The 44,202-nt window shown below is 40.7% G+C and carries 29 protein-coding genes, 1 tRNA gene and 4 pseudogenes; 16 read left to right on the forward strand and 18 right to left on the reverse strand.

Features of this window, described 5'->3' with window-relative positions; all coding sequences use genetic code 11:
* Positions 1 to 77: 77 nt before the first annotated feature.
* The 3 genes from recD to ACQKCG_RS04660 form a co-directional block, all read right to left on the reverse strand.
* On the reverse strand, positions 78 to 2,300 hold the full coding sequence (recD, locus tag ACQKCG_RS04650) for an exodeoxyribonuclease V subunit alpha (RefSeq protein WP_427550878.1): 2,223 nt from the start codon (positions 2,298 to 2,300) through the stop codon (positions 78 to 80).
* A gap of 74 nt (positions 2,301 to 2,374) precedes the next feature.
* Positions 2,375 to 6,910: a UvrD-helicase domain-containing protein gene (locus tag ACQKCG_RS04655; protein WP_427550877.1), complete on the reverse strand. Its 4,536-nt coding sequence runs from the start codon at positions 6,908 to 6,910 to the stop codon at positions 2,375 to 2,377.
* A 92-nt stretch (positions 6,911 to 7,002) separates the two neighbouring features.
* Positions 7,003 to 11,496 (reverse strand): exodeoxyribonuclease V subunit gamma, encoded by a 4,494-nt coding sequence (locus ACQKCG_RS04660; RefSeq protein WP_427550876.1) that lies wholly within the window; start codon positions 11,494 to 11,496, stop codon positions 7,003 to 7,005.
* 493 nt (positions 11,497 to 11,989) lie between these two features.
* Between ACQKCG_RS04660 and ACQKCG_RS04665 the strand changes: the two genes are divergently transcribed.
* The 7 genes and pseudogenes from ACQKCG_RS04665 to ACQKCG_RS04695 form a co-directional block, all read left to right on the forward strand.
* Positions 11,990 to 12,517 (forward strand): hypothetical protein, encoded by a 528-nt coding sequence (locus tag ACQKCG_RS04665; protein ID WP_427550875.1) that lies wholly within the window; start codon positions 11,990 to 11,992, stop codon positions 12,515 to 12,517.
* 66 nt (positions 12,518 to 12,583) lie between these two features.
* Positions 12,584 to 13,390: a hypothetical protein gene (locus ACQKCG_RS04670; protein WP_427550874.1), complete on the forward strand. Its 807-nt coding sequence runs from the start codon at positions 12,584 to 12,586 to the stop codon at positions 13,388 to 13,390.
* A 73-nt stretch (positions 13,391 to 13,463) separates the two neighbouring features.
* Positions 13,464 to 13,539, forward strand: a tRNA-Arg gene (locus tag ACQKCG_RS04675).
* Between the two features lie 212 nt (positions 13,540 to 13,751).
* Complete coding sequence (locus ACQKCG_RS04680; RefSeq protein ID WP_427550872.1) at positions 13,752 to 15,218, forward strand: tyrosine-type recombinase/integrase; 1,467 nt, start codon at positions 13,752 to 13,754, stop codon at positions 15,216 to 15,218.
* A gap of 29 nt (positions 15,219 to 15,247) precedes the next feature.
* Positions 15,248 to 16,273, forward strand: a complete 1,026-nt coding sequence (locus ACQKCG_RS04685) for a hypothetical protein (protein WP_427550871.1) — start codon at positions 15,248 to 15,250, stop codon at positions 16,271 to 16,273.
* A gap of 52 nt (positions 16,274 to 16,325) precedes the next feature.
* Positions 16,326 to 17,558: pseudogene (locus ACQKCG_RS04690) on the forward strand (IS3 family transposase).
* A gap of 43 nt (positions 17,559 to 17,601) precedes the next feature.
* A pseudogene (locus tag ACQKCG_RS04695) lies at positions 17,602 to 17,805 on the forward strand (IS3 family transposase); the annotation flags it as partial.
* A gap of 226 nt (positions 17,806 to 18,031) precedes the next feature.
* Here ACQKCG_RS04695 and ACQKCG_RS04700 read toward each other — a convergent pair.
* Together ACQKCG_RS04700 and ACQKCG_RS04705 are read right to left on the reverse strand one after the other, a co-directional pair.
* Complete coding sequence (locus ACQKCG_RS04700; RefSeq protein WP_201573189.1) at positions 18,032 to 19,246, reverse strand: IS256 family transposase; 1,215 nt, start codon at positions 19,244 to 19,246, stop codon at positions 18,032 to 18,034.
* Between the two features lie 88 nt (positions 19,247 to 19,334).
* Positions 19,335 to 21,542, reverse strand: a complete 2,208-nt coding sequence (locus ACQKCG_RS04705; protein ID WP_427550870.1) for an SEC-C metal-binding domain-containing protein — start codon at positions 21,540 to 21,542, stop codon at positions 19,335 to 19,337.
* A gap of 220 nt (positions 21,543 to 21,762) precedes the next feature.
* Between ACQKCG_RS04705 and ACQKCG_RS04710 the strand changes: the two genes are divergently transcribed.
* Positions 21,763 to 22,194, forward strand: coding sequence for a hypothetical protein (locus tag ACQKCG_RS04710; RefSeq protein ID WP_427550869.1), 432 nt, complete (start codon positions 21,763 to 21,765; stop codon positions 22,192 to 22,194).
* A gap of 54 nt (positions 22,195 to 22,248) precedes the next feature.
* Here the strand turns inward: ACQKCG_RS04710 and ACQKCG_RS04715 are convergent, their stop codons facing one another.
* Entirely contained in the window at positions 22,249 to 22,701 is a 453-nt protein-coding gene (locus ACQKCG_RS04715) for a hypothetical protein (protein WP_427550868.1), read from the reverse strand.
* Between the two features lie 79 nt (positions 22,702 to 22,780).
* Positions 22,781 to 23,000, reverse strand: a pseudogene (locus ACQKCG_RS04720) (IS3-like element ISPar1 family transposase); the annotation flags it as partial.
* A 287-nt stretch (positions 23,001 to 23,287) separates the two neighbouring features.
* On the opposite strand from ACQKCG_RS04720, the pseudogene ACQKCG_RS04725 reads away from it, so the two are divergent.
* Together ACQKCG_RS04725 and modA are read left to right on the forward strand one after the other, a co-directional pair.
* Positions 23,288 to 23,674 (forward strand): annotated as a pseudogene (locus ACQKCG_RS04725) (molybdenum cofactor biosynthesis protein MoaE); the annotation flags it as partial.
* Positions 23,675 to 23,800: 126 nt separating this feature from the next.
* Positions 23,801 to 24,646 carry a molybdate ABC transporter substrate-binding protein gene (gene modA / locus ACQKCG_RS04730; protein WP_427550867.1) on the forward strand — a complete coding sequence of 282 codons (846 nt, stop codon included), beginning with the start codon at positions 23,801 to 23,803 and terminating at the stop codon, positions 24,644 to 24,646.
* A gap of 23 nt (positions 24,647 to 24,669) precedes the next feature.
* Here modA and ACQKCG_RS04735 read toward each other — a convergent pair whose 3' ends face one another.
* Entirely contained in the window at positions 24,670 to 25,149 is a 480-nt protein-coding gene (locus ACQKCG_RS04735; protein ID WP_427550866.1) for a hemerythrin domain-containing protein, read from the reverse strand.
* Positions 25,150 to 25,212: 63 nt separating this feature from the next.
* Between ACQKCG_RS04735 and ACQKCG_RS04740 the strand changes: the two genes are divergently transcribed.
* On the forward strand, positions 25,213 to 25,653 hold the full coding sequence (locus tag ACQKCG_RS04740) for a CopD family protein (RefSeq protein WP_427550864.1): 441 nt from the start codon (positions 25,213 to 25,215) through the stop codon (positions 25,651 to 25,653).
* A 343-nt stretch (positions 25,654 to 25,996) separates the two neighbouring features.
* Positions 25,997 to 26,539 (forward strand): hypothetical protein, encoded by a 543-nt coding sequence (locus ACQKCG_RS04745; RefSeq protein WP_427550862.1) that lies wholly within the window; start codon positions 25,997 to 25,999, stop codon positions 26,537 to 26,539.
* Positions 26,540 to 26,991: 452 nt separating this feature from the next.
* On the opposite strand, the gene ACQKCG_RS04750 is transcribed toward ACQKCG_RS04745, so the two are convergent.
* From ACQKCG_RS04750 to ACQKCG_RS04780, 7 genes are all read right to left on the reverse strand, one after another.
* Positions 26,992 to 27,963 (reverse strand): LysR family transcriptional regulator, encoded by a 972-nt coding sequence (locus ACQKCG_RS04750; protein WP_427585209.1) that lies wholly within the window; start codon positions 27,961 to 27,963, stop codon positions 26,992 to 26,994.
* Positions 27,964 to 28,153: 190 nt separating this feature from the next.
* Complete coding sequence (locus ACQKCG_RS04755) at positions 28,154 to 29,821, reverse strand: thiamine pyrophosphate-dependent enzyme (protein WP_427550858.1); 1,668 nt, start codon at positions 29,819 to 29,821, stop codon at positions 28,154 to 28,156.
* Between the two features lie 80 nt (positions 29,822 to 29,901).
* Positions 29,902 to 30,240, reverse strand: a complete 339-nt coding sequence (locus tag ACQKCG_RS04760; protein ID WP_427550857.1) for a RidA family protein — start codon at positions 30,238 to 30,240, stop codon at positions 29,902 to 29,904.
* A 63-nt stretch (positions 30,241 to 30,303) separates the two neighbouring features.
* The gene (locus ACQKCG_RS04765) at positions 30,304 to 31,554 is read right to left on the reverse strand and encodes an NAD(P)/FAD-dependent oxidoreductase (protein ID WP_427550855.1); all 1,251 of its coding nucleotides are present in this window, start codon (positions 31,552 to 31,554) and stop codon (positions 30,304 to 30,306) included.
* Between the two features lie 14 nt (positions 31,555 to 31,568).
* A complete protein-coding gene (locus tag ACQKCG_RS04770) occupies positions 31,569 to 32,660 on the reverse strand; it encodes a YkvI family membrane protein (protein WP_427550853.1) in 1,092 nt (363 codons plus the stop codon).
* Between the two features lie 83 nt (positions 32,661 to 32,743).
* Positions 32,744 to 33,790, reverse strand: a complete 1,047-nt coding sequence (locus ACQKCG_RS04775) for a histone deacetylase family protein (protein WP_427550851.1) — start codon at positions 33,788 to 33,790, stop codon at positions 32,744 to 32,746.
* Between the two features lie 345 nt (positions 33,791 to 34,135).
* The gene (locus ACQKCG_RS04780; protein WP_427550849.1) at positions 34,136 to 34,348 is read right to left on the reverse strand and encodes a hypothetical protein; all 213 of its coding nucleotides are present in this window, start codon (positions 34,346 to 34,348) and stop codon (positions 34,136 to 34,138) included.
* Between the two features lie 231 nt (positions 34,349 to 34,579).
* Here ACQKCG_RS04780 and ACQKCG_RS04785 point away from each other — a divergent pair, with 231 nt between their 5' ends.
* Entirely contained in the window at positions 34,580 to 34,885 is a 306-nt protein-coding gene (locus ACQKCG_RS04785) for a helix-turn-helix domain-containing protein (protein WP_427550848.1), read from the forward strand.
* Positions 34,886 to 34,903: 18 nt separating this feature from the next.
* Positions 34,904 to 36,169 carry a type II toxin-antitoxin system HipA family toxin gene (locus tag ACQKCG_RS04790; protein WP_427550846.1) on the forward strand — a complete coding sequence of 422 codons (1,266 nt, stop codon included), beginning with the start codon at positions 34,904 to 34,906 and terminating at the stop codon, positions 36,167 to 36,169.
* Between the two features lie 429 nt (positions 36,170 to 36,598).
* On the opposite strand, the gene ACQKCG_RS04795 is transcribed toward ACQKCG_RS04790, so the two are convergent.
* The 3 genes from ACQKCG_RS04795 to ACQKCG_RS04805 form a co-directional block, all read right to left on the reverse strand.
* The gene (locus tag ACQKCG_RS04795) at positions 36,599 to 38,281 is read right to left on the reverse strand and encodes an NAD-dependent malic enzyme (protein WP_427550844.1); all 1,683 of its coding nucleotides are present in this window, start codon (positions 38,279 to 38,281) and stop codon (positions 36,599 to 36,601) included.
* 257 nt (positions 38,282 to 38,538) lie between these two features.
* Positions 38,539 to 40,260, reverse strand: a complete 1,722-nt coding sequence (gene dld, locus ACQKCG_RS04800) for a D-lactate dehydrogenase (RefSeq protein WP_427550905.1) — start codon at positions 40,258 to 40,260, stop codon at positions 38,539 to 38,541.
* Between the two features lie 77 nt (positions 40,261 to 40,337).
* Entirely contained in the window at positions 40,338 to 42,044 is a 1,707-nt protein-coding gene (locus ACQKCG_RS04805) for an L-lactate permease (RefSeq protein WP_427585211.1), read from the reverse strand.
* Between the two features lie 266 nt (positions 42,045 to 42,310).
* Between ACQKCG_RS04805 and ACQKCG_RS04810 the strand changes: the two genes are divergently transcribed.
* The gene (locus tag ACQKCG_RS04810; RefSeq protein ID WP_427550841.1) at positions 42,311 to 43,216 is read left to right on the forward strand and encodes a LysR family transcriptional regulator; all 906 of its coding nucleotides are present in this window, start codon (positions 42,311 to 42,313) and stop codon (positions 43,214 to 43,216) included.
* Between the two features lie 318 nt (positions 43,217 to 43,534).
* Positions 43,535 to 44,202: IS256 family transposase (locus tag ACQKCG_RS04815; RefSeq protein ID WP_427585212.1), on the forward strand; the 668-nt coding region annotated here is incomplete at its 3' end.

The following is a 44,202-nucleotide window of genomic DNA, read 5'->3' on the forward strand; positions in this document are numbered from 1 at the left end:
AATCCTAAAAAAGCATCCAATTTGGATGCTTTTTTATTGCACTGACTTATTGTGCCGACAACAACTTGAATGAATCGTTAAAACTGTAATGCCAAACCAGTATGCCGCTCAGTTGGTGTTTGAACTGCTTTTTCTAAGGCGTGCTTGGTACTATATATCGTTACCTGCTTCTTAGCACGAGTCACTGCTGTATAGATAAGTTCTTTGCTCAGCAATCTTGCATGACTATTATCAAAAGTAATGGCAACATGATCAAATTCGGATCCTTGTGACTTATGAATGGTCATTGCATATGCCGTGGCTATCACCTCTTCATTTAGCAAATTAACAGCTATCCCTTGTGTCTTATTTTCAAAGAATACTTCTAATTGGCTTCTTTCATCTGATGTTTGTAAGCAGAAACCAATATCCCCATTAAATAGCACAAGCTCATAGTTATTTTGTAGCACCATAACAGGACGTCCATGGAACCATGTGTTTTGACCCAATGGTAACTTCAACTCAGCAAGATGCCATTGAGTAAGGTAGTTATTGATATAGTGGTCACCCCATTCACCATTATGGCCAGCAGTGAGGATTCTAAATTGATTAAATACCTCCATTAACGAAGTGGTAGTATTTTTAACTGATTCTGGCACGGATTTTTCAATCGGATTTTCCAGTAAATTTCTAACTTTATTTACGTATGACTGGTAATTATCGGATATTCTTGAAATAATTTTTTCTTTGCTTAGGCTATTTTTTATCTCATTATTTGATATGGACTCTGCTTGTAACGTATTAACATATTGAAAACTCAAAGCAGCGTCTTGCCTTAATAATTGCCAAATAGCTTGAAGATTTGTCTCTGCTTTATTGATTTGAGTGGCCAGTTTACCGATACCTGACTCGGCGCTAAATCGGCGGCTCTCTGTTAGCTCTGCGTGTATGGGTTGCAATAGTGGAATACGGCATAGATCAGCCAATACTGCTCCTGCATCGACGGCTGCTAACTGATTAGCATCGCCTAATAATATCAGCCTAGCACCTGGCTTTACCGCGCTCACAAGGTAATTGGCCAACTCGACTCCGAGCATAGATGCCTCATCAACGATGATAATATCTTCACCGAGTGGGTTGTTGGCATCGTAGCGCGGTCTACCCGTTCGACCGATACCTAGTAGACGATGGATGGTTTTTGCCTCTTGCAACTGCAGCTCTACATTTGCGTCATCTAAAGCCGCCTGTAGAGATTCTTGCATACGTTGGGCTGCCTTACCAGTCGGTGCGGCCAATGCCAAACTGGCACTGTCCGTACTGAATCGAATATGCTCAGCCCCATCCCCCCCACTCTCTGTCGCTTGCTGCAGCGCAATGACCAATTGAGCCACAGTGTAGGTTTTACCTGTGCCTGGACCACCAGTAATAATACTAAACGCATTATTATTAGCGACATTGATTGCCTTCACTTGGTGCTCATGAAGGTTTTCAGGTATTGCTATCTGTAAAGGACTTACTTGCTGATTTAAGATATTGTTGATATTTTTTGCTAAATTAAACTCTGCTTGCCAAGCACGGTGTAACCAAAATGTGATTTTCGAACTTCGAGTTTGTTCACTTTTAGCTATGTTGTAAATAATCGGTTGATTATTTTTGCTTAGGCTATTTTGATAGTTGTTATAATTAGTATTTGCCTCAACGTTAGCAAATAAAGCATGCTCATGGATTGAATGAACGAAAGTATTTAAGTCGCTATTTTTCAAGCGCTGATATAACGTAGTTATTGCATCAAAACGTTTGATCAACATCTCTTTTTCATGATTACTAAGTGCTAGCTGCGCCCACAGGTAATCTCGCTGACCAAACAAAGTGTCCAGTAATACAAATAGCGATGTCTCTGTTGTAGTAACATCGTCTAGTTGCGTGTCTAGTTGCGTGTCTATTTGCGTTTTTATCTGAGTATCAATCAGCGCAAAAATTGGTGTTGCCAGTATCCCCAATAATTGCTGCTGCCATGCATATAACGTGACTACTTCCCCATTAATCTGACCTTGCATGGGAGCTCCATGATCGGCTGTATCGACAGTTAATACAGTATGGCCCTCTTCCAAATGAGCCGCTAAAATAACGAATAGAGCAGTAAATAAGTCATTGTTTTCCGACTTATTGATTTTTTTGCTCTCATCATTCGTCTTTGCATTTGTCGCGTCATATGCTACATGTGTTTGCTGACGACGTAACAAGATATAATCGCTGATGTTACTGGCCCAGCTCTCTTGTAAACTAATGGCTGACTTACTTTTATTGTTATTATTACTCATCGTATATTTATCTCTTATTAATCTTATTAACTGCTATAACAATTTTTATCTACCTAGTTGCTATATAAGGTTTATTAATCCGGTAGGCCAAACAATGCATCTAGACCTTTAACAAAGTCGATGGGAATATCCCAAGTGACCAATCCATAGCAGCCATAATTCTCTAAGTTGTTACTGCTATGTTTATTATTATCTTGAGAGGTAGTGTCAGCGATTTTAGCATTCGGATCATACACACCGCGTAAAAACACGTACTCTACAGCGCCTAAGTACTTATCTTCGTTACCCGTATAATCACTGATTCTCATGGCAAGGAACCGATGTAATGCTACTTGATAGATTGCTGCTTGTAGCCAGTAGCCTGCTTTGGACATTGCTTTCTTGAGCGTATCTTCATTGTAATCGCTTAGGCTATTTCCTAGAAAGTTACTTTTATAATCGACCACATAATACTTGCCAGCATGCTCATACACCAAGTCAATCTCACCGCGTAGATAACGATACAGATGCGCTTTATTTTGTGGAACTAGAGTGACATGTTTATCTGTCTCATCAGGTAAATACTGTTGAAAAAGTTGACTAATATCCTGTGCTTTAAAATTCTCTGACAACCCCATGTTGAACTCTAACTCGGCAAATTGTTGACCTGCATCAATAGAGCGCAACGGTTGCTTGGAGGCCAATAATGGCGCATCTAAGACCTCTTCAATCCAGTCCATCAACGCCTCATGTTTGCTAGCGTCTACTGAGTTAAGATTAAATGAATCAGTATTAACGTCATTACCTTGCTCTTGCGTCTTTGCTTGCAATCGACGGCTTTGGGTTTCAGCACTGCTATACACCAGCGGCAGCTGATAACTACTGATGGCTCTATCGATAACTTGAGACCACTGCGCTTTATTGTTGAAATCAATTTTTTCAAATATCTCATGCAAAAATGTACCGGCATTAGCGCCTTTAACAAAGGTAAAGCGGATATCCTCTTCTGACTTGAAGCTCAGTTCACCGTCTTGTTCGAGAGACTCATCGTTATTAAGTAACGAAATATCAGAAACTGAAGACTCTGTCATATCAATGTCTATCGCATCATCAATACGCTCATCCACTATCGCCATTGCTTGTGTAGATTCATCTAGCTGACGCGCCAAAGCGGTAAAGCTAGTCTTGGCCCAACCATAAAAATAATTAGTTTTCATCACCTCTGCAAAGGGCGCGTATTCAATAGCCTCTGTCGTAGGCTTATGAGCATTTGACTTGGTAGTAGCCAGTTGAGCACTGTCATTTACGCCTGTTGAATTAGCAGTTTTGTTTGCGTAATTATTGTCATAGAACTCATTAACCTTATGACCTCTGAGCATGCCTATGGTACCTTTGAGTCTATCAGGTAGCTCAAACTTGGCATCCTCGGAGTCAAACCAATGGCACACTGGTCTTAAGTCACAATCGGTATTTCTATAGGCCTCTTTTAACACTACATAGAGCTGCTCACTGGCCCGAGTAAATGCTACATAGCCAAGGCGGCGGCGCTCATCAAAATTCTCTTTTGTTTCGATATCAGTATAATAACCCTTATCCGTGGAAGAGCCTTGCAATGGTGAGAAGCGGCGCTGATTTCCTGTTGATTGACTGTCTATCGACTGCTGCACTAATGCTGAGGGCGCTTGTTGCGCGTTATATAGATACAGCCCATAGTCTTCCTTATTGCCAGACTTCCTACTGGCATCACCCATTCCCAATACATAGACAACAGGGAATTCAAGCCCTTTAGACTTATGAATGGTCATCAATTGCACACCAGATTCTGTCGGTAGCGGATATTGCTTAGCCCAGTCACTGTTAGGCGCTGCATCTATATGCTGTCTGAACCACGCCAGCAACTCATACTCACCCATGCCTAGACCATACTGCGCCAAGATGTCCATGACATGACGCAAGTCCATGATATGACGGTCACCTTCTGGATGAGCAGCTAGGGCTTGCCAAACGCCTTGCGGCTGTACAGGGCTTTTATCTAATAAATAATGTAGCGCCGATAATATGCCAAAGTGCTGCCAACGCTGTGCACCTTCTTTTAAATAGGTAATAAAGTCTTGATAGCTTTTTTTGGTATCAGTCGTTTCATTGGCTGGGAGGTCTTTCGAATTAGAGTTTTGTGAATGGGCGCTTGACGTACTGCTGCCCTCAGTAACGCCTGACTCATGGTCCGTCATCATGGCTTTGATGTTTTTGATACTCAGTCCATATAGGTGACTGGTCAACACCCGATTAATCATGTCATGACGATACGGGTATAACATGGCACTTAGCAATGCCGCTACATCTTCTGCCATAATAGTCTCAAAGATGCTGACATCACTAGTAGTCAAAGTCGGCACATTAAGCTTTATTAGCTCATCTTCGACCCTTTTCAGATCTTTTTTGGCACGTGCCAGCACCCCAATATCACTGGGCTGAATCGGCTGACCTTTAAGTGTCTGACCACTATTAAGCAAAGTGGCTATATGGCGAGCTGTTATTTCATGTTCATCATAATCAAACTCTTTTTCCTTATCATAAGGCAGGTGCAACAAGCTCACTGGCTGAGCAGAAAGCACTTCTGTCACCAATACGTTATCCAGCCTATCTGACTCATTAAACCAAGACAGCTCATATTCCGGTTTTGCTGCTTTGATATGTTGGTAGTGAATCCCAGTACCCAGTTGCGACAGCTTATTCTCAGCAGTTGTGGCATCAGCCATACCAAACCAACAGTTTAATGCGTTAATCACACCGGCATTAGAACGGCGGTTGATATCAAGCGTCCAAAGGGCACTTTTATTAAACTGGGCTTTCATATAGTTGTAGTTGGCCACATCGCCACCACGAAACCCATAAATAGCCTGTTTAGGATCACCAACCAGTAGCAGAAACTCATGATTGGCTTTCTTAGTGGTTGCCTGTTTATCACTGTCCGACTGTTTACGCTTATTCTTTGGCAAGTAGATGCTTTCAATCATAGTGGCTTGCTCGCCATTGATATCTTGCGACTCGTCAATCAATGCCACAGGATAGTGATGACGAATATAACGCGCCAGCTTATCTCCTTGACGACCAGTTAATGCTTGGTTTAAGCGTACCATCTGCAAACTAAAGGTCGTCTCGCCGCGCTCTTCTAAAATAACTGGCAGTCTATTACGCACAGCCAGCACAATACGGCGGTTAAGATTGGCTAAAACAGTAACTATGTGATCATTAAATTGTTGGATACAACAATTTAGCTTAAGTAACATCTGAACAGACTCAGTACTGATAAACCTTAACCGTCCTTGCTCTTTGTCTTCTAAAAATCCAGAATCTTCTGAGTCATCATAAGTTGCTTGAAGTTGTTTCAAAAAATTTAACTGTGGTTTGGATAGACTTTGAGAAAAAGATAGTTGTTTGCTCTGAATAAGATCTTTAAAATCTTGATAAAAACCTAAGTTTTTAGCAACACTTTTACGATTATCAAACCCTTCTTTTTTTCTAAAATCTTTCTCAAAGTAAGCTTGCATATCATGAAAATCACAATCGCAGAACTGGCTCAAGAATTCTTCGTAAGCCTGAATATCAAATTCAATAGTATCAACATTGTCAATCGGCGCAGAGATAAAATTAAGCGAGCGAGTCACATATTTCTTATGATCGCCAACTGCAGTCAGCTTACCTTGCTGATCCATTAGCGCATAAAGTTTAGGCTGCTCATAGTATAAGCGGCTCTGAAACTGACGCAGCTCATCATGGATAATACTATCAGTCACCTGTTCAATACTGCTGTCTTCAATAATTCCCATGCCCTGCTGATGACCCGTCTCGCTACTATATTCCGTCAGCCATTTTTGCGCCAAGCTATCGAGCGTACCTACGAATAGCTTATCCAACGTCGTTAGCACCAGCGCGGTACGCCTAATAGCTTCTGTCATTGGATAGCTGTAGACATGATCCAATAAATAACCAATTAAATGCAAGTTAATAGGATCTTTCATGATGCCATCTAAGCGCGCATATTTTGCCTGATTGACTAGCCAATCTTCACGATATTTTTTTGCTTGTTTACGTTTATCAGCGGTAGCTTGCTTATCAGTAGCAAGGTCTTGATTTAGCTGGTCAGTTTTCTCTGCCTCAGCGTTTGAGGCAGCACTTGAGTTATCTGCTTGTCTATCCTTATCACTCTCAGGCATGACTTGTAATATGTTCGGGTATAAACTCTCTTTATTATTAGTATCAGCACTTAGGCTATTGACCCATTGTAATAATTGATAAAAATCTACCAAACGGTCATGAATACGCTGACGCATTTCAGCTGCGGCAGCGCGAGTAAAGGTCGTGGCGATGATTTGCTCTGGCGCACGCCGCGCTTCAATCAGCAGACGCAGCACGATACCAGTTAATGTCCACGTTTTGCCAGTACCAGCTGAGGCTTCAATTAAATGCTTGCCTGTTAGAGCAACATCAACTGCTGGTATTACATCCGCTTTTTGATCAGATATAGGATTGGCGTGAGGCAGCTCATCCGAGTACTCATCGAATAAATGTGGTTGCGTAGACTGTGTAGAAAGGTCACTGATACTGGTTGGGTCGGTAAAGTCTGTCATAAGGGCGGATACTTTTAATTATTATCTATTAGAGCAAGAGAGCAAAAATTAATGATTCTAAATGACTAGAATGAATTGAAGACACGCTCTAATTAGCCGTCTAAGTCAATTAACGCGGTAAACATTGGCTCATACAATGGTCGTGCCAAGGTAGTCAACGCTGCCGATAATGCTTTGAACGCGTCTTGATCACGCAGTACATATTGCCAAATGGCATGCTGAGAGCACGTATCGTATACCGTGTCTACATTATAGTTAGGTCTTATCCAGTCTGAGAAATCTGCACGTTTTGGCCAATAACCACTGCCTTCACTTTCTTCAGACTTTAAGTACTTATCAAGATAATTGAGTGCATATTCTGGCAATAACGTAATGGGTACTTGACCGACTAGCTTGCCAAAAACCGCCCACTTTATCAGCTCAATAACGGCGTTTTCATACAGAATTGGGCTTAGCTTAAAGGCTATTACATCTTTATACTTACTAACTTGCGAGTTGGACTTATTAAAGCACCAAATACTCACACCATCATTTAGAGCCACTTGCTCAGCAGTGGTACGTCTGGCCACCTGCCAATACAAGTGCGATAACCAAAACTTGAGTAAATGCCTTGGGCTAGCAGAGTTGGGCAGTATATTTAACCATTGCTTGGGTGATTGCTCAGCATAAGGCACGCCCGCCTGAATAATTGATATGGGTGCTAATATAGGTACTGAGCCTTTGATCTTAATGACTTTTGGCAACAGCTTAAACAGTGTTTCTGTACCCTCTATATTCGTCTGATTACTTGACTCGTTGTCAGTGCTACTCAGTATATTTTTTAGCTCTATCTGAACAGGGTGTTCGGTGGTTGCTGTCAGTAGCTGTAATACTGTAGCGCTATCTGCTCCACCTTGGTCAATAATACTACTCTCATCAAAGCCATTAGCCATTAACTGCTCTTTGAACTCTAGACATTGCTGTTGCAGCTTTTGTTGTTGATTGGGTAGCGTGGTTTGACGAGCCACACCAGCTGGCATGATTTTTTGGTACATTAAGGTTTGATTAGCGCTGTCATCAGTCGTATTGGCAATAGTATTATCGGTCGCCAGCTCTTTAATCAAATGCGCTTTAATTTGATAGGTCGTCAAGCTGTCTAAAAATAGCGGCTCTTGCTGCGACAGCGCTTCTTCACCTTGCACCACATGCACCTTTTGAGTACGCAAAAACGCTTTGGCAGGATGGCGCACTTGGTACGCCAATACTCCTTCAACGTCTATCTCTCCAATATTAAATACGCTATCAGATACCGCTTGGGTAAGCGCTTCCGTCATGCTACCGACATCGCTAGCATCAACAACTGTATCTAGCGCCAACATTTCAGCCAATGCAGACAAGGTTTGATTGTCTACTCGACCTAACTGACCCAACCCTTGACCAAGTATCTTAGCGATTGACTCATATTGTGATTTTGTGGGTAAGCTCACCAGTTGCGCATGCTCACTAGATACTCGCCCTTTTAAAGTATGAAACACTGCCTGCCAAAGCGGCGCAGGCGGAAACTGCTTTTTTTGCGCCAATTTGGTTTTGCGCATGGCCTTATTTAAGAGAACATCTAATTCATCCATCATATCGACAGGGCTGGAATCCTGAGCATTGACGTTGGCATTGTTATTGCCATCAATATCAGGAGACGCTTGCTCAGAAACATCAATGCCTTCGATTTCTGTCTCAAACAGACTCTCATGAAAAGGCAGTGCAGGATGCTCAGTCACTAGCCACTGCTTAATCAATTTAGGTAAGTAACGCTTAAGGCTTTCCGTGGTGGGATCAATATTCTCAGGTAATGTCTCAAGCGAGTTCACCTGCCATTGCACCTCGCCTTGTAGGAATTGCAATAGCTCACTCACTGGGTTGGCTGGCAAATGCTCATGGGTGTCCGTCAAGCTTTGGCCGTTGTAGAACATCCAACATGCACTGCGCGCGCACAGTAGCGCATCTAAAAATGCCCCGTTGTCATCATCTTCACTGACTCTGTCACCGCGGCGGGCATTGGTCGCTTTCATCAAATCATAGCGGTTGTCACGATCACGCCCAGGAAACTCAGAGAGATCCATATTGAGCATAACCACCAGCTCAAACGGCACGTTTCTTAGTGCACCAAATCGACCAAAGGTAATCACCCCCGTCGGCTCCGCACTGACCTGCTGACTCTCTAGCTCCGCTTCGATACTGTCTAGCATAAAGCTCAGCTTGAGCGGCAACTGCTCCACACCTGCCAGCCTCTGCTCTACTTCTTTGTTGTCGACATCACCACTAGCGTACTGCCTATAGTGACGATTGGCTCGCAGACTTGATTTAAAGCCATTCATCGCATTGTAAATGGCGCGCATGGTACGTGTTTGATCCACATCGCCAAAGTAGCGATGGATAACTTGTGTCTCAATCTGATCGAGCCAATCTTCCGCTTTCATTTTTTGTGTATGATCATCACGTCGTGCAACCAAGCCAGTATAAATACGGCAAAGCGCTTCAACAATCAGCGCATCATTTAGGCTCACTTGTGGTAACGGCAAGGTCATTTCTGGTAACGCAGTGCTTGGCCATTCATCGCCATTTAGATCATATAAGCAGTCGCTCAACTCAGCCTCTGGCATGACCAGACCTAAAGTTAATCTGTCTAATGCCTGTGCAAAGCTAAAGCGATAGTCGTAATCATTGCTGTCTAAAGTTTGCTTAAGATGCAGCTCGTCAAAACCACGAATAAAGCCCGCCTCTACCAATAAATCACAGCCACGGCTCATTTGCTCATGAGTCAGTCCAAAGCTTTCAAACAATGGCGGTAACATGAGCCAGTCTAAGACTTCAGCTGCTTCAAAACGAGCGCTATGACTACCCAATAGTTTGTAAAAACCGATAATGGCTTCCCATAACTGGCGAATATCGGCATCAACAACACCAGTCACTTTAGCAGGCAAAGTCAAACCGTCTTGACCTTTACCATTGACGAAAATAGAACCAATCAGTGCATGATGACGTTCAACATCGGGTAGCAGCACAACAATGTCGGAGATATGGCGTTTCTTTTCACCTAGTTTGATAGGTTCATTTAGCCAACGACCAATCATAATACGTAATACTTCAAGCTGACGCTGCAAACTATGACACGAATGAATGCTTAGGCTATTATCTTGAGAAGAGATTGCCCAAAAACGGTCTTTCTCAAAACGCTTATTCTCTAACGCTTCATCTTCATACCAAGCCGTTGCTGGCTTAGCTTCATCAAAGCTTGACTCTATATGCTTACTTACCGCTTGTGAGACTGTAGCGGCTGTCGCCTGCTGGGTAGATTGCTCATCAAGCATCAATACATCATTTTGCAAACGTTTTAATAAGCTCAGGTTACCTTGCGTATCTTGAGTACTGACAGCGTCTTCAGTAGGGACGACACTTTCAGACATGCCTTGAACGAGCGCATCATCTACACCATTATCAAAGTTATCTTGCCATTCGACTAGCGCATCGTCGTATTGCTCATTACCTGATAAATTGGCAAGCATGGCAAACGCATCGCGCGACTGCTTGCCCAAACGCGATAGCAAACTGTGACCATAATCACGCAAGAACACACTCTCAGGGTTGATAATCTGCTGGCGTTGTAACCATGATTTATCGACGATATCTGCCCAAAACAGCTTTGATGGATTGTAGTGCAATAGCGTGATATTCATGTATTGCGACAGACTCTGTAGAAAGTCTAACTCGGTCTGTGGCAGTTGCTGGATGGTAAATATACGCAGTACTTTGGGCAATTGGTCACGCTCATTCGCCTTGTTACCTTTTAAAGCCGACCAAAACGCACGCTCTAGTGCCACACGATGTAGATGAACATCGGCAAACAAATGCGACCACAAGAAACGTTGGGCAATTTCTAACTCTACATAATGCTCGACCAACCACTCAGGCGTGCCGCGCGCATACTTATCAAAGCGCAGGGATAAGGCGTCTTTATCTGCTATCAACTCACTTACGTTCAACGGCTTGTTTTGTGACCATAATGCCAACCAATCCTCACGGTGAGTCAAATAGCGGTTAAACACCCTAGCCAAATCACTTGCCAGCTGCCAAATACGCGCATCTTGTTGCACCTTATCCTGTTGTAAACTGTCCTGTTGAGCACTTACCTGTGGGTCGTCAATCAAAGACGCTAGCAACGGATGCACTGGATGCTTTTCATCTGCAACGATTGTTTCTTGGTAGTAAGTCAAATAACCAAACAATCGCCACTGCATTACTGTCGGTGATAACACCGCCACTTCCGGCACATTCAGAGTTTCCGCTTCAAGGTTTTGCGCTAATAAGTATGCGTTGTGGCGAGTCAATACATCTTGCATCAGTGTCCATTGATACTGACCCCAAAATTTAGTACGCACTAAGGTACTAATACCAGCACGGCTAGCAATAGTTTTATCCAACCAATCGCCCAATACCATTGACGGTACAATGACAATAAAAGGCTCAAAAACAGGCTGATCCTTGGACTGGTACTGTACAAGCAATTGATCAACGAGGTTTTCGGTACGGTGCGACTGAATAATAGTGAACATAGACAATAATCTGATTGAAATAAGGGTTAGATATTAGGATTAATAAAAAAGGCTTCACTTATAAATGATGCAGCTGATAAAAATAGTGATAATAGTACTACGCATAATAAAGATAAGATGAGATGTCTGTATCCAATGTCAAAAACGCCATAAAACGTCTAGACAAAACAAAAATCGATACTCATCAATCCATGTTTGATGGTCGTTACTATGATGCATTTCTGCTAGCATGAGGGCCAGAAACAAAAACAATCATAGTAGCAAATTCTACATATCCATTGATAACGTTGACTTGCCAAATTTGCTATCAGTGTGCCATTGATGGTTATCGTTTACTAGTGTAAATGCCGATATTATAATAAGCTTGCGACATTTAGTGTCGTTTTATACTATCATTCATATTTACAATGAAATAATCTCATTGCGGTTTTTAAATTGGCCTTTACAACCTGTATCTAAATAACACTTTCTATTGACGGGATTACTTAATATTATGCCATTGCGTCCCATTGATGCTATTTTTGTCCATCCAAAACAACGCTTATACGTCGTGTATTATCGCGGTGAGTTGTGGCAACTGCCACGTATGAAAATCGATGAGAGATCATGGAAAAACAGACGACCCTATACCGATGATAGTAGCTCACTTTATTTGAGCATCCATCAAGCTATCAGCGACCCTATCCTTGCGCAGAAATTGAGAACGCTAGATCTACCTGTAGCGGTACGTAGTAGCACTTTGCCACGTTTTGAAGCATGGTGGGAGGCACATGGGTTTAAATGGTTAAAAGACAGACTATTAACCGGTGAATCGCCGTTAGCAGCGCATCAAACTACTACACCTGCTGCCAAGGTATTAAACAACCAATCTGATCCTCTAACAGATTGCCAAACCAATGGCCATACTGATGAAAGTGGTGAGGTTAATGAAGAACAAGTATCTACCCCTTCTGCAGACACGGATATCTTTGCAGACATGTTGGCTGAATTAACCGATGAAGTACTAGAACAAAAGCTTTAAAAAATAGATACTACCCTGTATATAAACGTTGCTATGAATCAACTAATAATAAAAGAGCAGTAATATATGAAAGACTACAAACTACTGCTGGCTGGGCTAATCTTGCTACTGCTCACAATCTTTATCGCGGTCTTCATTTGGTTGTGGACCAGTAATCAAAAAAACACAGACCCATTGCCAATCATGGCAAGTGAAAGTGAAGCAGACCCTAGTACGAAAGGGGATGAATCAAGAGAGATTGCTGACAGTGTTTTATACATTCGAGCAGAGGAGAAGTTACAGATACCTTTGGACGATATCATTGTGAGCTTTGAATCTCGTTATCCGCACGTACAAGTGTTAGCGAGCTATGTCCCCTCTCACGACCTTCTTACAGTACCAAGTAGTGGTTCTACCAAAGACAAACTCTCTGACTTTGTCTTTGATACAGATATGATTATTACCAATGACGATAGCCTATCCACAGAACGGGTATCGCTCCTACAGTCAGAGTTACAACAGGCACAAGATAGAAATGATCAAAGACAAAAAAGTACTGAGGCCAGTGATATAAGTAATGCATCTGATAAAAATAGTGATAATAGTACGCATGATAAAGATAAAAAGATACACACTCTAAACCCCTTTAACTATGCGCTAAAAGATGAACAGGAGCTTGAAGGTGTCATCCTGACAGACGATACAACTGCTATTAACTTCCGTAATTTTTTACTATCGAGCACAGGTCAAGATATACTAAAAAAATATGATTATGAGAACATTAGTGGTTATAAGAACAGTGTAAATGACTTATTTAAACCAACCTCACAGGCAAAAAATGCATCAGGTGATCATGCTGTAGATGTCACTGACGCGCTTAGCAATGGTGAGTAAAGATAAATTGTCTCTATTTGTCTTTTGTTGATTGCTTTTATGACTGCTTTTTTCTACAATGTCACTCCATAATGCGCCTATAGCTCAACAGGATAGAGCAGTTGCCTCCTAAGCGATCGATCCGAGTTCGAGTCTTGGTGGGCGCACCAATCATTGTATTTAGACATAACCTCGCATTACCTCAATCCCTTTAAACCCATTATACATATACATATTTGTCTTTATTGATCACTTGTCATTACCTGCTAGCACCTCTACAATGTTGTTAAATAAGTTGTTAAATAGTATACAACATCATTTTTTGTTGTTAATTATGCAGTGAGGTTCTTGTTAAACCTCCGAGAGCCTAGAGGTATAAGCCATGACAAGAAAAACAGACTACCGACTAACTGACGCTGGCGTGAAAGCCATCGCCAAACAATCCACACCGACCAAAGTCACGCGCCATGGTGATGGCAACAATCTATATCTTATACAACACCCAAATGGCTCACTGTTTTGGCAGGTGACTTATCGCTATCAATCCCCTAAAGATCTTAAGCCAAAGCAAAAAACTTATCAGATTGGTATTTATAAATCTGCCAAGCAAATCATTGGCTCTACATTTAAACCAGAGGTGTCACTAAAAGAGGCTCGGCTGGCACGCGATAAAGCTCAGGCGCTCCTCAGTGATGGCTTTGACCCAACTAAACACAAAAATCATGAAAAAAATAATTTTGAGCAAAAAGACTTATTTAGAGTGATTGCCAAGAGCTATATTGACGAAAAATCTACCACTACCTCTAAGAATATTCAAAAACTTCACAACTATCTAAATAGGCATATTGCACCTCATATCGGTGACTATCCTATTGCCTCCATTACTGCACAAGACGTTATCAAAACAGGTCTAGAAATTCAAAACTACTTCGAAAAACAAGGCAAATGGACAGCCGATACTACAAGTAAGTGTGTTGAGCTAATTGGCTCAGTTTTTGAATATGCTATCAATACGTTAGGCTACGATATCATTAATGTCGCTCATGGTCGTAATAAAGCTTTAAGACCTCATCAGGCTAAGCGTATGAAAGCAGTCGAGCAGCATCAACTTTCTGAATTGTTACGTAATATTGATAAATATGTTGCAGATCATCCAAATGCACATGAACAAACCGTGGCTGGCATGCAGCTGATGACCTTCTGTTTTGTTAGAACGAAAGAGCTAAGGTTTTTTGAGTGGTCGGAGATTGATTATCATAAAAATGTGTGGCGTATACCGGCTCATAAGATGAAAATGCGTCAAGACCACATCATTCCGCTATCATCACAAGCGATGGCCATTATCGAGCGTATGCGATCTTTGACAGAAAAAACGGGTTACGTATTTTATAACTTCAGAAAGAATAAACCTTATAGTGAGGCTTGGTTTAATCAAGCTCTGAAACGCATGGGTTACACAGGTGATCCCTACCCTGAAATGACTGGGCATGGATTTAGACAGCTTGCCAGCACGGGATTGTATGAAATGCAATTCAGTGAGGACGTAATAGAAATACAGTTAGCCCATCTTAAGCAGTCTAGTGTCAAAAAGCGCTATGACTTGTCTGCACATTTAGCAGAACGACAGATGATGATGAATCAATGGGCAAATCATTTAGATGACCTTCGAGCTGGCAAGGCGGTCAGCTTTGACTTATTGACCCCTAATCAAATCACTAAAGAAATGAATAGCAGGAATAAGCAAGCAACTGATATAGCAGTGCATGATAAAGATATATTGATAAAGAGTTTACAAGCGCAGGGTGTATCGCCTGAACTAATACATCAGCTAACTATACAATTAGCATAAAATAAATAAAATTAATATGGCTTTCTACTATGAGACTGTTTAAAAAAATAAAACAAAATACATCTATAAATAATGAAGGAAAATCTAATAGCAATTATGTTTTAGCTACTGAATATTTAGAGGAACTAGCAGTAAAAAATAATCAAGACATTAGTTCAGTTGCTAATTATTTATCAACGATTGACCCTTTTAAAGGTTTAAGAAATTTTTATTTATTAAGAGATGGCGAGTTTATCTTTCTTGAGGATAAATCTGCATATCAATCCGTGCAGGTTAGAAAATTTCTTGACGATGCCACATACCATAAGGATCATAACCATACACTGAACGTGCATGACAACTTCAAAAGGACTTATGAAGATTATTATCTAAAGCGAACCGATACTGAAAATATCACAATAAATCAACTGAGCTTAGCGCGCTCTAAAGAGATACCTGCTAACGGTAGCCTAGCAAGCTACCTTTCTTTCTTTAACATTCCTCAAATTGCTGCACTATATTTAGGTATAGCTTTAGAGGATGTATATATAACCGATTCTTCACATGCATATTACTCTAATGCAAATAAATACCCTGAAGAGTACTATAAAAAATATATGCAAACAGTTAATTGTATTGAATCAGATTTTATATATGAAGGAATAGTAAAAAATAACTTTGTTAGTGGGTTAAACGTTAATGATACTTTGGATCTTACTCAGACTACTATAGATCGTAATAGCTTAGAAAGATTATTATCTTATAAAGGCTATTCGTTAAATAACCTACTGAAAAATCAGCCTTCTTTATTGAAAAATCTTGAAGAAAATACACTTCTTAGAGAAAACTTAGATAGTGCTAACAAGCAAATTTTTAGCCTAGAAAATGAAATTGATAGATTAAGAACAGATCTAGAAAAAAATAATGAGCTAGCTAATAGCAAAGAAGGACAAGGAGATAGCTTATTGATTCTAGGTGCAGTAATGGAGTGTATTAGAGACGTTGCTAAACCAAATTACACACAAAAAAAATTAATAGAGATAATATTAGACAAATACAAAACTGAGCTATGCTGAAGAAACCGTACAAGTAAACTTGGTAAACTAAGCGTATTAATCGGAGTTTATCATGACCAAGAAAGTAAGAACCTACAGTGACGAATTTAAAGCCGAAGCTGTTAAAAAGATAGCAGACAACAACGGCAATATTTCAACGACCGCAAAGCAGCTTGGTATCGCCATGCAAACCTTATCGAACTGGAACAACAAAGCTAATCAAGGCAAACTTGTAGGAACAGCTCAATACGATCCTGATCTTATGACGGCTCTTCAAGAAATAAAGCAGCTCAAGCGACAACTTAAAGTTGCCGAAGAGGAGCGAGAGATCCTAAAAAAGGCCACGGCGTACTTTGGCAATGAGGAGCGTTAAGAAACAGTCTGGGAGACTGTTTTAGTGACGCAAGACGTAGGGCTATGCACGCAGTGACAGTTAGTCAGGTACGCCTTTATCAAAGATAATCAGCACTTCTTTAGCATCACCACTATGTGCCGTGTGCTAAGTGTTAAGCCATCAAGTTATTACGACTGGCTGAGTCGTGATATCAGTGACCAACAGATACATCGTAATCAGTCTGAGCTACTGGTTAGGGCTGCTCACAGTGAAACTCGTGAGCGCTATGGTGTTGAGCGACTGCATGCAAAGCTCATAGAGCAAGGCCATGATATTAGCTTGTACATGGTCAGACGTATCAAAGAAGAACATGGCATAAAATGCCGTCGCCATAAACGCTTTAAAGTCACTACAGACTCAAACCATAATAAAATGGTTTATCCAAACGTGTTGGATCAGCAGTTTGATGCTAAGCGTCCTAATGAGTCTTGGGTCAGTGACATCACCTATATCTGGACAAATGAGGGTTGGCTGTACTTAGCAGGGGTTAAAGACTTATACACTAAAGAGCTGGTTGGCTATGCCATTAACAAACGTATGACCGCTGATCTAGTATGCAAAGCATTGAACATGGCCATCAAGAACAAACGGCCCAGCAAAGAGCTAATCGTTCACTCTGACAGAGGCAGTCAGTACTGTAGCCATGCCTACCACAAGATTATCAAACAGCATCAGTTTACAGGCTCAATGAGCGCTAAAGGTAATTGCTTCGACAATGCACCCATAGAAAGCTTCTGGGGCACTTTAAAGAACGAGCTGGTATATCACGAAGACTATAAAACAAGGTTTACAGCCATCAGCGATATCATTGGCTATATTGAGCTGTACTACAACCAAACGAGGATTCAAAAGGGTTTGGCCTATAAATCGCCAAGACAGGTGTGGTTTGATTATTATCGTCAGGCTGCGTAACTAAAATCTCCCAAGTTTAAGTCTACGGGATTGACGGCAGGGGTCAGTTAACGGGCTGTGTAAAACCGAGGTGATTGATTATTTAAAACAGCAATGGCGGGATGCGTATGATGTTGAATTAGCAACCCTAGAATGGGTCGATTGGTTTAACAAAACACGTTTGCATAGTAAAATTGGTTATTTGTCGCCTTTTGAGTTTGAAAGACGATACTATGATAGTCTTACTGAGTCAGACAAAGTTGCCTGACTCAAGCAATCAACTCTCCGATATAGTCGGGGCGGTTCAGGCTTACACCAAAAATTGTTGATAATAAGATTTGTCAGGGTTACGAGGCGTCTTTATGAAAATCGGGGTTTGTATGTGACTGGGTCTGTTCTTTTTGACATAAAAAATGCCCCTTAAATAAATGTAGTGAATACATCTAGTTTAAGGGGCTTATAGGAGCCCATCCCAGATTCTGTGTAACTGCCATTTAGATTAAATGCCTGCTTATACGATCATCAAACATAATCATAAAGCGATTCAGAGCAGACGTCCAGTTACGGATGGGCATCGACCACTTTTTGGATGCCTGCTGGGTGGCTAAGTACACCACTTTAAATGCTGCCTGATCAGAGGGGAACACCTTACGCTTATTCACCGCTGTTCGAATCACGCTGTTCAATGACTCAATAGCATTGGTGGTATAGATGGCTTTTCTGATGTCTTTAGGGTAATTAAAGAACACCGTTAAGCCCTCCCAGTTATTGCGCCAAGACTTGACCACGTGCGGGTAATCTTTGCCCCAAGTCTCATCAAAGTGCTCAAGATTGGCCTCTGCCATCTCAAGCGTATCAGCGCCGTAGATGGCTTTTAAATCAGCCGCTACGGCCTTTTTATCCGTCCATGGCACGAACTTCATGGAATAGCGCACCATATGCACGATACACAGCTGAACCTGTGCCTTTGGATAGACGGTGTTAATGGCATCAGGGAAGCCCTTTAGACCGTCAACACAAGCGATTAAGATGTCTTGTACGCCACGGTTTTGAAGCTCGGTAAGAACACCCAGCCAGAACTTAGCGCCTTCATTCTCTGATAACCACATACCAAGCAGCTCTTTTTTACCGTTAAGAGCAACACCTAGCGCTAAGTAAATGGCTTTGTTGATGATCTGCTTGTCTTGACGTACTTTGACGACAATGCAGTCTAGATAGACGATAGGATAAACACTGCTCAGCGGCCGGTTCTGCCATGCGGTGATGTCCTCTAATATGTTATCGGTGACTCTAGAAACCAAGCTGCTCGAGATGTCGACGTCATAGAGCTCTTTAATGCTCTCTACAATCTCGGTGGTGGTTTGACCCTTGGCGTAAAGGAATATGATCTTGTCATCGAGACCTGAGATACGGGTTTGATGCTTACTAACGAGTACAGGCTCAAAGCTGCTATCACGGTCTCTTGGGGTAGAGATTTTAAGATCGCCTGTATCACTGCGGACGGTCTTTTTAGTGTGCCCGTTACGCTTATTAGGTTTATCCGCCTTTTCATGCTTGGGGTAGCCGAGATGGTCTTCCATTTCAGCCTCTAAGGCAGTATCGATAAAGGATTGCATGAGCTGCTTTTGGAAGTCTTTGATGTCATCAAAGCTTTTCATGCTACCAGCCATTTGCTCGGCCAATTTTTTAATGTCAGATTGAGTAGTCATTGCTTATTCTCCTGTTAGTGGATTATAAGCAGTTACACAGTTTTTAGGAAACTCCCGCTTATAGGGGCTAGTTTGTGGGGTGTTCCTATCAATTTATACAACAGCGCTTGTATTTTTTACCACTACCGCATGGACAAGGTTCATTTCTTCCTATCTTTTCATGAGTTATCCTTGGCTTTTGGCCAAAGGAAAGCTTCTTTATATCTTTTATACGAACTGCTGATGAAATAGGTTTGAGATCCGCGACCAGCTCTTCCATTTCATCTGATTGAACCCACTTGCTTTCATGGTAAGAAGTAAATCTAAATCTACCTTGAGTTGGACTAAAACAGACCCCTACCCAAGACTCGGCTTTGCAAGTATATTTTCGTTTCTCACAATGGGTAGCAAGTCTCTTATAAGCAGTATCATTGTCATCTTCATTACAATGAATGGTTAAACCTGTTCTTCCCTCGAACAAAGGAATAGAGATATCATGGTGGCGATGGTCTTTTTTAAATTGCACAATCATCTTTAAAATTGCTTCATTGATTTGCTCGACGGTATCACCGCTTAGTGATAGAAGGTGAAATCCTAGCTGTTGGAGACCATAATCTGTTGACAACTTAATGTCATCGATTATTTTACCTATATGCGTATCTTGATGAGCTGTAAGAAAACCTTCTGGTATTACTTTACCCTTATACCCAACCCTCCTGTCTAACATTGCCAACTCCAGATCTACTGAAATGTCATCATCAAGCATCACTAAATCAGGACTTTCATCAAAATAGAGGTTTTGCTTGATGTAGGTCGAAAGTATTACTAGCTCATGGTTAGAAAGGATCGAGTCGCCATAGTCGCTTCGCTTAATAAGATAGTCTAGAACAAATAACGGAGATGGCAGTATCTCTGTGATCATATCAATTAAAAAAACATCCATTACATAAGGGTGCTTTATTACATCGGTCGTTTCATACTTTAAAAAATATCTAGCTTGAGCAGAAAGAGCGGGAAAATGATCGGAAACAATACAAACTGGAAATATCGTTTTGAAACCAGATCGAATATTAACTTCGTTGCCAGAATCGTCTTTATATACGTATCCGTCTTTTTGTATTAATTGACTGCATAGGTACGCTTGATCATAAGCATCCTGAATTGCTTTCTTAAAATCATTTTCCAGTTGCTTACTATTTCCTTTACGTGCTTCAATAGTGAGCTTTTTGGATTTGGCTTGCACTACTATCGCGAATTCCCCAAATATAACTAAGACGTCGATTTCACCAGCTTTGTCTTTACCATCGAAAATGTCAATATTGGTTAAAACATTTTCTTTACCAAATACTAGAGCTAAACGCTCAGCAGTAAAATCTTCTGTAAAAACTCCTCTATGGTCACTTGCTATAACTTTATAAGCGTCATCTGTGTTAAACCAAAAGAACGGATTTTCATAGAGAGCTTCCCATAAGCTGTATGCTTGAAAGCTTACAAAGTTATCTTCATCAACTTTGATTATAGGAAAAGCATTTTTGTGGTTAAAGTCATCTACGGATTTAAAACATTTCATCCCTTCTTGAGCCTTAGCCGAAAATGCAGCGATCACAGCTCTGACAACTCCTTCATTCAAACCACTTTGCGTTACAACTTCGGAGACATCGAAACTAAATAAAGGTAGATGGTATGGTAATGGCCAACCTTCTACTGAAGAGGCAGCTGTATTAACTTTTTCTAATTGAATTTGTTCTATTGCAGAAATAACATCAACTGCTTGCGAAATTCTAAAACCTTTATTTGCTTCGATCCAATCTTCATCAAGAGAATAACGACGTTTAGCTAAATCCTTATATTGATGTTTAAAAACTCCGTCCCCTCCGTAGAAAATAGCTTCACGCATAAAGTGATTCTTATCTATGCTTGGATTTATATCTCGTATGAATTCACCAAAGTCAGGTATATCATCACTATCTTTGTTATCAAATTTTGCAGACAAAGCTTCAATATCTAGTGAGGGATAAAAGCTGTGATGTAATTCGTCAAGAAGCTGCCAGACAAGCTCAGATTTTTCTTTTAATTCATCTAATTCTAATTTTTTATCATTGAATCCACTTTTACATGCAAGGCCAATGAGTGTCGAAAGTTCAGTTCTAGATAGTCGAATCTTATCAAAAACCTGTTCGAAGGCTTCTCTATCTAAATTACCATTAGAAGAATAAATGAAAGTATCTTTACAACAAAAAAAAGCGACTACTTCCCAAAAACCTTCTTGCGCACTAAGTATCTCTAATTCATCAAAAATTTCTTGCTCAGTTCTCATAAAACTTTCCAAATATGGGTGAATTGATACTCAATTTAGCACATAAGGAACTAGGATCGCTCATCCAAATTTTTTGTTCATCAGCTTTATACCTAACTCCAAAGGGATCTACAATTTTTTACACCTGAGTTACCGACACTAAAAATAATGTCATTGACAATACTATCGAAGTGACACTATAATTGATGTCAATCAACATTTTAAATTATAGGATCTAAAAATGACGTATTTATTAGAGTCTGAATTATTACAATCACAAGACACCTGGAAGCGCAGTCAAATAAGAGTAACACCAACGCTACATAAGGCTGTAACTGACTACGCCGCTGAGGAAGACGTTGCCTCTTTTAATACAGCTTTGCTTGTATTGATAAACCAAGGACTTACTTCATTGAAGAAATTGAGTCGAAAAATTATCTTTACAGAATGGCACCCAACCCAGCTTAAACTGGAAGATAGTGATAGTTTTATCAATCATAACGAGAAGGTTCGAATGGCTTGCTCAGAGTACATGAGTGACTTTCTTAATGGTCGTCCAAGCTATGAACTAATTAGTTTTGAGTTTAAAAGTCGAACCCAAAAAATACATAGAAAAGATCAAGAAGTCCTTTATGGTATTCGTATTTGGTATAGCTATCCTATTGGCAAGTAAGCAATAAAAAACCCAACTCTTAAAAGGTGAGTTTTTTATTGACTGCATGAGCCGCTATTTTTCGCCGTGTTTTTCCAGCTCGTTTGACACTTCAACGGCCATAGCCACAATCTCATCTTTAGTGTGACTATTGGCCATAGCTTCATAGCTGGCGTTACCTTTCAAACAATACTGTGCTGAATTCTTATCGATCGCTTTCGCATACGTGAGAAGGTCACGTTCAGGCTCTAAACGCATGTTGTTAAACTGATTATTTTTAATCAGGTCTGCCCTTGCTTGGTTCCGCACCGTAATAAAGTTGCTAACGACCGTACTGGTCGGCTCATTGGTTGATATGAACGTGGTGGCCAAACGCATAAATCGACTGGTTAGCATTTGCTTGGCTTTGGTATAAGGTATTAGCTTTAGCGGGTAAAGATCTGCTACGGCAATATCCATGTAAGCGGCAGCGGCGCACATCAGGTTATCATCTTTTAATGAGCCGACCGCTTGCGCCTGACTAATCATAGCTAAGCCAACTAGCACGCCAGCGCTGGCGCGTTTTATAGTCTCGGTGACACACTAACTCATTCTTCAATATGCCCTAGAAGCTTTCTATTAGAGCCTTGTTAAAACAATTGCCTTTACCACTCTTGAGCCTGTAAATTGATGCTGCTTGATAATCTTATGGTAGACATGGCTACAGTACTGACTACTTCTGTCAGAATGATAAATCAGCTCTTGGCTTGGATTTTTATTCTTAATTACTATACTAAGTCTGATGTCATATGCTTATTGATGATGTAGCCAGCCATCTCTTTAGCGTAATTATTATATAGGATATTAAAACTATCGAATGGATAGTATGGCTGGCAAGGTAGTTTTGAAATAATGAGTTCTTGTAGAATTAACTTATATGCATATATTTAAAAACTATTAGATGTGACTACCTATAATATTACGGGTATATAAATAATATTTATAGATATACTAATCATTAAACAAAATATTAATGCACTATATTGATAATCTATCTAAGCCTATTCATATAAGGCCTATAGCACAAATTACTAATAAGAATATTTGTTAGGTGTCTTTGTGAAAATCGGGGTTTGATGAAAGCCGTCTTACAAGCACCCTTGATAATGACAGTTGCGGCGCGTTTGTCTGCTTTGAAGGACGAGTACGCAATCATAATAATGCCAGTAGCGTCAATCGTTTGACTTATTATGGCTACGAAGATCTTGCCATCAATCAAGGTCGCGCCATTATTGAAGAAGCCAAAAAGCGCTTTGAGATTACCCATGCCATTGCCATCCATCGTATCGGCGCGTTAGAGATTGGTGATGTCGCTGTTTGGGTTGGCGTGGTTTCTGCCCATCGCTATCCTGCCTTTGATGCTTGTCGCTGGATATTGGATACTATTAAAGCCGACATTCCAGTTTGGAAGCAAGAATATTACCAAGACAATTCTTCTAAGTGGCTTAGCAATAACGGCTAAAGCCGTCTTGAAAATCAGGTCTTAAAAACATGCTCTAACACTGGGTCTAACACTGGACTTAAAACTGTAATTTAAATAACTGCTCAAAGCGATACTGGCGAGTAATAATAAGAAGGCTTCATAATAATGATTAAAATAATAACAATATCATCAGCTTGCTTAGCATTAACGCTAACCGCTTGTAGCAAAGAGCAAACCGCTGAGCTTGTTCAATCAAGCGCCGACAACGCCACTGAGCAAAATCAAACACTACGCATCGCAGCGGCTGCCAACTTATCAGATGTATTGCCTGAGATTATTGCGGGTTATAAAATGGATAAGAACCTGCCTGCACAAGCGATTGACGTGACTTATGCTTCTTCAGGTAAGTTATATGCGCAGATTACCTCTGGCGCACCTTACGATATATTTTTATCCGCCAATCAAGAATTTCCTACCAAGCTAGCCAAAGAAAAACTAGATAACGTAAAATCTGCTGACGAAGCAACCCACGAGCCCTTTACTTATACCCGAGGTCAGCTGGCACTCTATAGTGCTAACAAATCCCTTAAAGGACTCAATTCTACTACCTTAAATGCATTATTGATGTCTGAGTCTGATAGCAAGATCACCATTGCCAATCCAGAACTTGCCCCTTATGGCAAGTCGGCCCAAGCCTATCTACAAACGCAAAATATCTTTGACACTCTCACTGAGCAAAGTCGCATTATTCAAGCTGAAAACATCGGGCAAGCGTTTCAATATGCGCATACTGGCAATGTCGATTATGGCTTTATCGCTCAATCACAACTGACAGCAATTAAAGCCACACCTGAGCAGTTCTATACGTTAGCGCCAGACGCTTACCCCCCTATTTTGCAAGACGGGTTGGTGATTAGTGATACTACTGCCGCGACAGATTTTTCAAACTATCTGCGCTCGCCTGCTGGACAACAGTATTTTTCTGACGCAGGTTATCTCGCTATAGATTAAGATAACTTTGATAAAAATGCGCTCTAGCGGTTCTCATCGGAGCGTTTAATACTGTCTGGACTGGCATCATAAATAGCCTCTAATTCTTCTGTCGTCAGATAGCGCTCAACGATAGGAAACAATTCTCGTTCTTCAAAACGAATATGATCGTATAGCAAGGCGGCGAGTTTTTTGACTTGTCCAACTGTGACCTGATCGCTTTGAGATTGTGGCAAATCTTGAACCTCTGCCATGAGTGCATGCAGGGATTTGTGCTGTGCATCAAGTGTATTTAGTACCGATGCTACCTCAGGTTTGGAGCTACTATGAGGCTGTAAGGCATGAGCAATTAGATTGTCTTCAATCTGAAAATGCTGTTTCATCTCGTCAATATAAGACGTGATATTTAGCCAATGCTTGGCAATTACGTTAGGTTCATCAGGACACTCTTTGGCATGGCGAGATAGATTCAGACCTAGATGATGTTGACGCGATAATGATTGTAATTGTGTGGCGCGTTTCATGATTCAGTACCTCAGTTAATCGACATAAAGTCATATGTCAGTAGCATTTAAGGATTTTTATTTATGCTTAATTATATACTCATATTACACTTGTTAGGCGCTACTGTCTGGACAGGTGGTCACCTCATTTTGACCTTGGTGGTATTACCAAAAGCGCTATTATCCCAAAATATTGATGGTCTAAGGCAGTTCGAGCAGCTATTTGAAAGGATTGGCATGCCAGCTTTGGTGCTGCAAATAATCACTGGATTTTGGATGGCATACCAGCTACTGCCCAATATTGCTGCCTGGTTTAAACTTGATAATGATTTTAGTATTCTTATTAGTCTCAAATTACTACTATTGCTAATGACTATTCTGGTTGCTTTACACGCTCGTTTTTATCGAATACCCAGACTGTCTGTTCAGACCCTGAAAGGATTTTCAATCAATATCATATTGGTCACTTTGTTTTCTGTCGCATTTGTTGTCGTTGGCACACTCTTTCGGACAGGGTTAAGCTAGTGATTCGATACTTTTTTGTTATGAACAGAATCTAGTGGCACTTCAACATTTAAATTGAACCATAGCGTTAGCAGTTTTCCAAGTAACCGGCCTAGTAGTATCTGCATGTTACTAGCCCATAACCGTAGTTTTTAGTTTGACTTAATGAGTATTCACATCCCTCAAAGATACAATCTCTTACGCCGCTACCGTCATAGACTTTTTCTTTGTTGTGGTAAACAAGATTGTAAGACGTTGCTTATTTTTTTCAACCACTTCCCAATCCTACAAAGTCCCTAATTTACTTCAGAAATTTTCGACTGCATGGTATCTATAGACTAGGGCGTGTCCTCAATTACCCTCTTTGGCGTTATCAGCAACTGCGTCTTTATTGTCTGCTAATACACTGGCTGCACCTAAACTCTCTAAGAGTATCAGTAGCACTACAAGCAGTGATATGGTTCATGTATTTGGCTGGATGGAGGATGCTTGTGATGGTGAACAACCACCTTACAAAAAGGTTTATGATAAACATGCAGTATTTATAAATAGCATTAGGGGTCAAAGACCTTATGAGGATTTCGTCAAGCCAAAGGCGCAGTGGTCGTCAGAATATCGTAATACGATAAAAGAGGTAAAAATGAACGTCGGTGATATATACACTGAGTATCGAGTCATTTTTAATAAGGGCGTCACTTACCGTGGTCAACCTCTAGAGGAATATATATTTAGTTTTATACCTGAATCATCAGGTGGTCAAAACACTTTAAAGTTCTCATCCAATGCCAGTCTACCTAGTATTATGTCGAACTTTCAAACTCGTCAGGTAGAGTACTGGGGTGAAATGGAGGACCGAGGCGCTATCTACAGTCCTAAAAATAAAATGGTGACCTGTGAATTTTGGTAAAAATATCATTGTTATATCAGGCTCACCTGCGAAGTAATACCGCAAAATTAGTTCGAACACGGAGCCGTTATCTGCTGCTAAAATAAATTCTTTCAGGTAACGATGGCAGTACTTTTATAGTAGTCAATATATCAATATTACATAACCTATTTGAGAGACTAAAATCCTCAAGACCCTTAAAGATAGGCTGTATATGACGTATAGTTTTCTCAAGCTTTTATTATTCTTAGGTGAGGTTGTCAATATTGGGGTTTGAGTTTGAAAGACGGTATTATGATAACTTAACCCTGTCAGGCATTGCAGCCTCACTCAAGTAATTCCACCTCCGACAAAGTCGGGGCGGTTCAATTCTCAGAATTAGTAAATTTCGAGCTTAGTTTGTGACTTTTATAAGAGGTCTAATAATTACAGCTTATCTCAAATTAGATAATATTGTCTTTGCAGAATTTCGATTAAAAAGAAATATCAAACTCTATGATTTCTTCAATAAATTTGGCTTCAATAGGTGATAAAGCACGGTGTTTATGCCAGAAAAGATGAACAGGAATATCAGCAATACCTTCGCTTGGCGGCAAACGCCTAAGCTTAGACTCTAGATGCGTTGCGGCAATAAACTGATCAGGTAGCGCGCCGATGCCATAGCCAGTATAAATCAGGCGAACCGCTTCATCTAAATTGTTGGTGTAAGCACTAATGCGACCAGTAATATTATGGCTTTCTTTAAACACGGTAATTGGTGAAAGTACATCACCAATATCTTCACTACTAAAAGCTATAAAATCCTCTTTTAATAGGCTATCAAAACTCAAATCAGGTACTGAAAATAGAGGATGATGGTAGCCGCAATATAGGTAATACCGCTGAGTAAATAATAACTGCTGATTAAGGGTTTCCGGGATATGTCGAGCTAAGCAGATACCAACAGCAGGCGTCTTTTGTTTGAGGTTATTTAAAATATCCATACTTGATTTCACTGTCAAATCTAAAGTAATATTTGGATATTTTTTTTTGAAATAAACTAAAAAATCATTGTATTTTGGATTATGGAGTCGACTGGCTACCAGCAATTTAATCTCGCCTTCTAGTAGATGCGAATTACTACCTTTCATAGCTTCAATAGAGGTTATTTCTGTAAAAATCGTTTGTGCAACTTGAAGGCAATAATGACCGATAGGAGTGAGCTTTAACGGTTTGGTATTACGAATAAGTAGCTGACTTTCGAGCTGCTCTTCAAGCTTTTTGAGGTTTTGACTGACCGCTGACTGGGTAATGTTTAGGCGATTAGCAGCTGCGCTAATACTTCCCTCCTCATATATAGCTATTAATACATGAAGCAATGTCCAATTCAAGCTATCGGCTAATTTCTGTTGCAGCATAGTAGTTTCAGCACTTGTATTATAAATATATTGATAACAAATCATCATGAAAGGACTGCCAAAAATAAGGAGGGCTTAGTCTTTTTGATACGTATTCAGCCTCTGAATTTTCAGCTCCCCTTTCATCATTGTTCTCAGCTCATAATACAATATAGCTAAGGATAACGGGGCGGTATAAATGCTTATTTATTGTATGGCTTGTCATAACACCTCCTTGTCATGACAAGCTAATTAATACCTAAGGTGTTAGCTCATCAGGGTCTGTAATCAGATGCAGCAATACTGTCTTGCGCTCTTTTGTGACGATTCTCAGCGCATTGGTCACACTGGATGCGATGTCCTTATTATTATCGACTCGTATACCATGTGCACCAAAAGCATTGGCCAGTGCAGCAAAGTCAGGGTTTTTTAGCTGCGTACCAGACACCCGATCCGGATAATGGGCTTCTTGGTGTTGACGGATAGTACCAAATTGCTGATTGTCCATCAAAACAATTAAAACAGGGGCATCATAACGAATGGATGTGGATAGTTCCGCCTCATTCATCATGAATTCACCATCACCTGTGACCACTATCGATAGACGCTCAGGCGACTCTAATGCAGCTGCAATTCCCGCTGGCAAGCTATAACCCATCGCACCATTTCTGGTGCTAAGCTGACTTGGAAAGGTGTTTGTGGGCAAATAGCGCTGCGCCCATAAACAATGATTGCCTGCGCCAAAACTATAGACAGCATCTGTAGGTAATTGCTCAGTCAACGCTTTAATAACTTGCGTCATGCTGGCGTATATCTGATCAGTATTTGTTTGCTCGGCATTGTCAGTTGCTACGAGCGTGTCTGGAAAAGCACAGTCTTTTCTTTGCTGCTCATGGCAATACTTAAACCAACTATCACGCGACTCTGAGTCTGTTAGTGACGCTTGACTAATCGCTCTGATAAAGCTGATAGGGCTGGCGACGATATGCTCAGTAACTGCACCACTATGACCACGCAAACTGGTATCTAAATTAACAATATAATTAGGCTTATCAAAGGACTGGCGCAATTTATACCCATCACTAGCAACGTCCCCTAATACAGTACCTATTGTTAGCACGACATCAGCTGTTTCGATTAATGCAGCACAGTCATCCGAGCGTCCATAACCCAAATAACCAGCATGCGCAGGAGAGTCAAAAGCCACTCTATCTGAAGCGCGCCAATCATGGATGACAGGAATGTGATTGTCCTCTGCAAACTGGGTTAACTGTTCAGAAGCCTTTGTTGTCCAATTTTGTCCTCCTGCAAAAATCAGCGGCTTTTTAGAAGTAGATAACGCATTTAATATTATATCAAGCTTATCATTAGATATAGCACCTTCAGCAACAGGAATCACTGGATGCAATTGTCCGTGGAATTCCTGTTGGATAATGTCTTCAGGTAGTCCTACAACGACAGGACCTGGTCGTCCTTCTAAAGCAGCGTGAAAAGCTTTGGCTACAATCTCTGATGCTCTTGAAACTTCATCCAATATCAGTACACGTTTACACTGACTAGAGAACCATTGATTGGGATCAAACTCTTGGAAAGATTCTCGGTTTCTGTCTGCGACAGGAATAAGTCCAACGAATAATATGAGCGGCACACCATCTTGCCATGCGGTATGAATACCAGTATAAGCCTGTGCCGCGCCTGGTCCACGAGTAACCATAGCAATACCAGGCTGACCCGTAAATTTGCCATGAGCATCTGCCATGTAAGTACAGGCTGCTTCATGACGACACACCACTGTGTCAATATCAGCATTATACAACCCATCTAATACCGACAGATAACTCTCACCTGGAACGACATAGGCACGACTGACACCGTGTAATTGCAAACTGTCTACGATTGCTTGACCACCATGGATAATGTTGCTCATTATTATTCCTTCAATTTATATTGTCTTAACTAGAATGACGCTTTCTTGTCAGCACGTTAATTTATTAATCAGCAGCGATTTTATTCAGCAGCAATGACAGTCACTTCTACTAACAGGTCAGGATGCGCCAATACTGACTCACCACATGCTCTAGCAGGTGGTTGAGTATCTGCAAACCACTCATCCCACACATCATTCATCGCTGCAAAATCCTCCATGTTTTTTAGCCAAACGGTGGCTGATAGAATTTTGGATTTATTACTACTTACTTCTTCTAATAGCTCTTCGACTTTATTTAGACATGTCAACGTTTGAGTAGCCACATCTTCATCAATACCTCCAACTTGACCTGACAAATAAATGGTCTGATTGTGAATGACAATTTGGCTCATACGTTGGTTACTATGAAGTTTTCGCATGTTGATTAATCCTTGTATGTTAGAAATAACGAAATTTAAAATTGTCTCGTTAAAATAATGTCATTAAGCGTTAGAAAATCGTTGAGCATCAAAAGGTTCAATATCTACTACTGTAGGTTTGTTGTGTAATAACTCTTCTATAATACGTCCAGTGATAGGTCCTAAGGTAAATCCTTGATGACCATGTCCAAAGGCAAACCATAAATTATTATGTTTACCGGCGGCACCGATGACTGGTTTCATGTCAGGCATGCATGGTCGTGAGCCTGCCCACGCCTCTGTTTCCACTTTCTGATTTAGTGGTAAAATCTTTTTAGCGAAAGCCAATACAGCGTTCAACTGATCGAAGTTCTTTGGTGCATCGATGCTAGTCATTTCAGCCCCAGTTGTGATGCGAATACCTTGCTGCATCGACCCCAGGACAAAGCCTTTATCCATATCTACCAGACTGTGATTAACCGTGTTCTGTGGCGTCGTCTCAAAATGCTGATGATAGCCACGCATCGGAAATAAAGGTAAATCATATCCCAAAGGTTTTATCAACTGGTTAGACCAAGGGCCTGCTGCAATAACCACATCATCACTATAAAAATCTTCATGGCTAGTAATGACTTTCCACCCATCATTATGTGGCTGTATTTCTCTTACCGTACACTCAGCTATCACACCATCTTTTTCTTGGAAACTCTTTGCATACGCCTTTACCAAAGCTCCAGGGTTTGATACCTGCCAAGAATTAGACCAATGAATAGCGCCGATAAAATCATCAAAATTACCATTGGGCTCTAATTCTTTTAATTGCTCAATAGATAGAACTTTGTGCTCAATACCTTGTTGTAGTGCATTTTCAGCACCTACAATTGCTGCTTTGAGTTTGTTTTCGTCTCGATGCATTTCAATCCAACCATCACGCCTGATCAAATCTTCAGCACCCGCGGCCGTAATCATCTCTTGATGTTCGCTCGTGCAATGCTCAATCAGAGTCTGCCACTCTTTTTCTATTTGCTGAACAGAAGAAGGTGCAGAGAACTGCCAGTACTTCAGTAATGCCTGATGGTAACGGAAGACAGCAGGCCAACGGTAGCGTATATCAGTATTTTGATTCGGTAATACTCTTATTAATTCTGCAAGATGCCTTGGAAAAGGATGCACATGAATAGCTTCTCTCTGAATCAATCCCGCATTACCATATGATGTTTCTGACCCCGGTGGTTTTTTATCTAATAATAAAACCTGAGAGTTATGACTTTGCAGATGCCAAGCAATAGACGTCCCTACCATGCCAGCACCAATAACAATTACTTCATATCGCATACTATATCCTTTTGTTATAGCTTTGGTCGTTCAGCCATAAATATTTGACCTTTAAAAGTCTTATATAGCGCACAGAGCAGTACATACATACCGAGAATACCTAAAGCGGGATATAAGGTGCCGACCAATGTACTGAATGGAAAGAGTGAAGCCAGTAGAGACAGCACCACGACGACTATAGTCAAAATACGAAACTTTGATGTTTCCGTATCAGAATCAAAGAAGCGAATAACGAAACCATAAAGGTTGGATACCGCTGTCGTAAATACCGCAACAACGAGCACTACACTAAATAACAACCCTGTCATTGGACTAATACCACGTGCTATCTCTAAAAATGGAAGCTCATAACTCATGACGTTTTCAAGATTCGATAAGAGCGCCATAATAATGAATAGTAAGCAAATACCCAATGTCATACCACCGATTACACCGGCCATTCTGACTGTTTTTAGATTTGGCTCTTTATTACCAATTGAGGCAAAAGTAGATACGCCTGGAATGACATTGTATGAGACATAAACGATCGCTGACGTCCACCAAAAAGATGTGGCTGTGTCGGGCTGAAGCGTTTGAATATTGGCATCAACAGTTGCTAATTGGTCAGAGTAATTAGTGAAGGTAATGACAGAGATGACAACCACGGCCAAAATCATCAACGGGGAAATAATCCCTAACGCTCTAACAGAAGATGTAAAACCAAATATGACGGTTGATAATGTCATTATAGCAATCAGTATCTTGCCAGCAACGGACGGTAGACCCCAGTATTGTTCGATAGCCGCACCCCCACCCGAGAACATAATACTAATGACGCCGAACATAAAAAACAAAAGAATATAATCAGCAAAAAAACCTATTTTTTTGCCACATAAATAATTTAGAACCACACGATGACTATTGGTTTTAAGCTGATGACCCAATTCCATAAACACCGTACCGTACCATGCCAGCATGATCATGGTAATTACAGCACCCAACATGCCAATAAAACCATAACCTGCAAAGAACTGCAGTACCTCTTGCCCGCTTGCATATCCTGCACCAATGACCGCCCCGACATACACACCGGCATAACTGATCGCTTTGATAATTGAAACACTCATATTAAACATCCCTGTTGTTGTGAGTTAATCGAGTAATGATCCTAATAAATCCTTCAAATAGGTAGCGAATAAACATTTATTTTTCATTGATCATCATTATTTTCTGAAATGAACCCAGTTAAAAAAGATTGCAGGTTCTCATTGAGCTTTTCTATGCAATAGCCTCCTTCAACCAGCACAATGATCGGTTTATTTAACGCTTTAAGTCTCTGCGCTAAGCATTTAAAGCCTTCTGTACTAACGTGACACTTAGCTTGTGGATCATCTTTATAAACATCAAACCCTAAGACATGAACAACGACATCAGGGTTAAATAGCTTTAAGGTTTCTATTGAGCGATCTACATAATGAAAGAATCCCCTTTCATCAGTGTCATGAGGCATTGGAAAATTGAGGTTATAGCCATAACCTTCTCCTGCACCTCTCTCGTGCTCATGACCGGCGACTACCGGATAAAAATTGATAGGGCTACCATGTACAGAGGTATATAGCACATCCTTACGGTCATAGAATATCTCTTGGATACCCTGACCATGGTGCATATCTGTATCGATAATGGCAATTTTTTGAAATTTTTGACGGAGATACTGTGCAATGATTGCAGCATTATTTAAATAGCAAAAGCCGCCTGCCGCATTCTTACGAGCATGATGGCCTGCAGGTCTGGTTAGACATATTTGAATATTATTTTGATTGTCTTCATCATTTAATAAATTTTCAGCAGCGTTGAGTGCTGTTTGAGCTGACCAATAAATAGAGGTCCATGAGTATTTGCCAATTGGTGCGCTACCATCGGCTTGATATTTGGCCGCTTTTGCTAAGATACCAAGACCTGGGTTATTATTCTGAACATAAATCGTCGTCTGAACTTCCTCGCCCATCTCTTCATCTATTGCCATCCATTCATCATAAGCATGCTTTAAGAAATCAACATAATCTAAATCATGAATAGCCAAAATTGGCGCGATGCCAATATCTTTAGCAGTTGTTACTACCAAGTCTAAAGCTTCTGGTGCCTTTAAAAGCTCAATCAATCGCTCAGGTTTTTCTTGAGGCTCGCGCATTTGTCCACGCGAAAAATAAGTCTTTGGATGATGAAGCTTTTGATTTTCATGACTATAAATTCTCATTCTGAACATTCCTTTGTCTCTAAAATACTTAAAAAATAATATTAAAAATTCTAATACGTTTACTAAGGTACATATTTTTATATCTGATTACCAATAGCCGTATATTATGGTTCTTACTCATGTTTATATAATATATGTTGTTGAAAAGTCTCCGTCAAACGTTATAAATTAATAGTATATATAAGTAAATCTAATATATTTTTTGACTGGTATGTTAAGTTTGTCCATAGGCTATTGTGATATGTTCAATAAGTGTTTTATACGCAGAAGAGAAAACTGAAATACCTATCAGTTACCAACAATACAAATATTATTCAATGAGTAGAATAGAGCGAGCTAAGAAAATCATGTTAGGTAAATATGGTTGATATCGAAACAAGGGGTCGAAGCGGGATCAGTGTTCTGAGAACTGGCGGGCACTATAAAAGTGGAAGGTGCTTGTTGATGCGTATCAGTATTTATACTGACATTGGGCTTAATCAATTGTTGCTGTTTTAAGGCTTCACTACGCTGTTCCTGGTACTGCTCAGGCGTAATCGCATTGGCATTGACACCCATACAGACCCTGATAATACTGACTGTTAACCGGCTTAAAGTATGGCCAGCTATATTAGTTCTCAAAATATTTGTATACATAAGTCCACCATTTTTATGGTGAAAGAATTACATATAGAACAGTTACTTATTGCAAGTATTTTTTACTAATTATTTATTCAAAAACAAGCATTCATATTTGAATGACTAAGTGCTAAAATAGCGGTTAAACACTCTTATATGACTGACTAAATTATGAATGTAAGGTTTGATTTTTATACGCCAAGTGAGATTTCCGAGATTTTAGGTGAACGCTTAAAAACGCAGCGACTGGCATTAAATTTGACACAAGTGGCTTTATCAGATAAGGCTGGTACTGGCATCAGTACTGTTGCTCGTATTGAATCTGGTCAAGGCGGGACACTAGATAACGTGATTCGACTCGCTATGGCTCTTGGCATGGTAAATCATTTTGCTGAATTGTTTGATGTGGCACCTATCAACATAGAAGATGTTATCGCTAAGCAAAATCCACGCCTGCGTGCCTCAAATAAAATCTGACAGAGGGTAGCCATTTCAATGTATCAACCGATATCAATTGTTAACGTTTACTATCAAGGATTTGGTGCCAAACGTCTTATTGGCAAATTAACGATGGACGGACGACACCCTGCCTTTGGCTATGATGCAGCGTGGCTGGCTGATGGGCTGGAGCTGTCACCAATTGAGATGCCCTTACGAGCAGCGCCTTATTATGGCACTCATGCTTCAAGCCATTATCTATGCGGATTGTTATCAGACAGCTTACCTGATGGTTGGGGGATGCTGCTCATGGATAGGTTTTTTCGGAAAATAATGTCTAATGCTGCGCCAATTAATGTCTTAGATCGCCTCGTTTATATTGGTAATTCAGCAATGGGAGCGCTTAGTTTTGAGCCACAACAAGACCTATCAGGCGCTGATATCGATATTACTGATTTTACTTTAGCCAAACTAGCCGCTGCCAATCAATCGATTTTATCTGGACAAGATAGTGACATACTAGCTGAGCTCATCGTCATCGGCGGCTCACCACAAGGAGCAAGGCCAAAAGCACTTGTCCTATATGATGAAGCAACCGAGTTTATTTCTATGGACTTAACAAGCGAACAGCTATCCGCAATACCGTGGCTGATTAAGTTCCCTGCCCAATCTGAGCATAAAAGCGTTTGTCTATTAGAGTCACTTTATGCTGATATGGCTAAGCAAGCAGGCCTAAACATGCCTGAGCATCATTATTTTGATATTGATAGCGGTAATGATCAATATGCTGCTTTTGGGGTTAAACGGTTTGATCGTATCGATAGTCAAAGAGTTCATGTACATACACTGGCGGGCTTGTTGGATATTGATTTTCGCATCCCATCATTAGATTATTTGCAGTACCTACGTTGCGTGCGTATGTTGACCCAATCACAACTTGCTGTAGAGTCCGCTTTTAAACATGCGGTATTTAATATCATTTTTAACAATAAAGACGACCATAGCAAGAACTTCTCCTTTATGATGGACAAGGCTGGCAGGTGGTCGTTATCGCCTGTCTATGATCTCGCTTATAACTCAGGTATGAATGGTTATCATCAGATGGATGTAGCAGGTGAAGCTCGGCATCCTACCCTCTCTCACTTGTTAAAACTGGCTAAACTTGCTGATATTAAGCAAAACAAGGCACAAGCTATTATTGATCAGGTAACATCAGTTGCTGAGGATTTTTTGACTGTCATTAACATCCATGATATCGAGAAAGAATTATCAAATCGGGTCATTCATGATATAAAAGCCAATATCAATCGGATGGTAAGTTGATAGTGCTATACAAGTTGTTAAATTTGTTGTTAAAAATAATATTTTTGGCCCTAAAACCCTTATATTAAAAGGCTTTAACCAAGTTAGTCGTTGCGTGGTGGGCGCACCATCAAACAATATTAGAAGTAATAAAAAAACCCTTGTAAGCCTTGTGCTACAAGGGGTTTTTTATATTCAAGGGTTAATAGGCAAGGTTAGTAAGGAATAATAAAATTATATCTTGGTTACTTTTGACGGTATCGACCAATATCGACAAATAAGATACCTTCAAAATCATTAACTTACACATTACTGAAACAAGCTAAGCGACCATACAGACCTTATAGTTTTATATTAAGGCATAGAAAAAAATCACCCTAACTGTTCAAGTTAAGGTGATTTTTTATGGTGTTTGCAATATTGATAATAGCTAACTATCTAATCTCTAACCTAGAAAGAAGTACGGCGATAGTTACGATATTCAGGTAACCAAAAGTTCGCTTTTAATCGGCGTTGTAAATTCTCCGATGTGATAGGTAGTGCTAGCTTATCTTGAGCCGCTTGCAATGCCACTGCATACGCTATTTTTTTACTGATCTCTCTGATAACTTTGATCGGCGGTAAGATAGCACCAGGTGCTTTTTCGTATTCCATTGATATATCTGCAAGGGCTTGGCTTGCTGCCGTTAGCATATTATCGCTGATACCTGTCGCACGTGCTGCTAAAACACCCAGACCAATACCAGGGAAAATATAGCTGTTATTACACTGAGACACCTCAAAAGTCTGACCGTTATAAGTGGTATGAGGAAACGGACTACCCGTCGCAACAATTGCCTTACCTTTACTCCAATTCATGACTTCTTGCGGCGTTGCTTCCACACGAGACGTTGGATTTGAAAGTGGTAGTACAATTGGGTGCTCAGTATTAGCACATAGCGATTCGATCACTTCTTGGGTGAACAGACCTTTTTGTCCGCTAACACCAAATAATACGGTAATTTTTGCTTGTTTAACTACTTGCGCTAAGCCGAGTTTCTTACTTTTATCCCAGCTTGCAATAGCTGATTCTTTTTGTACTAACGGTTCTTGGAATTTTTGCAGTTCTGTCATGCCATCTGTTAGCAAGCCATAGCGATCAACCATGAATACTTGACTACGAGCTTGCTCTTCAGTCAATCCTTCACGCTGCATTTGGCGAATAATATGCTCAGCAATACCGCAACCTGCAGATCCTGCGCCTAAAAATGCGATATTCTGTTGGCTAAGTTTTTGACCTTTATTTAGACACGCTGCAATCAGAGTACCAACCGATACCGCAGCAGTCCCTTGAATATCATCATTAAAGCAGCACAGCTGATCACGATATTTATTCAATAATGGTGTCGCGTTTTCCTGAGCAAAATCTTCAAATTGCAATAACACTTCTGGCCAACGACGCTTAACGGCTTGAATAAATAAATCCACAAATTCATTATATTCATCGCCAGAGATGCGCGGATTTCTCCAGCCCATATACATAGGATCGTCAAGCAGCTGTTGGTTATTGGTGCCGACATCCAGCAAAATAGGTAGACAATAAGCTGGGCTAATACCACCACAAGCCGTATATAAAGACAACTTACCGATTGGAATGCCCATACCGCCAATACCCTGATCTCCTAGGCCCAAGATACGTTCACCGTCAGTAACAACTATCACTTTAACGTTTTGTTTGGTGGCATTTTGTAGCATGTCGTCGATTTTGTGACGCTCAGGATATGAGATAAACAAACCACGTTTACGACGATAAATTTGCGAGAACTTTTCACACGCCTGACCAACGGTTGGGGTATAAATGAGCGGCATGACTTCTTCGATATGCTGCTCAATTAAATGATGAAATAAGGTTTCATTGGTATCTTGTATATTACGCAAGTAAATATGCTTATCCATCGCATCAGTGAATGAGCTTAGTTGATGATAAGCACGTAATGATTGTTCTTCAATTGTTTCAATATTATGAGGTAATAGCCCCGTTAAATTAAAGCTACTACGTTCTTCTGATGAAAAAGCACTACCTTTATTCAGTAAAGGTGTCTCTAAAAGAGCGGGTCCAGCAACAGGAATATATAAAGGACGCTTGTTTGACATAATGTAATCTTCTTATTAAAGGCATATGAGTGAAAGCCATACTGAGTGAAAGCTATGCTAGTGCTGCATTATACATAGCATCGACTGGTATTTAACAATAGATAACAAAATCATTTTGAATAAATGTGCTTCTGAACTCGAGGTCACTGATACATTTACCGAGAAATAATCAAAAAGCACTACCAATCGGCAGTGCTTTTAAGTCTTATTGAGAATTTATGATAAACACATACTGAACTATTCAGCAGCTTAGTCATTTACAAACAGCACGAGCAATTACGTTTGGTTTTCGACATTTTACCAACACCCGGATTGAATGTATTGGTTGGGTCTAGACTTTTATAAAAGTTCTGCAAATCGGGTTCCGCTTCGTACAGATGACCTACATTGTGCTCAGCGGGATATTTGGCTCCGCGTGCGCTCAACAGCTCTAACATCATTTTTTTGACAAGGTGTGCATCGCTGCCCTTCTTCAAAATATAGTCTTGATGAAATACGTAACAAAAGAAATGTCCGTAATAAAGTTTCTTCTCCAAATGCTTTTCAATTTCTTCAGGTAACGTTTCAAGCCAGTTCAACTCGTTACGCGGTATGGCAATATCCAGCGCTAATATCTCGCCGACTTCCTGCTCATGGACGACTTCATACCTTAATGCAGCACCTGCCGCAGCAAAACGATGTAAAAAAGCGCTTTCTGATTCTTCTTGACTACATTCAAAATAGTTACCTGTGTCTGACACGGCAAAAAACGCCTTCAAAAAATCCTGTGCTTCCTCTATACCTTCATCACTCATTTTTAAGATTAGATGATGCTCGTACTTATCTCGGTATTCAGTCATTCGCTTCGGTAAATGCTTTGGGAACATATTGGCAACGAACTGCATAACTTTGTCAGTAAAGTGCTTTGGCATCCATGACCATTTATGGAACTTTGCATCCATAGCGCCTTTAATAGAAAACAGTCTAGGTAAGGCATTTGTACCGAGATGTTTAATACTCAGAAACGTGTCTTTTCCGTATTTAGCGGATACATCGAATATATCACGATGCATGTACTCACCCACTTCAGGGATATTATCAAAGCTTGATAATATTTGCCTTCTGAGCTGTGCAAGCTCACTCACACTGTTGGTGCCTATATAAAATGTTTTCTCTTTTGCAGCCGTTGGATAGGTATCAAGACGTACTGCAAACACGGCAAGTTTACCAGCGCAGCCACTGGCTTCATACAGTCTTCGCTTATCCGCATTAAAGCGGCTTGGTGTGCTTGCATCAACGTCTTTTACTCTAGCGATGTACTCTTTGTCAGATGCGAGCTTGCCAGTGTCAGGTAATGCTCTTTTATCAAAATTACCTGTTTGCAGATTAGTGAGTATTTCTTCTGGAGTGTCGCCCAATTCTACGTCTAGGTGGTTAACCAGTACTAGCTGACCGTGTTGGTTTATTTGGGCAAATAAAGCAAGCTCAGTATAAGCAGGACCTCTTTTAACCAGTGCCCCACCTGAGTTATTAGAAACACCGCCAATGATAGATGCACCTAACGTCGATGAACCGATAACTGAGTGAGGTGCTCTATTTACGGCTTTAAGCTGACTTTGCAACTGGTGCAACGTAGCGCCGGGTAAGCTAATCACTTGCTCGTTATCATTCACCAAATACAACTGATTCATTGCAAGGGTATTAATCACAACCACTGGCCTATCGTAGTCATTACCGCTCGGTGTTGAGCCTTCAGTCAGCCCTGTTTTTGCCGCTTGCATAATAATAATGCAGTCGCCTTCTACACACACTTCTAAGCTGCGCCAAATCTCCAGCAGCGTTTGCGGAAACAAAACAGCCAAAGCAGCTCCGCCGCCAGAACGCCACCCCATTCTATAGTGCTCGTTTTTCTCTGGATCTGCTTGTACATTGCTAGCACCTAATACGTTCGTCAGCTTGTCTAACACTTGATCAGGGCTAATGATGTCTTGAGAAGGCATATTTGATGAGAAAAGGTTTGATGAAGTTCTATTTAATGACGGCATATGACGCTCTTTATTTGGTGATTGTGTGTCACTCATGACGCTAAAGGCCCTTGAAAACCAAAGAGGTAAATGGCAGCCATGACGATAATTCCGCAGAACAACACATAATATATGGTAGGTAAAATAGTACGTCTAAGTGTGGCGCCCTCCATACCAAGTAGGCCCACCGTTGCCGATGCAGCCACCACATTATGTACTGCAATCATATTACCAGCAGCGGCACCAACTGCTTGAGCCGCGATGATTAGAGAAGGTGAAATATGTAAGCTCATGGCGGCTTCGTATTGGAATTGACTGAACATCATGTTGGATACGGTATTAGACCCCGCGATAAAAGCACCTAACGCACCAATGGTTGCACTAATTAAGGGGAAAACACTGCCAAAAGTACCCGCAAACAACTCTGCACTGGCGACAGGCATACTCGCCACATCTGATAAGTTTACGCCTGAATTAATAAAAATCCTAACCATTGGAATCGTGAAAATAAGGACAAATCCAGCCCCTAGTACAGTTTTTCCTGATTCTTTGAAGGCATTGTTTAGTGCACTGGCAGGTTTGTTCGTTTGAAAAGCTGCGGCAACCAAGGCGCTAATTAATAACAAGCCGCCTGGTAAGTATAAAGGACTAAAACTGGCACTGATATCTGCCTCACTTAAAATCAAGGTTAGGTCTACTGTCGCGCTGTTCAGCAAAGACTGAAAGCCTGTTAATACTCTAGAACACACCAATAAAAGGGCAACTAACAAATAAGGGAACCATGCCATGACCGTGGACATCTTTTTATCACTTAACGCAGGAGTGATGTCTTCTTTGCTGACCACTAGCTTACCAAGCCATTCACTTGGCCAGTTTTTTTGCGGCTCAAAATCCCATGTAGTTTTTGGCACTAAAAATCCACGTTTTGCCGCATTAACAACGATGGCGACACTAACCAAACCACCGACCAGTGACGGAAACTCTGGTCCTAAAAAGATACCAGTCAAAGTATAAGGAAGCGTAAATGCCAAACCTGCAAAAATAGCAAATGGCCAAATAGCGAAGCCTTCTCTCCAGCTTTTATTTTTACCAAAAAATCGAGTCAGCATCATTACCATAAAGAGTGGCATAGACGTACCAATGACCCCGTGCATAATGGCGACTTGACTGGTAATCAGTTGTAAAAAGTCGCCCCACTCTAGTCCTTGTTGTGCCAACTGAGTGCTGATAGCAGCTTTATCCAAGCCTTTGTTTACGCCAATAACGATAGGCGTACCGACCGCACCAAATGATACAGGCGTACTTTGTATCATCATTCCCATTAACACGGCACCTAGTGCTGGAAAGCCTATCGCGACCAGTAACGGCGCGGCAATAGCGGCCGCTGTACCAAAGCCAGCCGCTCCCTCAAGAAAGCAACCAAAGCACCAAGCAATAATAATGGCTTGCACCCGCCTATCTGGCGATACATTGGTAAATCCAGCACGGATAACGGCGATGGCACCAGTATGCTTTAACGTATTCAATAAGAAAATAGCGCCAAATACGATCCACAATACTGAGACGGTAATGACCATTCCTTGAATAATCGATGAAGACACGCGATTAAGCGTCATATCCCATACAAAGAGGGCAAGCGCGGCAGTAACCGCCAGAACGATTGGCATGGTTCTTTTGGCTGACCATTGCAAGCCTATCAAAAAAATACCACAGAGAACGATTGGCAGTAATGCCAACAGTCCATATATTGTTTGATTCAAAATCATAATCCTTTTTTTATCGTGTAATCTTCCTTGAACCACTTCATCTAAGCATTTGTTTTTATAACTTCATGCTGTCGGTCAGACGAAGCTGAAAACAATCTCTGTCAGTGACATGATTAATAGAATGGTTAAATAAACAAATGCTCAAAATTCCCTAAAATATTCTACGCCTTGTCAATACATTGATATATTGCATCAAAGGACAATATTATTTTCTTTTTTTGCTATAATCCAAAACGTATTACACCAATTGAGGAACAAGTATGGGCAAAGCTGACGATATGATTTTATTCGTCCAAGTGGTTGATGAAGGGTCATTTTCTCGGGTCGCTGAAAAGCTGTCATTAACGAATTCAGTGGTAAGTAAACGCATTGCAAGATTAGAAGAGAGCTTAAACGCACAGCTACTGTATAGGACAACCAGAAAGTTAAGCTTAACCGATGCAGGAAGGACGCTTTATGACAAAGCTAAAATCGCTAAATTTGCCTTTCAGGAAGCTGAAAATGCCGTTACAGGCTATGGTGAGGACATGAAAGGCAACATACGTATAACCATGCCAGCGGTCTCTGCAAATCTAATATTGAGCGAATCCATTGCCGAATTCTGTAAACAACACCCAGAAATATCAGTAGATTTACAGATTACCAATCGATTGGTTGATTTGATAGAAGAAGGATTTGATCTGGCGATAAGGACAGCAGAGCTTGAAGACTCATCACTCATTGCAAGACGTCTTATAGATAGCCAGTGGGTCATATGTGCGACACCAGACTATTTAGAGCGACACGGTATACCTCAAACCCCTGAACAATTACGGAGTCATGAGTGTTTGGTCTATAAGTTTGATCATACGGCGAATGGTATATGGCCGCTATATATAGATGGCACGGAGCAACTGCTTCCTGTACAGGGTCGGTTTCATAGCAATCATCTTAATGCGATTAAACAAGCGACCCTTAGCGATTTAGGTATCGCCTTTTTACCACAAGCACTTGTTTATGAAGAAATGCGGCAAAATACGCTCACTCAGATTTTGCAGCGCTTTACACGAAAAAAAATGGGTATGTATGCGGTTTATCCCAAGGCGCGGCAACCGGACCAAAAGTTGAAACTGCTTGTAGCGCATCTGCGAGAATCATTACATCAAAAACAGGCTTACTACTGTTAAGTAATAAGCTTGTTTTTGATGTGAATAAGCAAAGATGAATGAGAGTGTTTGTAGATAATAATCATATATGTCGACTTCGCTTTAATCAAAGCAAAGAACGCCTGAGCACTATTAGCTACAAGTATAAAGTACTCAGACATGAAGTTCAGTTTTACTAGACAATGTTATTAACATAGGCGTTTAATAGCTAAACTTTATTACCGAGTAGCTTTCATAAAGGCTGACCAATCTAAATAAAGTTTTATAATCCATTGACTGTATAGAGCCTTTCCCAAACTCTGTGTAACTGCTTATAATCCATTAACAGGAGAATAAGCAATGACTACTCAATCTGACATCAAGAAACTGGTCGAGCAAATGGCTGGTAGCATGAACAGCTTCGATGACATCAAAGACTTTCAGAAGCAGCTCATGCAATCCTTTATTGATACTGCCTTAGAAGCTGAGATGGAAGACCATCTCGGCTACCCTAAGCATGAGAAAGCAGATAAGCCAAATAAACGCAATGGGCATACTAAAAAGACCGTCCGCAGTGACACAGGCGATCTTGAGATCTCCACCCCAAGAGACCGTCATGGTGACTTTGAACCTACACTCGTGCGCAAGCATCAAACTCGTATCTCAGGCCTTGATGACAAGATCATCTTCCTTTACGCCAAGGGTCAAACCACCACTGAGATCGTAGAGAGCATTAAAGAGCTCTACGATGTCGATATCTCCAGTAGCTTAGTTTCAAGAGTCACCGATAATATCTTAGACGACATCACCGCTTGGCAGAACCGGCCACTGAGCAGTGTTTATCCTATCATCTATTTAGACTGCATCGTCGTCAAAGTACGTCAAGACAAGCAGATCATCAACAAAGCCATTTACTTAGCCCTAGGTGTTGCTCTTAACGGTAAAAAAGAGCTGCTTGGTATGTGGCTCTCAGAGAATGAAGGCGCTAAGTTCTGGCTAGGTGTTCTTACCGAGCTTCAAAACCGTGG

The organism is Psychrobacter sp. NPDC078929 (genome assembly GCF_050267985.1).
Taxonomy (GTDB): Bacteria; Pseudomonadota; Gammaproteobacteria; order Pseudomonadales; family Moraxellaceae; genus Psychrobacter.

Coding starts and splice junctions, on each gene's coding strand:
- ACQKCG_RS04660 (WP_427550876.1), bottom strand. CDS start 11,496: ATGTTCACTATTATTCAGTCGCACCGTACCGAAAACCTCGTTGATCAA.
- recD (WP_427550878.1), bottom strand. CDS start 2,300: ATGAGTAATAATAACAATAAAAGTAAGTCAGCCATTAGTTTACAAGAG.
- ACQKCG_RS04785 (WP_427550848.1), top strand. CDS start 34,580: ATGAATGTAAGGTTTGATTTTTATACGCCAAGTGAGATTTCCGAGATT.
- dld (WP_427550905.1), bottom strand. CDS start 40,260: ATGCCTTCTCAAGACATCATTAGCCCTGATCAAGTGTTAGACAAGCTG.
- ACQKCG_RS04765 (WP_427550855.1), bottom strand. CDS start 31,554: ATGCGATATGAAGTAATTGTTATTGGTGCTGGCATGGTAGGGACGTCT.
- ACQKCG_RS04810 (WP_427550841.1), top strand. CDS start 42,311: ATGGGCAAAGCTGACGATATGATTTTATTCGTCCAAGTGGTTGATGAA.
- ACQKCG_RS04755 (WP_427550858.1), bottom strand. CDS start 29,821: ATGAGCAACATTATCCATGGTGGTCAAGCAATCGTAGACAGTTTGCAA.
- ACQKCG_RS04715 (WP_427550868.1), bottom strand. CDS start 22,701: ATGATTAGTCAGGCGCAAGCGGTCGGCTCATTAAAAGATGATAACCTG.
- ACQKCG_RS04740 (WP_427550864.1), top strand. CDS start 25,213: ATGCTTAATTATATACTCATATTACACTTGTTAGGCGCTACTGTCTGG.
- modA (WP_427550867.1), top strand. CDS start 23,801: ATGATTAAAATAATAACAATATCATCAGCTTGCTTAGCATTAACGCTA.
- ACQKCG_RS04790 (WP_427550846.1), top strand. CDS start 34,904: ATGTATCAACCGATATCAATTGTTAACGTTTACTATCAAGGATTTGGT.
- ACQKCG_RS04680 (WP_427550872.1), top strand. CDS start 13,752: ATGACAAGAAAAACAGACTACCGACTAACTGACGCTGGCGTGAAAGCC.
- ACQKCG_RS04775 (WP_427550851.1), bottom strand. CDS start 33,790: ATGAGAATTTATAGTCATGAAAATCAAAAGCTTCATCATCCAAAGACT.
- ACQKCG_RS04665 (WP_427550875.1), top strand. CDS start 11,990: ATGCCATTGCGTCCCATTGATGCTATTTTTGTCCATCCAAAACAACGC.
- ACQKCG_RS04655 (WP_427550877.1), bottom strand. CDS start 6,910: ATGACAGACTTTACCGACCCAACCAGTATCAGTGACCTTTCTACACAG.
- ACQKCG_RS04700 (WP_201573189.1), bottom strand. CDS start 19,246: ATGACTACTCAATCTGACATTAAAAAATTGGCCGAGCAAATGGCTGGT.
- ACQKCG_RS04750 (WP_427585209.1), bottom strand. CDS start 27,963: ATGATGATTTGTTATCAATATATTTATAATACAAGTGCTGAAACTACT.
- ACQKCG_RS04780 (WP_427550849.1), bottom strand. CDS start 34,348: ATGGGTGTCAATGCCAATGCGATTACGCCTGAGCAGTACCAGGAACAG.
- ACQKCG_RS04705 (WP_427550870.1), bottom strand. CDS start 21,542: ATGAGAACTGAGCAAGAAATTTTTGATGAATTAGAGATACTTAGTGCG.
- ACQKCG_RS04685 (WP_427550871.1), top strand. CDS start 15,248: ATGAGACTGTTTAAAAAAATAAAACAAAATACATCTATAAATAATGAA.
- ACQKCG_RS04760 (WP_427550857.1), bottom strand. CDS start 30,240: ATGCGAAAACTTCATAGTAACCAACGTATGAGCCAAATTGTCATTCAC.
- ACQKCG_RS04770 (WP_427550853.1), bottom strand. CDS start 32,660: ATGAGTGTTTCAATTATCAAAGCGATCAGTTATGCCGGTGTGTATGTC.
- ACQKCG_RS04670 (WP_427550874.1), top strand. CDS start 12,584: ATGAAAGACTACAAACTACTGCTGGCTGGGCTAATCTTGCTACTGCTC.
- ACQKCG_RS04710 (WP_427550869.1), top strand. CDS start 21,763: ATGACGTATTTATTAGAGTCTGAATTATTACAATCACAAGACACCTGG.
- ACQKCG_RS04735 (WP_427550866.1), bottom strand. CDS start 25,149: ATGAAACGCGCCACACAATTACAATCATTATCGCGTCAACATCATCTA.
- ACQKCG_RS04795 (WP_427550844.1), bottom strand. CDS start 38,281: ATGTCAAACAAGCGTCCTTTATATATTCCTGTTGCTGGACCCGCTCTT.